This is a genomic window from Pseudoduganella sp., assembly GCF_041914865.1.
Taxonomy (GTDB): Bacteria; Pseudomonadota; Gammaproteobacteria; order Burkholderiales; family Burkholderiaceae_D; genus Rugamonas.
Map to the genome: position 1 here is coordinate 1 of NZ_JAYSCO010000043.1, position 43955 is coordinate 43955.

Annotated in this window: 38 protein-coding genes and 2 tRNA genes; 28 read left to right on the top strand and 12 right to left on the bottom strand. The window is 65.7% G+C overall.

Annotated elements, in window-relative coordinates:
* Positions 1-141: 141 nt before the first annotated feature.
* The 6 genes from ACE3TQ_RS18535 (at position 142) to ACE3TQ_RS18560 (ending at position 3556) form a co-directional block, all read left to right on the top strand.
* Positions 142-218: transfer RNA gene (locus ACE3TQ_RS18535), tRNA-Arg, on the top strand.
* A gap of 49 nt (positions 219-267) precedes the next feature.
* Positions 268-344, top strand: a tRNA-Arg gene (locus tag ACE3TQ_RS18540).
* An 80-nt stretch (positions 345-424) separates the two neighbouring features.
* A complete protein-coding gene (locus tag ACE3TQ_RS18545; RefSeq protein WP_374583769.1) occupies positions 425-859 on the top strand; it encodes a DUF3016 domain-containing protein in 435 nt (144 codons plus the stop codon).
* Between the two features lie 70 nt (positions 860-929).
* A complete protein-coding gene (locus ACE3TQ_RS18550) occupies positions 930-1358 on the top strand; it encodes a hypothetical protein (RefSeq protein ID WP_374583770.1) in 429 nt (142 codons plus the stop codon).
* A 9-nt stretch (positions 1359-1367) separates the two neighbouring features.
* A complete protein-coding gene (locus ACE3TQ_RS18555) occupies positions 1368-2504 on the top strand; it encodes an L-lactate dehydrogenase (RefSeq protein WP_374583771.1) in 1137 nt (378 codons plus the stop codon).
* A 155-nt stretch (positions 2505-2659) separates the two neighbouring features.
* The gene (locus ACE3TQ_RS18560; protein WP_374583772.1) at positions 2660-3556 is read left to right on the top strand and encodes a LysR family transcriptional regulator; all 897 of its coding nucleotides are present in this window, start codon (positions 2660-2662) and stop codon (positions 3554-3556) included.
* A 5-nt stretch (positions 3557-3561) separates the two neighbouring features.
* On the opposite strand, the gene ACE3TQ_RS18565 is transcribed toward ACE3TQ_RS18560, so the two are convergent.
* On the bottom strand, positions 3562-3771 hold the full coding sequence (locus tag ACE3TQ_RS18565; RefSeq protein ID WP_374583773.1) for a hypothetical protein: 210 nt from the start codon (positions 3769-3771) through the stop codon (positions 3562-3564).
* 71 nt (positions 3772-3842) lie between these two features.
* Between ACE3TQ_RS18565 and ACE3TQ_RS18570 the strand changes: the two genes are divergently transcribed.
* The 5 genes from ACE3TQ_RS18570 to ACE3TQ_RS18590 are packed head-to-tail and all read left to right on the top strand — an operon-like array spanning position 3843 to position 7658.
* Positions 3843-4073, top strand: a complete 231-nt coding sequence (locus ACE3TQ_RS18570) for a hypothetical protein (RefSeq protein WP_374583774.1) — start codon at positions 3843-3845, stop codon at positions 4071-4073.
* Between the two features lie 13 nt (positions 4074-4086).
* Positions 4087-4470, top strand: a complete 384-nt coding sequence (locus tag ACE3TQ_RS18575; protein ID WP_374583775.1) for a response regulator transcription factor — start codon at positions 4087-4089, stop codon at positions 4468-4470.
* On the top strand, positions 4467-5228 hold the full coding sequence (locus tag ACE3TQ_RS18580; RefSeq protein ID WP_374583776.1) for a YaiO family outer membrane beta-barrel protein: 762 nt from the start codon (positions 4467-4469) through the stop codon (positions 5226-5228). The genes ACE3TQ_RS18575 and ACE3TQ_RS18580 overlap by 4 nt, the downstream gene beginning before the upstream one ends.
* Positions 5206-6249 carry a HEAT repeat domain-containing protein gene (locus tag ACE3TQ_RS18585; RefSeq protein ID WP_374583777.1) on the top strand — a complete coding sequence of 348 codons (1044 nt, stop codon included), beginning with the start codon at positions 5206-5208 and terminating at the stop codon, positions 6247-6249. The genes ACE3TQ_RS18580 and ACE3TQ_RS18585 overlap by 23 nt, the downstream gene beginning before the upstream one ends.
* Positions 6246-7658: a glycosyltransferase family 2 protein gene (locus ACE3TQ_RS18590; protein ID WP_374583778.1), complete on the top strand. Its 1413-nt coding sequence runs from the start codon at positions 6246-6248 to the stop codon at positions 7656-7658. The genes ACE3TQ_RS18585 and ACE3TQ_RS18590 overlap by 4 nt, the downstream gene beginning before the upstream one ends.
* A 1412-nt stretch (positions 7659-9070) precedes the next feature.
* On the opposite strand, the gene ACE3TQ_RS18595 is transcribed toward ACE3TQ_RS18590, so the two are convergent.
* The 7 genes from ACE3TQ_RS18595 to ACE3TQ_RS18625 form a co-directional block, all read right to left on the bottom strand.
* Positions 9071-9307 (bottom strand): hypothetical protein, encoded by a 237-nt coding sequence (locus ACE3TQ_RS18595; RefSeq protein ID WP_374583779.1) that lies wholly within the window; start codon positions 9305-9307, stop codon positions 9071-9073.
* A gap of 460 nt (positions 9308-9767) precedes the next feature.
* The gene (locus ACE3TQ_RS18600; protein WP_374583780.1) at positions 9768-10370 is read right to left on the bottom strand and encodes a hypothetical protein; all 603 of its coding nucleotides are present in this window, start codon (positions 10368-10370) and stop codon (positions 9768-9770) included.
* Between the two features lie 203 nt (positions 10371-10573).
* Positions 10574-10891 (bottom strand): SMI1/KNR4 family protein, encoded by a 318-nt coding sequence (locus ACE3TQ_RS18605; protein WP_374583781.1) that lies wholly within the window; start codon positions 10889-10891, stop codon positions 10574-10576.
* A gap of 65 nt (positions 10892-10956) precedes the next feature.
* Positions 10957-11784, bottom strand: a complete 828-nt coding sequence (locus ACE3TQ_RS18610) for a hypothetical protein (RefSeq protein ID WP_374583782.1) — start codon at positions 11782-11784, stop codon at positions 10957-10959.
* 202 nt (positions 11785-11986) lie between these two features.
* Positions 11987-14260, bottom strand: coding sequence for an ATP-binding protein (locus ACE3TQ_RS18615; RefSeq protein WP_374583783.1), 2274 nt, complete (start codon positions 14258-14260; stop codon positions 11987-11989).
* Complete coding sequence (locus tag ACE3TQ_RS18620; RefSeq protein WP_374583784.1) at positions 14257-15207, bottom strand: D-2-hydroxyacid dehydrogenase; 951 nt, start codon at positions 15205-15207, stop codon at positions 14257-14259. The genes ACE3TQ_RS18615 and ACE3TQ_RS18620 overlap by 4 nt, the downstream gene beginning before the upstream one ends.
* Entirely contained in the window at positions 15204-16151 is a 948-nt protein-coding gene (locus tag ACE3TQ_RS18625; RefSeq protein WP_374583785.1) for a LysR substrate-binding domain-containing protein, read from the bottom strand. Before ACE3TQ_RS18625 ends, ACE3TQ_RS18620 begins: the two co-directional genes overlap by 4 nt.
* 167 nt (positions 16152-16318) lie before the next feature.
* Here ACE3TQ_RS18625 and ACE3TQ_RS18630 point away from each other — a divergent pair, with 167 nt between their 5' ends.
* From ACE3TQ_RS18630 to blaSMB, 7 genes are all read left to right on the top strand, one after another.
* Positions 16319-16492 carry a hypothetical protein gene (locus ACE3TQ_RS18630; RefSeq protein ID WP_374583786.1) on the top strand — a complete coding sequence of 58 codons (174 nt, stop codon included), beginning with the start codon at positions 16319-16321 and terminating at the stop codon, positions 16490-16492.
* The gene (locus ACE3TQ_RS18635) at positions 16489-17334 is read left to right on the top strand and encodes an alpha/beta hydrolase (protein WP_374583787.1); all 846 of its coding nucleotides are present in this window, start codon (positions 16489-16491) and stop codon (positions 17332-17334) included. Before ACE3TQ_RS18630 ends, ACE3TQ_RS18635 begins: the two co-directional genes overlap by 4 nt.
* Positions 17335-17459: 125 nt before the next feature.
* Positions 17460-18653 (top strand): efflux RND transporter periplasmic adaptor subunit, encoded by a 1194-nt coding sequence (locus tag ACE3TQ_RS18640; RefSeq protein WP_374583788.1) that lies wholly within the window; start codon positions 17460-17462, stop codon positions 18651-18653.
* A 3-nt stretch (positions 18654-18656) separates the two neighbouring features.
* Positions 18657-21836, top strand: a complete 3180-nt coding sequence (locus ACE3TQ_RS18645; protein WP_374583789.1) for an efflux RND transporter permease subunit — start codon at positions 18657-18659, stop codon at positions 21834-21836.
* Complete coding sequence (locus tag ACE3TQ_RS18650; protein WP_374583790.1) at positions 21836-23275, top strand: efflux transporter outer membrane subunit; 1440 nt, start codon at positions 21836-21838, stop codon at positions 23273-23275. Before ACE3TQ_RS18645 ends, ACE3TQ_RS18650 begins: the two co-directional genes overlap by 1 nt.
* A 90-nt stretch (positions 23276-23365) precedes the next feature.
* Positions 23366-24025, top strand: a complete 660-nt coding sequence (locus tag ACE3TQ_RS18655; protein WP_374583791.1) for a polyphenol oxidase family protein — start codon at positions 23366-23368, stop codon at positions 24023-24025.
* A complete protein-coding gene (gene blaSMB / locus ACE3TQ_RS18660) occupies positions 24022-24864 on the top strand; it encodes an SMB-1 family subclass B3 metallo-beta-lactamase (RefSeq protein ID WP_374583792.1) in 843 nt (280 codons plus the stop codon). Before ACE3TQ_RS18655 ends, blaSMB begins: the two co-directional genes overlap by 4 nt.
* 93 nt (positions 24865-24957) lie before the next feature.
* Here the strand turns inward: blaSMB and ACE3TQ_RS18665 are convergent, their stop codons facing one another.
* A complete protein-coding gene (locus ACE3TQ_RS18665) occupies positions 24958-25284 on the bottom strand; it encodes a hypothetical protein (protein WP_374583793.1) in 327 nt (108 codons plus the stop codon).
* 189 nt (positions 25285-25473) lie between these two features.
* On the opposite strand from ACE3TQ_RS18665, the gene ligD reads away from it, so the two are divergent.
* Entirely contained in the window at positions 25474-27933 is a 2460-nt protein-coding gene (ligD, locus tag ACE3TQ_RS18670; protein WP_374583794.1) for a DNA ligase D, read from the top strand.
* Positions 27934-27941: 8 nt separating this feature from the next.
* On the opposite strand, the gene ACE3TQ_RS18675 is transcribed toward ligD, so the two are convergent.
* Together ACE3TQ_RS18675 and ACE3TQ_RS18680 are read right to left on the bottom strand one after the other, a co-directional pair.
* Positions 27942-28955 carry a Ku protein gene (locus ACE3TQ_RS18675; RefSeq protein ID WP_374583795.1) on the bottom strand — a complete coding sequence of 338 codons (1014 nt, stop codon included), beginning with the start codon at positions 28953-28955 and terminating at the stop codon, positions 27942-27944.
* Between the two features lies 1 nt (position 28956).
* Positions 28957-29958, bottom strand: a complete 1002-nt coding sequence (locus ACE3TQ_RS18680) for an SDR family oxidoreductase (RefSeq protein WP_374583797.1) — start codon at positions 29956-29958, stop codon at positions 28957-28959.
* A gap of 113 nt (positions 29959-30071) precedes the next feature.
* Here ACE3TQ_RS18680 and ACE3TQ_RS18685 point away from each other — a divergent pair, with 113 nt between their 5' ends.
* From ACE3TQ_RS18685 to ureB, 7 genes are all read left to right on the top strand, one after another.
* Positions 30072-31520: a diguanylate cyclase gene (locus ACE3TQ_RS18685; protein WP_374583798.1), complete on the top strand. Its 1449-nt coding sequence runs from the start codon at positions 30072-30074 to the stop codon at positions 31518-31520.
* Between the two features lie 112 nt (positions 31521-31632).
* Positions 31633-32202 carry a TetR/AcrR family transcriptional regulator gene (locus ACE3TQ_RS18690; protein WP_374583799.1) on the top strand — a complete coding sequence of 190 codons (570 nt, stop codon included), beginning with the start codon at positions 31633-31635 and terminating at the stop codon, positions 32200-32202.
* Positions 32202-33833 carry a SulP family inorganic anion transporter gene (locus tag ACE3TQ_RS18695; RefSeq protein ID WP_374583800.1) on the top strand — a complete coding sequence of 544 codons (1632 nt, stop codon included), beginning with the start codon at positions 32202-32204 and terminating at the stop codon, positions 33831-33833. Before ACE3TQ_RS18690 ends, ACE3TQ_RS18695 begins: the two co-directional genes overlap by 1 nt.
* Before the next feature lie 61 nt (positions 33834-33894).
* On the top strand, positions 33895-36918 hold the full coding sequence (locus tag ACE3TQ_RS18700) for an ATP-binding protein (RefSeq protein ID WP_374583801.1): 3024 nt from the start codon (positions 33895-33897) through the stop codon (positions 36916-36918).
* Complete coding sequence (locus ACE3TQ_RS18705; RefSeq protein WP_374583802.1) at positions 36915-38108, top strand: sensor histidine kinase; 1194 nt, start codon at positions 36915-36917, stop codon at positions 38106-38108. The genes ACE3TQ_RS18700 and ACE3TQ_RS18705 overlap by 4 nt, the downstream gene beginning before the upstream one ends.
* A gap of 44 nt (positions 38109-38152) precedes the next feature.
* Positions 38153-39901: a DUF885 family protein gene (locus ACE3TQ_RS18710; protein ID WP_374583803.1), complete on the top strand. Its 1749-nt coding sequence runs from the start codon at positions 38153-38155 to the stop codon at positions 39899-39901.
* A 93-nt stretch (positions 39902-39994) separates the two neighbouring features.
* Complete coding sequence (gene ureB, locus ACE3TQ_RS18715; RefSeq protein WP_374583804.1) at positions 39995-40243, top strand: urease subunit beta; 249 nt, start codon at positions 39995-39997, stop codon at positions 40241-40243.
* Here the strand turns inward: ureB and ACE3TQ_RS18720 are convergent.
* Complete coding sequence (locus tag ACE3TQ_RS18720) at positions 40221-40823, bottom strand: 1-acyl-sn-glycerol-3-phosphate acyltransferase (RefSeq protein WP_374583805.1); 603 nt, start codon at positions 40821-40823, stop codon at positions 40221-40223. The two genes, ureB and ACE3TQ_RS18720, sit on opposite strands and share 23 nt — an antisense overlap.
* Positions 40824-40945: 122 nt before the next feature.
* On the opposite strand from ACE3TQ_RS18720, the gene ACE3TQ_RS18725 reads away from it, so the two are divergent.
* Together ACE3TQ_RS18725 and ACE3TQ_RS18730 are read left to right on the top strand one after the other, a co-directional pair.
* Positions 40946-42292, top strand: coding sequence for a sigma 54-interacting transcriptional regulator (locus ACE3TQ_RS18725; protein ID WP_374583806.1), 1347 nt, complete (start codon positions 40946-40948; stop codon positions 42290-42292).
* A gap of 267 nt (positions 42293-42559) precedes the next feature.
* Positions 42560-43955: hypothetical protein (locus ACE3TQ_RS18730; RefSeq protein ID WP_374583807.1), on the top strand; the 1396-nt coding region annotated here is incomplete at its 3' end.

Below are 43955 nucleotides of genomic sequence, written 5' to 3' on the forward strand. Positions count from 1 at the left end.
TTGGCTACGAACCAAGGGGTCGTGGGTTCGATTCCTGCCAGCCGCGCCAGAATTTAGTAAGTGTTGTGCCCCGCACTGTCGAGTGAGGGGATAAGCAGGAAGTTGTGGGTTTTCATAACTGACTGTTATAATGAAGTTTTTGCGGCTGTAGCTCAGCTGGATAGAGTACTTGGCTACGAACCAAGGGGTCGTGGGTTCGATTCCTGCCAGCCGCGCCAGAATTTCAGTAGTACCCATCGCCGTCGGGCGGTGGTTGATGTAAGTTTTGCGGCTGTAGCTCAGCTGGATAGAGTACTTGGCTACGAACCAAGGGGTCGTGGGTTCGATTCCTGCCAGCCGCGCCAAACAAAAAGGGTCCATACCGGAAGGTCTGGACCCTTTTTCCTTTTCTGCAGCGGGCGCCGGGGAGGGCTATACTTTAGCCATGATTACCCTGATCCTCGCCACCGCCGCCACCGTGACCTTTGCCGATCCCGGCAAGATGACCGACGTCCCGCATAATTTTCGCGACCGCGAGAATATGGAATACCATTTCCGCGATCACCTGGCCCAACTGGCCGCCAAGCTGCCGGCCGGACAGGACTTGAAAGTCGATTTCATCGACATCGACCTGGCTGGCGAAGAATTCCCGCGCGTCGCGGTGCAAAATATCCGCGTGCTGAAAGGCCAGGCCGACTGGCCGCGCCTGCATTTCCGCTACAGCATCGAACAGGACGGCCGCGTGATCGGCAGCGGCGAGCGCCAGCTCTCCAATCCCAGCTACATGATGACCGTCAACCGCTACGGCAGCGATATGTACAGCCACGAAAAGCAGATGCTGGACGACTGGTTCTACAAGGACATCCAGCCGCGCCGCTGACCTGCCTCAACACCGCACCCCCGTCGCCAGCGCAGAATCGTACCTGTGCTTGCTTGACGGAGAATTGGCCATGTCCAAAGATGACAGCATGGAAGTGCGGATCGCAATGCTCGAGACCAAAGTCGACGATTTGTTCGTCAAGATCGCCGAGGTTCGTCACGACATGCGGGAGCACCTGGCGAGCAAGGCCGATATCGCCAATGTGCAGCTGCAAATAGACGCACTGAAGGCTGAATTCGTGCGGCTTGAGGCGCGCATCGACACGCTGACGGAGCGCATCGCCCACCTGGAAGAGCGCATCGGCCGCCTCGAGGAGCGCATGAGCCGTATGGAGCAGCTCCTGGTGTCGGAGTTCAAGCAGGTCGCAAGCAAGTCCGATTTACTGGTGCTGAAGGCCGAATTGCGGAAAGAGTTGCTTGCGCTTGCCCTTGGCATCATCACCGTGCAATCCGTGATCAGCGCGGCCATGATCGCTGCCGTGGCGCAATTCCTGCGTTAATATGCAGGAATGACACTCATCACCTGCATCGAAGACCTGCGCCGCCTGGCCCAGCGCCGCGTGCCGCGCATGTTCTATGACTATGCCGACTCCGGCTCCTGGACCGAGTCCACCTACCGCGCCAACGAAGAGGACTTCGGCAAGCTGAAGTTCCGCCAGCGCGTGGCGGTCGACATGAACAACCGCACGCTGCGCAGCACCATGGCCGGGCAGGAAGTAGCGATGCCGGTGGCGATCGCCCCCACCGGGCTGACCGGCATGCAGCATGCCGACGGCGAAATCCTGGCCGCGCGCGCGGCGGAAAAGTTCGGCATCCCGTTCACGCTGTCGACCATGAGCATCTGCTCGATCGAAGACGTGGCGGCGCACACGAGCAAGCCGTTCTGGTTCCAGCTGTATGTGATGAAGGACCGCGATTTCATCGAGCGCCTGATCGAACGCGCCAAGGCCGCGCGCTGCTCGGCGCTGGTGCTGACGCTGGACCTGCAGGTGCTGGGCCAGCGCCACAAGGATCTGCGCAACGGCCTGTCGGCGCCGCCGCGCCTGACCCTGGCCAACATCCTGAACATGGCCACCAAGCCGCGCTGGTGCCTGGGCATGCTGGGCACGCCGCGCCGCAGTTTCGGCAACATCGTCGGGCATGCGAAATCGGTGTCCGACATGTCTTCGCTGTCGTCCTGGACCAGCCAGCAGTTCGACCCCGGCCTGTCCTGGCGCGACGTGGAATGGATCAAGCAGCGCTGGGGCGGCAAGCTGATTATCAAGGGCATCATGGATGCCGAGGATGCGCGCCTGGCCGCCAGTTCCGGCGCCGATGCACTGATCGTTTCCAACCACGGTGGCCGCCAGCTGGATGGCGCACCGTCTTCCATCGCCGCCTTGCCCGCCATCGTGGATGCGGTCGGCAAGCAGATCGAAATCCATATGGACGGCGGCGTGCGCTCGGGCCAGGATGTGCTGCGCGCGGTGGCCCTGGGGGCGCGCGGCGTCTACATCGGGCGCCCCTTCCTGTACGGGCTGGGGGCGCTGGGCGAGGCAGGCGTGACGCGCTGCCTCGAGATCATCCGCAACGAACTCGATATCACGATGGCCTTCTGCGGCAAGCGCGACATCCAGCAGGTCAGCCGGGAGATCCTCCTGCCCTGAACACCAGGCCGGCCAGCAGCTTGCACAGTTCATCGTAGAAGTTATCCATTTGCGTATCCTTTCTGCTAAAGGTCGAGGTAGACGCATTGTGTACTGATTCATTAATGGGATAAATGCTTATAATTGAATTGAGTATCCCAAAAATGGAGCAATGAATGGATGTGCTGCACCATATGCGCCTGTTCGTCGAAGTGGCCAAGCGCAAGAGCTTCCGCGCCGCCGCCGAGGCGCTGGACATGTCGAATTCCACGCTGTCGCGCAATATCGCCGAACTGGAAAAGACCATCGGCCTGCGCCTGCTGCACCGCTCCACCCGCAAGGTCGAACTGACCGAAGCCGGCGAAGCCTACTTCAAGCGCTGCCAGGGCATTGTCGAGGAAGCGCTGAGCGCCCACGAAGCGCTGCTGGACTGGTCGGAAAAGCCGGCCGGCATCCTGCGCGTGACCATGACGGCCAGCTTCGGCGTCGGCTACCTGACGCCGGTGCTGCAGGAGTTCGCCGACATGTACCCGGACATCAAGTTCGATTTCGATATCTCGACGCGCGCGGTCGACCTGCAATCCGAACCGTTCGATGTGGCCATCCGCATGGGGCCGGCGCCCACCGCGCCCTCGACCCTGGTGGTGCGCCGCATCGCCATGATGCCGCGCTACCTGTACGCATCGCCGACTTACCTGGCACGCATGCCGCCGCTGGAACATGCCTGCGACCTGGTGCGGCATGCCCTGTGCGGGCGTTCGTTCTCCGCCCGCCTGCCCGATATCTGGCACAAGATGTACCGCGGCGAAGAGACGGTGGAAGTGCTGGCGCAGGCGCGCTACGCCACCAACAGCGCCTCGCTCAGCATGTCGCTGGCGGCTAATGGCCTGTGCATTTCCGCCCTCGACCCGCTGATGGTCAAGCAGGAAGTGCAGGCCGGCCGCCTGCGTCGCGTGCTGTGCGACTGGCATATGGAGCCGGTGCTGGTGCACGCGCTGACCGAAACGCGGCACCTGCCGGCGCGCACGCGCCTATTCATCGACTTCCTGCGCCAGCGCCTGGCTGACGGTTAGCCGGACTAGCCGCCGCCGATGCCTTCCACAATGCGGCCGCTGCCGCCGCAGTTGGGGCAGGATTTGCCGTCCGGCGTCTTGCCGCAGCCGCTGCAGACGGGGCAGATGCCTTCGCCGCTGCCGGGCGTGCCGGGCGCCGCTTCATCGCCTGGATTGAGGGGTGGTGGAGTGTTGATCGGGTCCATGATGGTGTCCTCCATGCTGCAGGCTGACATGGCAACGGCATGGTGTCCGTTGCCTGCCTAACGGATTACAATGGCTGCATCACCCAACAGGAGAATGCGCCATGGCCACCCTGATCCGGCACCGCAAGACCCGCATCATCACCCTGGAGGCAGGGGACGACCTTCATGAGCACTGCAAGCCGCGCGACATCGCCCTGGTCCCCGATCCGGCCGGCTGGTGGACCTGCTTCATCGGCGAGGACGGTTCGGTTGAGCGCTACGATATCCCGTTTGCGACCTATAATGAGGCGCTGTGGTCGGCCAAGGCCGCCGCGGAATTCGATGCGCAATAGAACCTGAGACTTTATGAGCGACACCTCGATCCTGATCATAGAAGACGACGAACATATCGGCCAAATCCTTACTTTTATCCTGCAACGGCAAGGCTACCAGACCACCCTTGCCGCCGACGGGCTGGCCGCGCGCCAGGCTGTCGAGGGCAGCAGCACCCCGCCGTCGCTGGTGCTGCTGGATGTGATGCTTCCTTATCTCGACGGCTTCGAGCTGGTACGCATCATCCGCGCCCGCGCCGGGTGGCAGGAGGTGCCGATCGTCATGCTGACCGCCAAGCATACCGAAAAAGACATCGTGCGCGCCCTCGATGCGGGCGCCAACGACTATGTGGTCAAGCCATTCCAGCCCAATGAACTGTTGGCGCGCGTGCGCCGCCACCTGAAGGAGCAAGCATGAAGGCCGCCACACCGCGCGCCGTGGCGGGACTCGCCGCGCTCGCACTGCTGGCCGGCACCGCGCCGGCGCGCGCCGCCGAGACCACCGTCGGCATCAGCCACGGCATCGACAATCTGAGCGGCCCGCGCGCCGACTGGCATGAAAGCACGCTATTCCTGCGCCACCAGCTGGCGCCGCGCTCCGGCTTCGGCCTGGGCGCCACGCGCATCGAGCGCTTCGGCCTCCACGAAACCCAGTTCAGCGCCAACGCCGACCTGCCGCTGTCGGAGCGCCTGACCGCCTCCATCGACGGCACGGCCAGCGGCGACCACCAGATCCTGGCGCGCCACGCGCTGGGCGCCACCTTGCAATACGAGTTCGCCAAAGGCTGGCTGGTGCACGGCGGTGGCCGCAGCAGCAGCTACAACGACGCCCACGTCAACCAAAGCCTGCTGATGCTGGAGCGCTACGTCGGCAATTACAGCGTCGCCGGCGCCTGGCGCGCCGCGCGCGCCCTCGGCGCCACCGCGCACAGCGGCGAACTGCGCGCCAGCTATTACTACGGAGAGCGCAATGCTGTGGGCCTGTCGCTGGCGGCCGGTAAGGAAGCGGCCAATATCGGCGGCATCACGCGCCTCACCAGCGTGCGCTCGGCGGCCCTGACCGGGCGCCACTGGCTGGACCAGCGCTGGGCCGTCACGGTTGCATTGGGCCACACCCGCCAGGGTGACTTCTACACGCGCAACGGGATCAACCTTGGACTACAGGCTTCCTACTGATATCTACCTGCTGGTGGCCTTCTGGACCGGCGTCGGCGCCCTGGCGCTGACGGCCCTGGTCGGCCTGCAGATTATCTGGCTGCGCGCGTCCATGCGCCGCCTGCAGCGCCGCGAACAGCAGCTGACGCTGAAATGGCGCCCGCTGCTGAATGCATCGATTGCCGGCGAGCCGGTCGGCAACCTGCCCGAGCTGGCGCCAGGCGACAGCCTGCTGTTCATCAAATTATGGTTGCACTTGCAGCAGGCCGTGCGCGGCGAGGCCAGCGAAGGCCTGAACGCCATTGCGCGCCGCCTGGGCTGCGACGAGAAGGTGAGGGCGCTGCTGGCGCGCGGCAACCGCGCCGAGCGCCTGCTGGCCGTGCTGGCCCTGGGCCATATGCGCGACAAGGCGTCGTGGTCCGCGCTGGCGCGCGCCGCCCATGCCGAAGACAGCGCGTCTTCGGTGCACGCGCTGTGGGCGCTGGTGCAGACCGATGCCGCACGCGCGGCGCAGGAAATGGCGCCCTTGCTGCTGCGGCGCGACGACTGGCCGCTGTCGCAGCTGGCGAATATCCTGCAGAACGCGCGCGCCGAATGGCAGCCGGTGCTGGCCGACGCGCTGGTGCGCCTGGCGCCGCAAGACCTGCCGCAGGCCCTGCGCCTGATGGCGGCGCTGCGCATGGAGCTGCCGCTGCTGCAGCTGCGCGGCTACCTGGGCAGCAGTGATCCGGAAGTGGTGCTGGCCGCGCTGCGCCTGGCGCGCCTGCCCGGCGTACTGGAAGATGTACGCGGCCACCTGGCCAGCGAGGACTGGCGCATCCGCGTGCAGGCTGTGCGCGCACTGGGCGAGCTGGGCGACCGTGAGGACGTGGCGCGCCTGCGCGCCATGCTGTCCGACCCGCAGTGGTGGGTGCGCTACCGCGCCGCCCAGGCCCTGCTGGCGCTGCCTTTCTTGTCGGAGGATGAATTGAATGAATTACGCAATGCCGGCGACCGCTATGCCGCCGACATGATCGCCCAGGCCGAAGCGGAGGTTGCATGACGCCCGATCCACAGGTGGTCCAAGTCGTCACGATCTGCGTGCTGGTGTATTTCGTGCTGCTGAACGGCGGCTACCTGATGCTGAACTTCCTCGCCATGTTCGCGCTGCGCCGCCGTTCGCAAGAGGCGGTATTGGACGACCTGCCGCAGGTGTACTCGGCGCTGGAACCGCCGATCAGCATACTGGTGCCAGCCTTCAACGAAGAGGCGACTATCGCCACCTCGGTACGCTCCATGCTGCAGCTCTCGTACTCCGAGATGGAAGTGATTGTGGTGAACGACGGCTCCAGCGACCGCACGCTGCAAGTGCTGATCGATGAATTCGCGCTGGTGCCGTTCCCCGAGGCCTACCGCATCCAGCTCGAGACCAAGCCGGTGCGCGCCATTTACCGCTCGACGCGCTTCCCCAATCTGCGCGTGATCGACAAGGTCAACGGCGGGAAAGCCGACTCCACCAACGCCGGCGTCAACGCCGCCCGCTATCCGCTGTTCTGCTGCGTCGACGCCGACTCTATCCTTCAGCGCGACAGCCTGCAGCGCCTGGTGCGCCCCTTCCTGCGCGACCCATTGATGGTAGCCAGCGGCGGCACGGTACGCATTGCCAACGGCTGCGAGGTGCGCGGCGGTTTCCTCACCCGCGTCGGCATGCCGCGCAACCCCTGGGCCCTGTTCCAGGTGGTCGAGTACCTGCGCGCCTTCATGTTCGGACGCCTGGGCTGGTCGGTCATCAACGGCATGCTGATCATCTCCGGCGCCTTTGGCCTGTTCCGCAAGGACATCGTGGTCGCGGTGGGCGGCTACAACCCGAAAGCGATTGGCGAGGATATGGAGCTGGTGGTGCGCATGCACCGCAAGCTGCGCGTGCGCGGCATCCCCTACAAGATCGAGTTCGTGCCCGACCCGGTGTGCTGGACCGAAGCACCGGAAGACCGCAAGGTGCTGCGCAACCAGCGCATCCGCTGGCAGCGCGGCCTGTCGGAATCCATCGCCGCCAACTGGGGCCTGGTATTCAGCCGCCATGGCGGCGTGGTGGGCTGGGTGGCTTTGCCATTCTTCATCCTGTTCGAATGGCTGGGGCCCGTGGTGGAGCTGTTCGGCTACGCCTTCATGGCCGTGGCCTGGTGGCAGGGCTGGGTGTCGTGGGAATCGTTCGCCATCTTCCTGTTCGTGGCGATCGGGCTGGGCATCCTGCTGTCGGCCTTCGGCCTGCTGCTGGAGGAAATTTCCTTCCACCTCTACCCACGCGCCAGCCAGATCCTGACGTTAGCGGCGGTAGTGGTGGTCGAGAATTTCGGCTATCGCCAATTGAACAGCTGGTGGCGCCTGGTCGGACTGTACAAATGGGCACGCGGCGGCGAAGCCAAATGGGGCGTGATGACGCGCAAGGCGACCTGGCAGCGCGATCTTTAGGCCAGCGCACTTCGTCCGCATGCCAGCCCGGGAGGCGGCTTTGTCCCCGGCGTAGTACGTGCGCAGTTCAATCCAGGCATACTTAACTTTTATGAGACAAACATTATTCATGAGTATCGGCGCGATAGCGGGCGTAATCGCCTTGTTGGCGATACCGTCCTCGTCGCCTGTGCCGCAGCTTGGCCGCGTGTTTACGGGTGCATTTATTGGTGTCGGCTTGCATGGCCTGGTCTTCGCGCAGCTATCTTGGGTTGCTCGCGGCGGTACTCCAGCCGGAGTCCAGGGCACGCTAGCCCGAATCATGGGCGCTTCGATTATCGTCGCATCCGCAGTTTTTGCTGCATTAGCGTAGCTAACCTTTGAAGGAAAACTTGACGCCATTTAGCCGTTTGCCACCGGCGCTTGTCAAAAGAATGAGTGGGAATTCCAGCAGGTGCGCGAGAGGATCGGAGGAAAGGTCGAAGTCAAGGCGACGACGCTGGTGGCGGTGAAGCCGCGCGGGGCGGCCGCTTCCACTCCGTTGCGGATGGTGGCTCTTGTTTAGAGAACTAATCGCTGCCTAATCCCGTATCCCATTCCGTCTTGCAATGAGTGCATATGGCGGTTTGATTTCCGTTGGGTAGATAAGACGATTGACATTTGCGTTTGCACTTAGGGCAGAGAATGTTCGTTGCGCAGACATACGCAGCAATCATAGCGGCTGGGACTGCGACAAACACTGCGAAGACTGCCAAGGCAAAAACCTTGGGGTAATCTGAACGATCAATGCACAAACAAGCCCCAACGGCTATAGCGCCGATGACGAACAATGGCGTAGCTGGCCTGAAAATCTCGAACAAGGGCGGAGGATAGTGTTTGATCTCATACCCAGTGGCAGCGCCGACTTCCTCATGAGATTCCGGGATACTGACGTTATCCTTTTCCATCTTTCAAATGCTTTCCCAGAGGTGACATTGAGTATGGTAGCACTTGGTCGCGCGTGCTCGCGAGTCCAGCGCTGATAGCCGCGCATCGCATGACTCACGATACTTCTTGAAGGACCAACGCTGCATTTCAATTCTGCTTCGGATCAGGCAACAGGTCACATGCTCAGTAAATCGTAATTGCTTCTCGATGCCTTCCAGCCTTTGCGAGTTGGTTTCCTCGGGTGGACAGCGTTGTCAACTCTGCATGTGCCTTCGTTGCTGTTGGCCGAAGCTTGCCGGCTGGATGATTTGCTGGAGTGTGCTGCAGTTTGTAGCCGGCTTCATATCTCTTTGAAAAGCCATGTTCAACTGCTGCCTCAGCCGTTCCCCTAATTCGTTCGCTGTATCCGGACTCATCTAATTCACTGTCAGCTTTTGGTCGCATGTCGTCTAACCTGACACGAGAACCGGGCACAAACTTGATAAGGTTTTTACGGGTAGAGCGTTTTACTTCGAAACTCGTAAACTGACGAACGTCATACCGAAAGCGATAACAAGAGCAACTGAAATAGCCCCTTTCAAAGCACGCAGGATCTCGCCGCTGGAAGGAAACACGATTGCTCCAAATTGAATCAACGCTATAAATGGTCCAATAACGAGGTTCACCAAGAGTGCCAGTCCACAAAAAATTCCAATATATGCCGCAGCATGTCGCAAGTAGGTTTTTAAAAACGCACCGAGCATAAATATCTAATCCTTTATCATACGAGCAGAACTGTAAATGATGGTGTGCACATCGCCAAGTGACGACGCCCACGAATAGCCGATTCTTAAATGTACTCAAGGTTTTACACTCATCGAGTGGCCACTCTCCCTTAAGTACGGCATCGTATAACCACATCGTTAGCTGGTACGGTATTTCCATACGACGCGTTAAAGATGACGTAGCCAAGCACATCCTAGAAGAATGCCTCAGCCATTACGTCTCTCACCCATCGGTGAGTTCTGATAGTTCGAGAAACGCTCCGTCACGTATTTCGTCCCCCCAAAGCACGCGCTCGCCTAAGGCTGGGAACGGCCGAACCCGGCCGTCTAGCTCGGCATAGCAGGGGGCAAGGGCCTGAATCGCGGACTGTCAGCTCGATCATACCAAGCCGATGCTTATCCAGAACTCAGCGCAAGGGAGCACGCCCCATGAAGGCGATTAAGTAGCGGGATCCCACAACAACGCGAGCGCAAGCGCGGCCAAGGTGACCGGTTCGCGCAATGCATTGCCGGACGCTGGACGCCACAGGCGCGGCGTTAGGCCATTGAGTTCGATGGCGCCCACCGCTTTCCCGTCATGTTTGAATACGTACCCGATTGGTGCCTCGAGCGGCAGCGACGAGCCTCGCACCTCATGGACCGATTGCACTTCGAGCGTGGTCCCCGCCATCGAGAATTGACCGCTACGCTCAGCTTTCATCGTCAGGCTGGCAACGGGAGCGTTCATCTTCAGCTGCGCGCTTCGCGACCCACGCCATTCGCAGTCGAACGAGAACGGTTTTGCGTTGGCTGCTATGGCCTTCCATGTCGCCTCGACCGCCTTGCCGCTGCAGGCCGCTTCGGTGCGACTGCCATCCGCGAGCACGAGCGAATAGCGCGTCGAGGCGCTGCTCCAGTTCACCACAGAGAACAGGTCGACGCGATCGCGTCCGCGGCTGAAGGTGCCGGTCTCCGGAGGCAACGAGAAACTGCCGCTCCGTCCCCCTCCAAGGCCCTGCAGGGTTTCTGCGCTTTCTGCGGCAATAGATGCGGGGAGACTCATTTCTGCGGCGGGCAGGCTGGCGCAACCAGACAATACGACTGCAGGAGCGGCAAGTAAGGCGAGGAATAAGATGCGCGGCATGAGGATCGGTCGGCAGGAGTCCATGTAGCGAAAAATTATAGCGACGCTTGTCGGCCCAATTGTCGTCTTTTTGTCATGATGGTTGCGCAACCCGCCTCGCTACAAAGGTCCGCTTGTGGCCGTTACCGAACAAATCGCTTTGCTAACGATTGAAAATCATTTGCGACAAATATCGCACAGTCAACGTCCACTCCGATTAGCGCCAACATGCAAACCGCACCTGTGAAGTCAAATGCCAAGACCTCGCCTCCACCGTTGGCCGCAAACGCAATGAAGCCAGCAGCGTATTTCGAAATATCAATGTCGTGGTTATTCTCTGGGATCGCCTCTAACTCCCAGAGTTCAACGTAGCCTGGCTCTGCGTCATCCGTGGTGAATCCCCCAAAGCAGCCATTTTCGCGCACGTACTGCACGTATTCACTCGGGATAGTTACTTCCATTAGCGGTCTCGCAATTGTTGAGTGGCTGCTTCTGGCCGTAAGCCGTAGCGAACTGTATGTTGATATCAGGTCTTGGCTAATTTCAACGCTTCAAAATCCGCATTCGGCGAAAAGAAATACTCTTCAATCTTACGAAGGAGCTCCACCTCATTTGTGGTGCTTCTTTGAAAGTCGCCAGGCCCGGGACCCGGTACGTAATTTAAGACTGAATATCGCCAAGCGGCGTCCTTGTACCAGACATAGACACCTGGAGCATCTGTAACAGTCTCGACGCCTCGATGGTCCTTGAACCACCCCTCCCAGCCGGGAACATGATTGCCAGGCGTGCTGGTGGGCTTGATGACTACGTATCCGTTGGGGAACGATGAATGATTCGGGCCAAATTGAGGTTCAGAACTAACGTCAAGGCCAAGCGCGCGAATTTTGTCGATTGACTCGGGAGAAAGATGCATAGGGCCCCGGAAGTTCTGTGACGCCACCGCTTGTACTAGGTTTCGGCCTCCGTTGGCTAACAATGCCTTCTTGTACTCCATTGAATTCATCGCCGGACAATTCATCACCGCTCTTATAAATATGTCCGGCGGTTTGTACCAATGCGCAGCAATATAGTGAAGAATCCCTTCTGGGGCGACAAAAATGCGGCCGTCGTACGGAATGAAGACGTTGGAATGAAATCGAGGAGAATTGAATTGGCATAAGCCGCAAGTGTGCCAACCGGCTGAGGCCACTGGTTGCCATGGCTCCTTGAACAAAGACGTAAGTTTTTCAAAAAAAGCCCAATCCACGCTTTGAAGCTCGAAATCGGACTCTTTGGAAAGCCATCCCACGGCGACCAAATTCTCGCTTGGTACTGGGAAGTATTCGCATGGTGAGAGGTCAATTATTGCTGTCATCGGAAAATCTAAAGAAATTTGGAACTAACTGGTATGACTTATTGGTCCTGCGGCAGTCCACTTTTGGCCGAGTGCGGCAGCCGCCCATAGATGGCGAGCTGTATGCCAAGGCGCTTGAAGTCGCCGACCCGGAACCTTCGTACGCTGCGTGTCGCACAGCACTTTTGGAACCTGAGTCCCTTGGTAGCATGCACGCGAGCCCTTACCCATTAGCCAGCGCCGGCAGCGTGACGTGGAAGGTGGTGCCTGCGCCTTCCTCTGTCTCGAAGCCGATCTTGCCGCCGTGCTGTTCGACGATGGCGCGGCAGATCGCCAGGCCCAGGCCGGTGCCGCCTTTCAGGCGCGTGTCGGAGCTGTCGGCCTGGGCGAATTTTTCGAATACGCGGGGGCGGAACGCTTCCGGGATGCCGCTGCCGTTGTCGCTGACCGACAGGCGTACGCCGTCCGGTGTGGCGGCGCAGGCGAGGGTGACGCAGTTGTATTGCGGTGAGTACTTGATGGCGTTCGACAGCAGGTTGACCAGCACCTGCACCAGGCGGTCATGGTCGCCGCGCACGCGCAGTCCGGCGGCATCGCCTTCGCGTGCCAGCTCCACCGGGCGCTGCGAGGCGCTGCCGCGTACGGCGTCCAGCGCGTCGTCCAGCAGCGGGCCTACGTCCAGTTCGTTGTGGCGGAAGTCCATGCGGCCCGCCTCGATCTTCTCAATATCGAGCACGTCGTTCACCAGGCGCACCAGCCGTTCGCTGCTCTGGTAGGCGATGTTCACCAGCAGCTGCACGTCCTGCGGCAGTTCGCCAGCGCCGCCGTCGGCCAGCATGGAGAGCGAGGCGCGGATGGAGGTCATCGGCGTGCGCAGCTCGTGCGAGACGGTGGCGATGAACTCGTTCTTCATTTCCTCCACCTGGCGGCGCTCGGAGATATCGTGCAGGAAGGCGCTGAACATGGCGTTGGCGGGGCGGCTGATGGTGGCTTCTACCACCAGTTCTTCGCCGTCGCGCCGGATCAGGGTGCGCTGCAGACGGTGGCCGAAGGCGGCGGCGTCGCTGCCGCGCGCGGCGGCCAGTGCGTCCAGTTGCTGCGCCTGGAAGCGCTGCGGTACCAGCAGTTCGATATAGCTTTGGCCCAGCGCTTCTTCGCGGCTCCAGCCGAACATGCGTTCGGCGGCCGGGTTCCAGTCGGTAATGTGGCCGTCCGGGTCGATGGCGATGAAGGCGTCCTGCGCGCTGTCGATGATGGCGGCGATGCGCTGCATGGCGTCGCGCAGCTGGGTGGTGCGGGCGGCGACGCGGCCTTCCAGGTTGGCTACCAGCGCGTTCAGCGTGCGGCTCAGGGCCTGGATCTCGCCGTAGGGCGCCAGCTGGGGCAGGGTGGCTGCTTCGCCGTGGCGGATGCGGTCGGCGGCGTCGGCCAGCTCGCGCAGCGGACGCGCGATGCGGCGCGCGAGCGGATAGGCGCACAGCGAGAACAGCACGGCCATCAGCACGCCCAGGCCCCAGGCGCGGTGCTGCATGGCGCGTACCGGCGCCCAGGCCGTGTCCACGCTCTGGCGTACCAGCACGGTCCAGCCCAGGCCGGGGTAGGGGCCGTGGCCGCGTGTGCGGGCGTAGCCGGTCAGGTAGTCGCTGCCGTCCGGCCAGCGCTCGACCAGATATCCCGCCTGTGCCGGGCCGCTCGCGGCAGGATTGCCGCCGCTGCCTGGTGACGCGGCCTTGCGCACGGGCGAAGCCGCGCCGCTTCCTGCGCCTGCCGGGTCAAGGGCGGTGGAGCCGGGGGCGCGGCCAGTGGGGGGAAGGGTCTTTCCGAGCAGGCCGGGTGGGCCGAGCAGGACCTTGCCTTGTTTGTCGATGATGATGGCTTCCACCTGCCGGCGCGCGCTGGCGGGGGCCAGGACCGAACGTTCAAGTTCGCGCGCCCATTGCCAGGATAGGTGCGCGCCGAGCACGCCGCTGCCGTCGGCCAGGGGGAAGGCCAGGTCGACGAAGCGCAGCGGCTCGGGGCCGGGCGCGGGCAGCAGCTTGGCCAGCAGCACCGCTTCGTGCACGTCGCCGACGTGCACGCCGGCGAGTGCGTTGCGGTGCCACGGCCGTTCGCCAACGTTGGCGCCTTCCAGCATGCCTTGGGTGGCGGCGACGACCTTGCCATCGCGCTCGGTCAGGCCGATCCAGGCGTAGTGCGGGTAGCTGCGCTGGTGTTGTTCCAGCGTGTTGCGGCGCGCGGCGGTGCTGGCGGCGGCGCCCATGTCCGGCCGCTGCGCCAGTAGCTGCACTTCGCGGTAGCGTTCGAACATATCGCGGTCCAGCTTATCGGACGTCTGCTGCGCCAGGTCGGCCAATGCGCTGCCGATATCCTCTTTGACCTGGCTGCTGGCGGTGCGCGCAATCACCTCCGCCAGTACGGCGGCCATGATGATCGCCAGAGCGCAGAAGGCGATGGCGAGGTAGGCTCCCAGCCCGGCCTTGTAGCGCAGGCGCTTCATGCGACCCGGTTGGCCGGGCGGCCGGCGACGAAGGCTTCGATATTGTCGATCAGCTGGTCGGCGAGGCCCTGCATGGCCTGCCCGCTGGCCCAGGCCGAGTGCGGCGTCAGCAGGAAATTCGGCAGGCGCAGGCGCAGCAGCGGATTGTCCGGCAGCGGCGGTTCCTTCGACAGCACATCGAAGCCCGCGCCGGCAATCACGCCGCGCTGCAGGGCATCGGCCAGCGCCGCTTCGTCCACCAGGCCGCCGCGCGCCGTGTTGACCAGGATGCTGCTTGGCTTCATACGCGCCAGTTCGGCCGCGCCGATGATATTGCGGGTGGCGTCCGTCAGCGGCGCGTGCAGGCTAAGTACGTCCGACGTCGCCAGCAGCTCGTCCCAGCCGACGTTGCGCACGCCTGGATCGTCGGTTGGCGTGCGCGTGTGCACCACCACCTCCATGCCGAAGGCGCGCCCCAGGTGGGCCACCTGCTGCCCCAGCGCGCCGTAGCCCAGCAGGCCAAGCGTGCTGCCGTGCAGGTCGCGGATCGGGTGGTGGAACAGGCAGAAGCGCGGCGACTGTTCCCACAGCCCGGCCTCGATATCGGCGCGGTAGGCCAGCAACTGGCGGCGCAGCGCCAGGATCAGGGCAAAGGTATGCTCCGGCACGGCGGCATGCGCATAGCCGCGGATATTGGAGACCACGATGCCGCGCTCGCGCGCCGCCGCCAGGTCCACATTGTCGGTGCCGGTGGCGGCCACCGCGATCAGCTTCAGCGCCGGCAGCGCCGCCAGCGTATCGGCGCGCAACGGCACCTTGTTGCTGATGGCGATGGTAGCCCCTTGCAGGCGCTCGACCGCTTCGGCCGCCGTGGAAGCCGGATACTCGGCCCATTCATGCGCAAAGGCGGGGCGCCGGATGTCGGCGATGATGCTGTCGCGGTCCAGGAAGACGATACGTTCGCTCATGCTGTCAGCTCCAGGGGGACGGGCGCGGCCAGTGGCCGCAGCCGCATTTGCGGCTGGCCGGCCATCAGGTCCGCCACCCATTCGACGAATACGCGCACCTTGGCCGACAGGTGGCGGTTCTGCGGGTAGACCACGTGGATCGGCAGCGGGTCGGTGACCCAGTCCTCCAGCACGCGCACCAGGCGGCCCTCGCTGCCATGGCTGGCCAGCTGCACGTCCGTCATCATGATGATGCCCAGCCCCGCCAGCCCGGCCTGGAGGTAGGCGTTGGAATCGTTCAGTGCAATGCGGCCGGGCAGGGTCATTTCGATGCGTTCACCGTTGCGCGTGTAATCCCAGGGATAGACGCGGCCGGACTTGGACGAGAAGTAATTGATGCAGCGGTGCCGCTCCAGGTCGCGCGGGTGGGTCGGCGTGCCGTAGCGTTCCAGGTAGGAGGGCGCCGCGCAGGTGACGAAATTGAGCATGCCGACGCGGCGCGCGATCAGGCTGGAATCGCCCAATTGGCCGCCCCGCACTGCACAATCGACGCCTTCCTCGATCAAATCGATGATGCGGTCGCTGCAACCGAGTTCCAGCTGGATATCCGGGTACTGCTCGAAGAAGGAGGGCAGGGCCGGCACCAGCAGTTCGGCCGACAGTCCGGTCGGCGCATCGACCCGCAGCCGGCCGCTCGGGCTCAGGCGGCTGCGCGACAGCGATTCCTCGGCATCCTTCACGTCGGCCAGGATGCGCAGGCACCTTTCATAGTAGGCCGCGCCGTCCGCCGTGACGGATACCTGGCGCGTGGTCCGGTGCAGCAGCTTGACCGACAGCGCCGTTTCCAGGCTGGCCACCAGGGTGGAGACAGTGGCCTTGGGCAGCTGCAGGTTTTCGGACGCGCGCGTGAAGCCGCCGGCGTCGACCACCTGGACAAAGACTTCCATTGCTTGGAGCTTATTCATCAGTTCCACCTCATTGTTCGGGATTCTGAACAATCAATTCAACATTAGTGTATTTTTCTTATTCTAGTGGAAGTTTATTATTACCGTATTGCAGCATAAAAAAGCGCTTGACCCTCCCGCGATGGGAATGTTTACAGTGGCTTTAGTTTCACAGGAAAGGAGCAATCATGAGTAACCGAGATGGATTCTTTGCAATGGTTTCGCTGGCGCTGGGCGCCATCGCCCTGGCAGGCGTCCTGCATACCGACGAATTCGCGCTGGGCGCGCAGGTTGGCTTTGGCGCTGCGACGGCACCGGCCAGCGCCATGCTGGCTTCGGCCGGGGCGGAGGCGGGTAAATGACCGCACAGGCGCCGGCGGAGCTGAAAATCCGCGAACTGGAAGTGCAAGGGGCGCAAGGCCCGCTGGCTGCACGCCTCTACCTGGCCGGGAATTCGTCCGCTAAGCGCGACGCCCTGATCGTTTTCTTCCACGGTGGCGGCTTCGTGGCCGGCGACCTGGAGGAGGCGGACGAATTCCTGCGCCACCTGGTAACGTGCAACCCGGGCCACGTGATCCTGGCCACCAATTACACCCTGGCCCCGGTCAGCCCGTTCCCGGCGGCCGTGGAGGATGCGCACGCGGTGCTGGCCTGGACCAAGAAGAACAAGGCCAAGCTGGCCTGGAGCGGCAAGCAGCTGCTGACCGCCGGCATCGAGGCCGGCGCCAACCTGGCCGCCGTTTCCGCGCTGATGGCGCGCGACCGTGGCGGTCCGGCGCTCGCGGGCCAGATCCTGATCATGCCGATGCTCGATCCGGGCCTGTCCACCTGTTCCATGCGCGATTTGCCCAACTGTCCGGACCAGATGAAGCTGGCCGATACCTGCGCCCAGGCTTACCGTGGCTACCTGCCGAATGCGGCCGACCGCGCCCACCCGTACGCCTCGCCGCTGCAATCGAGCCGTTTGAAGAATTTGCCGCCGGCCCTGATCCTGTCGGCCGAGGACGACCCGCTACGGGATGAAGCAGAACAATACGGGGCGAAACTGATCGCCTGCGGAGTCAAAACTACAGTCAGACGCATGCCACCGGCCCCACTGCAGGAGCCGGGAGCCAGGAATGAATGCGCGTGCAGGGGCTTTGCGCTAAAAGAGATGGCCAGCTTTATCAGCGCTATCGACGGGTCGGAAACCCCCGCAGCGTAACGCCGTTTCCATACAACAGAAGTATCAGAAAAAAAGTGCCTGCGAGGCACAGGGGCTCCTTTTTGCCAAAATTTTCCAACGAATTTTCACCCCCAAGAGGTTAAGAAATGAAAAAGACGAATCGAATGACCACTCTTGTGCGACCGCTGGTTGCCGCTTTGGCCATGGGCGGGCTGGCGGCTGCCATCCTGTCTGGCTGCAACGCCAACAGCAAGCCGGCCGAAAGCCAGGCGCCCGCCGCCGGCGGCCCGCCGGTTTCGGCAGCGGTCGTGGTGCAGAAATCCGTGGCGGAAACCCAGGAGTTCTCCGGCCGCATCGAAGCCATCGACCGCGTGGAAATCCGTCCGCGCGTGAGCGGCTTCATCACGGCGGTGAACTTCAAGCCCGGCAGCGAAGTGAAAAAGGGCGACGTGCTGTTCGTGATCGATCCGCGTCCGTTCCAGGCCGAAGCCAGCCGCGCCGATGCCGCCGCCAACTCGGCGCGCGCCAAAGCCGACCTGGCCAAGCTGGAACTGGCCCGCGCTGAAAAGCTGCTGGCCGATAAAGCCATCGCCCAGCGCGAGTTCGACGAACGCGCCTCGGCACTGAAAGAGCTGGACGCCAGCGCCCGCGCCGCCGCTGCCGCTGCGGAAGCGGCGCGCCTGAACCTGTCCTACACCCAGGTGACCTCGCCGATCAACGGCCGCGTGTCGAAGGCCGAGATCACCCTGGGCAACCTGGTCGACCCGAACGCGGTGCTGACCAGCGTGGTCTCGATCGACAAGATCTACGCCAGCTTCGACGGCGACGAAAGCACCTTCCTGCGCGTCGGCGGCCAGGCCCACAAAGGCCAGCCGGTCACCGTGAAGGTCGGCCTGGCCAACGAGAGCGGCTTCCCGCACGAGGGCAAGCTGGAGTTCGTCGACAACCAGCTCGACACCCGCACCGGCTCCGTACGCATGCGCGCCACCTTCGACAACAAGGACCGCGCCCTGGTGCCCGGCCTGTTCGCCCGCGTGCAGCTGGACGGCGGCACCGCCACCCAGCAAACCCTGTTGATCAACGACCGCGCCGTGGGCACCGACCAGGACCGCAAGTTCGTGTTCGTGGTCGGCGCCGGCAACAAGGCCGAATACCGCCCTGTGGTGCTGGGCCCGAATGTGGACGGCCTGCGCGTGGTGCGCAGCGGCCTGAAACCAGGCGAGAAGATCGTCGTCAACGGCCTGCAGCGCGTGCGCCCCGGCGCGCCGATCACGCCGGAAATGGTCGACATGACGTTTGACCCGATGGCAGCCGCGCAGAAAGTCGCCGCCACCGAAGCCAAAACTTCCAAGGAATAATCCATGAATTTCTCTCGCTTCTTTGTCGATAAACCGATCTTCGCGGCGGTTCTATCGATCATCGTCTTCGTAGCGGGCTTGATCTCGATCTTCAAGCTGCCCGTCTCCGAATACCCGGAAGTGGTGCCGCCATCCGTCGTGGTGCGTGCCGTCTACCCGGGCGCGAACCCGAAAGTGATTGCGGAAACCGTCGCCGCGCCGCTCGAAGAGCAGATCAACGGTGTCGAGGGCATGCTGTACATGTCCTCGCAGAACACCTCCGATGGCGCGCTGATGCTGACCGTGACCTTCAAGATCGGCACCGACGTCGACAAGGCTGAAACCGCAGTGCAGAACCGCGTGCAGCGCGCCTTGCCACGCCTGCCGGAAGAAGTGCGCCAGATCGGCGTGACCACGGTGAAGTCTTCGCCCAACCTGACCATGGTGGTGCACCTGCTGTCGCCGAACGGCCGCTACGACGACCTGTACCTGCGCAACTACGGCGTTCTGAACGTGAAAGACCAGCTGGCCCGTATTCCAGGCATGGGCGACGTGCAGATCTTCGGCGCCGGCGACTACGCCATGCGTATCTGGCTCGACCCGCAAAAGGTCGCCGGCCGCAACATGACCGCGTCCGACGTGGTCGATGCGATCCGCGAACAGAACGTGCAGGTGGCAGCGGGCGTGATCGGCGCGGCGCCGTCCAAGGCGGCTGACTTCCAGCTGACCGTGAACACCCAGGGCCGCCTCAGCACCGTCGAGGAATTCGGCGACATCATCATCAAGACCAATGAAGATGGCGCGCTGACCCGCCTGAAAGACGTGGCCCGTATTGAAATGGGCTCCAACAGCTACTCGCTGCGCTCCCTGCTGAACAACAAGTCAGCGGTCGGTATCGGTATTTTCGAAGCGCCGAACAGCAATGCGCTGGAACTGTCGGCCAACGTGCGCGCCAAGATGGAAGAGCTGAAGAAGGACTTCCCGGAAGGCGTGGCCTACGACATCGTGTATGACCCGACCCAGTTCGTGCGCGAATCGATCAAGTCCGTGATCCACACCCTGCTGGAAGCGGTGGCCCTGGTGGTGCTGGTGGTGATCATCTTCCTGCAGACCTGGCGCGCCTCGATCATCCCGCTGCTGGCGGTGCCGGTGTCGATCGTCGGTACCTTTGCGGTGATGATCGGCTTCGGCTTCTCGATCAACACGCTGTCGCTGTTCGGCCTCGTGCTGGCTATCGGTATCGTGGTGGACGATGCGATCGTGGTGGTGGAAAACGTCGAGCGTAATATCGCCAACGGCCTGTCGGCGCGCGACGCGACCATCCAGGCCATGAAGGAAGTGTCCGGCCCGATCATCGCGATTGCCCTGGTGCTGTGCGCCGTGTTCGTGCCGATCGCCTTCGTGTCCGGCCTGACCGGCCAGTTCTACCGCCAGTTTGCGCTGACCATCGCCATTTCGACCGTCATCTCGGCCTTCTGCTCGCTGACCCTGGCCCCGGCCCTGTCGGCAACGCTGCTGCGCCCGCATGACGCACCGAAGGACGCGCTGACCCGCGTGATGGACAAGCTGTTCGGCCGCTTCTTCGCCTGGTTCAACCGCTTCTTCAACCGCGCATCGCACAGCTACGAAAGCGGCGTGCAAGGCGTGCTGAAGCGCAAATCCGCCTCCATCGTGGTGTACCTGGTGCTGGCCGCCGCAGCCGGCGTGATGTTCAAAGTGGTGCCGAACGGCTTCGTTCCGGCCCAGGACAAGCAATACCTGGTGGGCTTCGCCCAGCTGCCTGATGCCGCATCGCTGGAACGCACCGACCAGGTGATCCGCAAGATGTCCGACATCGCCAAGGAAATCCCTGGCGTGGACGCCTCGGTTGCCTTCCCGGGCCTGTCGATCAACGGCTTCACCAATGCGCCGAACGCCGGTATCGTGTTCACCACGCTGAAGCCGTTCCACGAGCGAACCGACCCGTCCCAATCGGGCGAGGCGATTGCCGCGGAAATCAACAAGCGCATGGGCGCCGTGCAGGACGCGTTCGTGATGGTGTTCCCGCCGCCGCCAGTCAACGGCCTGGGCACCACCGGCGGCTTCAAGATGATGATCGAAGACCGCAACAACGCCGGCTACGACGAGCTGTATAAAACCATCCAGGCGATCCAGATGAAGGCCTGGCAGGACAAGCGCCTGGCCGGTGTGTTCTCCAGCTTCCAGATCAACGTGCCGCAGCTGTTCGCGGATGTCGACCGCGCCAAGGCCAAGCAACTGGGCGTGCCGCTGCAGACCATCTACCAGACCTTGCAGATCAACCTTGGTTCGCTGTACGTGAACGACTTCAACCAGTTCGGCCGCACCTACCAGGTGCGTGTGCAGGCTGACGCCCCGTTCCGTTCGCAGGCCGAGCAGATCGCCCAGCTGAAAGTACGCAACAGCAAAGGCGAGATGATCCCGCTGTCGTCCCTGATGCGCGTCAAGGACAGCTATGGCCCGGACCGCGTGGAGCGCTACAACGCCTACGTCTCGGCCGAGATCAACGGCGCCCCGGCGCCAGGCTTCTCCTCCGGCCAGGCCCAGGCCGCGCTGGAAGAAATCGTCAAGGCCAACCTGCCGAAGGGCATGGGCTACGAATGGACCGAGCTGACCTACCAGGAAATCCTGGCCGGTAACACCATGATCTACGTGTTCCCGCTGTGCGTGCTGCTGGTGTTCCTGGTGCTGGCTGCCCAGTACGAAAGCTGGACCCTGCCGCTGGCCGTGATCCTGATCGTGCCGATGTCCATCCTGTGCGCACTGGTGGGCGTGAAGCTGACCGGCGGCGACAACAATGTGTTCACGCAGATCGCGCTCTTTGTGCTGGTCGGGCTGGCGTCCAAGAACGCGATCCTGATCGTGGAGTTTGCGCGCGAGCTGGAAGACCATGGCCGCACCATCCTGGAAGCCGCGCTGGAAGCTTGCCGCCTGCGTCTGCGCCCGATCCTGATGACGTCCATCGCCTTCATCATGGGTGTGGTGCCGCTGGTGTTCTCGGTCGGCGCGGGTTCCGAAATGCGTCATGCAATGGGTGTGGCGGTGTTCGCCGGCATGCTGGGCGTGACCTTCTTCGGCCTGTTCCTGACGCCAGTGTTCTACGTCCTGCTGCGCACCCTGGCCAAGCGTCTTGAGAAGAAATCCCCGGTGGCCGACAACGCCCCGCAACTGGAAGGGACCCACTAATGAAAAACATGATTGCACGCGGCGTGGCGCCGCTGCTGGCGGCACTGCTGCTGAGCGCCTGCGCCGCCCCTGAATTCAAGCAGCCGCAGCTCGACACCCCGGTCGCCTTCAAGGAAGGCCAGGTGGTGACGGCCGCCGATGGCACGCGCTGGAAGCAAGCCCAGAACGCCGAGCGCCAGCCGCGCGGCGAATGGTGGCTGGCCTTCAACGACCCGGCCCTGAATGAGCTGGTCAACGAAGCTACCCGCAACAACGCCAACCTGGCCGTGGCGGCCGCCCGCGTCAAGCAGGCACGCGCCATCGCCGGCATCGCCGAAGCGGACCGCATCCCGCAGGTCGGCGTCGGCGTGGGCGCCCAGCGCGCGCGCGCCTCGGCACTGTCGATGGGCGTGCCGGCCGGCACCGATATCGCGCCGCAGACCACTTACAACGCGAACCTGACGGCGAGCTACGAGGTGGACCTGTTCGGCCGCGTATCGAGCAATGTGGCGGCAGCGCGCGGCGACGCCGCGCAGGTGGAAGCGAACTACCGCTCCGTCCTGCTGTCGCTGCAAGCCGACGTCGCCCAGACCTATTTCCGCCTGCGCGCCACGGACGCCGAACTGGCGACTGTGGAGCAGACGGTCCGTTTGCGCGAAGAGAGCGTCAAGGTCAACCAGCGTCGCTTCGACCTGGGCGACATTGGCGAGTTCGATCTCTCGCGCGCCAGGACCGAGCTGGCCACCACCCGCGCCGAGGCGATCGGCCTGCAGCGCCGCCGCGCCACCACCGAGCACGCGCTGGCCGTTTTGCTGGGCAAGCCGGCCGCCGCCTACACGGCCGGCAACAGCCCGCTGCTCGATTCGGCCCTGCTGCCGGCGATCCCTAGCGGCCTGCCGTCGGCACTGCTGGAGCGCCGCCCCGACATCGCCGCCGCACAGAAAGCGATGGAAGCGTCGAATGCCCGCATCGGCGTGGCCCGCTCCGCCATGTTCCCGGCGCTGAACATCACCGCCAACGGCGGCGGCGCCTCCGGCCACTTCAGCGACGTGTTCAAGTGGAGCAGCCGCTCCTGGGTACTGGGCGCCTTGCTGTCGATGCCGCTGATCGACGGCGGCCGCAATAGCGCCAACATCAGCCGCAGCGAAGCCGCGCTGGAAGAATCGGTGGCCGGCTACCGCCAGACGGTGCTGAGCGCCTTCGCCGAAGTGGAAGACAACCTGGCCGGCCTGCGCATCCTGGGCGGCCAGACCGCCCAGATCGACGACGCGCTGGTTTCGGCGCGCCGCTCGGCCGACCTGGCGCAGAAGCTGTACGACGCCGGCCGCTCCAGCTACCTGGACCTGCTGGACGCCCAGCGCAACCTGGCCGCGGTCGAACGCAGCGCCGTGCAGCTGCGCGGCGACCGCGCCGTGACCACGGTGGCGCTGATCCGCTCCCTGGGCGGCGACTGGAACTAACCGGCATTGGTTAGCCCTTAACGGCGTGCTGCGCTTGCAGCCGCCGTTTTTTTTCGCTATGCTTGCGACAAATGTCACATAAAGGCTAACATGGTCACATCGCAGTTATTGAGCAGCATCCCCGGCATCCGCCACGCCTTCGGCAGCGCCGCCGAACTGGTGCCGGCGGCACTGGCGCCGGTCTGGCCCCGCCGCCCGGCCAAGCGCCAGGTGCATGGCACCCGCGTTGCCGCCATCACCGACGCGCAGCAGGAGGTCGGCGATGCCGACGGCTTCCACACCCGGGCAGCCGGCATCCCGGTCAGCATCATCACCGCCGACTGCGTGCCGCTGCTGCTGGCGCGGCGCGACGGCAGCCAGGTGGGCGCGGTCCACGCCGGCTGGCGCGGCCTGCAGGACCGCATCATCCCGGCCGCCATCGCTGCCATGGGCCCAGCGGCATCCACCCTGGTGGCGGCGGTGGGGCCGACGATCTGCGTCGATTGCTATGAAGTGAGCGAAGAGTTGGCGGATGCATTTGCCGCCAGTTTCGGGCCGGCGGCGGTGCCGCGCTTCCGCCACCTGGACCTGCGCGCCATCGCCGGGCAGCAGCTGCGCGCGGCTGGCGTGCAGGAGATTGAACATGTCGGCGGCTGCACCTGCTGCAGGCGCGATGCGGCCGGCGAACCCTTTTACCGCAGCTACCGGCGTGGCGACCGTGGGTCGCAAATGCACTCCGGCCTGTATATCACCCCTGAAGGAGAAAAATGAAGGTTATCGCATCCCTTATCCTGGCCGCTTTCGCGACCGTCGCCAGCGCGCAGGAGCGCGACTGGAGCTCGCCGCAGCAGCCGTTCACCATCTACGGCAACACGCACTACGTCGGCACCGGCGGCATCAGCGCGGTGCTGGTCACCTCGCCCAAGGGCCATATCCTGGTCGATGGCACTACGGCCAAGGGCGCGGACGTGGTGGCGGCGAATATCCGCACGCTGGGCTTCAAGCTGAAAGATGTGAAATACATCCTCAGCACCCATTCGCATGAGGACCACGCAGGCGGCATTTCGGCCTTGCAGAAACTGACCGGCGCTACCGTGCTGGCCGGCGCAGCGAATGTGGAGACGCTGCGCACCGGCGTGTCGCCCAGGAGCGACCCGCAGTTCGGTTCCCTGTCCAACTTCGCCGGTTCGGCCAAGGTGCGCGCGGTGGCCGACGGTGAAGTGGTCAAGCTTGGCCCGCTGGCCGTGACGGCGCACAGCACGCCGGGCCATACCGAGGGCGGCACCACATGGACCTGGCAGTCGTGCGAGGCGGGCAAGTGCAGGAACGTGGTGTTTGCGGACAGCCTGACCGCTGTATCGGCCGACAGCTACCGCTTCACCGACCATCCGGAAGTGGTGGCGGCCCTGCGCGGCAGCTTCGAGGTGGTCGAGAAGCTGTCGTGCGACATCGCCATCGCGGCGCACCCCGAAGTGAACGATATGTGGGGCCGCCAGCAGCGTGCGGCGCAAGAGGGCAATGCGGCCTATGTCGATAACGGCGCCTGCCGCGCCATCGCCGCGGCAGGCCGTAAACGCCTGGAGACCCGCCTGGCCAGCGAACAACGCTGATCCAGTACGGGTGGAGGAGGGCGCCGGCAGCGCCCGCACTGCTTGCCGTTTTGGAGGCGGCACGGCGGCGGTGCGTTGCCGGCTGGGGAAACCTTACTTGGTGGCCTTCTTCAAGTCGTAGCCGGCGTGCTTGGCCGACGCTGCCGGCGCGGCGGCTGGCGTGGCGGGAGTCGCCGGGGTGGCAGGGCTAGCCTTGCCAGCCTTATCCGCCGGAGTCGCCGGGGTCGCCGGAGTCGCCGGGGCCGCAGGCGTGGCAGCCGATGCAGCGGAGGCGGCTGCGGAAGAAGCAGCGCTGGAGGCGCTGGAAGCTGCCGCTGCGGCAGCGGGTTTGGCGGCTGGCTTGGCGGCCGGCGCCGGGCTTTGTGCGAAGGCAGCGGTTGCGAGCAGGCCGGCGATCAGGGTGGCGATGGTCTTCTTCATGGTCAGGCTCCTTGGCGAAAATGGTATAAATCGTTTCGTGTGTCGTGCACTATTGCCGTGTCACTGAGCAAAAAACGGCGCCACGGCCGCGCTAGTTGACGGGTATTACAACTCCTTACATCTGCACAAACTGCTTACAAAGTGCGGCGTTTAACCGTCGGCACGCCGTGCGCCCCGTACAGTGGGGCCATGAAGGATGCACTCAAGACCTACAAGGCGAAACGGAATTTCAGCGTGACGCCGGAACCCGAGGAGGGCGGCCAGCCGGGCCAGGACCGGCTGGCCTTCGTCATCCAGAAGCACTGGGCGACGCGGCTGCACTACGACTTCCGCCTGGAGCTCGACGGCACCATGAAAAGCTGGGCCGTGCCCAAGGGACCGAGCTACGACACGCGCGACAAGCGCATGGCGGTGCACGTCGAAGACCATCCCATTTCGTACAACGAGTTCGAAGGCACGATCCCGGAAAAGCAGTACGGCGCCGGCAAGGTGATCATCTGGGACCGCGGCACCTGGGAGCCGCTGGAAGACCCGCACAAGGGCTACCGCGCGGGCAAACTGGTATTCCTGCTGCACGGCCACAAGATGCACGGCCGCTGGGCCCTGGTGCGCATGCGCGGCAAGGGGGAGGAGAAGGAACCCTGGCTGCTGATCAAGGAGAAGGACCAGTACGTGCGCCCATCGGACGAATTCAGCGTGGTCGATGAAATGCCCGACAGCGTGAAGCATCTTGGTCCCGCTGCCGCCACGCCAGGCGCCGCGGCGCGCGCCAGCGCGCAGCCCGTGCCCCTTCCCGCAGCGCTGGAGCCGGAACTGGCCACGCTGGTCGACGCTCCGCCGTCCTCGCCCGAGGACTGGCTGTTCGAAGTGAAATACGACGGCTACCGCCTGCTGGCCCGCATAGAGGGCGACAGCATCCGCCTGCAGACCCGCAACGGCAACGACTGGACCCACAAGCTCGAACCGCTGCGGAAAGCGCTGGCGCAAGCCGGCTTGCCCGACGGCTGGTACGACGGCGAGATCGTCGTCCACAACGCGCATGGCCGCCCGGACTTCGGCCTGCTGCAGCAGGCTTTCGATGGCCAGCGCACCAGGGATATTGTCTACTTCGTGTTCGACGCGCCTTATCTTGGCGGCGAAGACTTGCGCGCATTGCCGCTGGAGCAGCGCCGCGCGCGGCTGGAGGCCGCGCTGGCCGGCGTGGACGGCGAAACGATACGCCTGAGTTCCGTGCTGGCGGCGCCGCCCGAACATGTGCTGGCGGCGGCCTGCGAAATGGGACTGGAAGGCGTGATCGGCAAACGGCGCGACTCCACGTACACTGAACGCCGATCGCGCGACTGGATCAAGCTGAAATGCGCCCAGCGCCAGGAATTCGTGATCGGCGGCTATACTGACCCGCAAGGCAGCCGCACCGGCATCGGTTCGCTGCTGCTGGGCGTGTACGACCAGGACGGCGCCCTGCATTACGCCGGCAATGTCGGCACCGGCTTTAACGACAAGACCCTGCGCGAGCTGGCGGCCAAGTTGAAGCGGCTGGCCTCCGACAAGAACCCGTTCGCGCCCAGCAAAGCCATTGCCCGCAAGGCGCACTGGGTTAAGCCGCAGCTGGTGGCCGAAGTCAGTTTCGGCGAGTGGACGCACGGCGGCTCGGTAAGGCACGCCGTGTTCCAGGGCCTGCGCAAGGATAAGCAGGCAGGTGAAATCCGCCGTGAGGAACCGGCGCCAATGGAGGAAAGCGCCGTGCAAAGCAAATTGCCCGCCTCACTGAAGGTGACCAATCCGGACCGGCTGGTGGACCAGGCCAGCGGCCTGAAAAAGATCGACCTGGTGCGCTATTACGCGCTGGTGGCGGACCTGATGCTGGAGCACACGCGCGGCCGCCCGATTGCCCTGTTGCGCGCGCCGGATGGCGTGGCTGCGGAGCTGTTCTTCCAGAAGCATGCCGACACCAGCAAGCTGAAAGGACTAAAGGAGTTCCCGCGCGAACTCGATCCAGACCATCCACCGATGCTGGAAGTCGGGACGGCGGAGGCCCTGCTGTCGGCCGCGCAGTTCAATGTGATCGAATTCCATACGCAAAACGCCTTCGGCCGCACGTATGAAAAGCCGAACCGCATCCTGTTCGACCTGGACCCCGGCAGCGGGGTCGAATGGGCGCAGGTGCAGGAAGCGGCGCAGCTGGTGCATGGCTTCCTGGATGAACTGGGACTGCCCAGTTTCCTCAAGACCAGCGGCGGCAAGGGTCTGCACATAGTGGTGCCGATCAAGCCATACTACGACTGGGATACGGTGAAGGCCTTCAGCAAGCAAGTGGTGGAGCATATGGCCGCCACGCTGCCGGAGCGCTTCGCCTTCAAGAGCGGGCCGCGCAACCGCGTCGGCAAGATCTTCATCGACTACCTGCGCAACGGACGCGGGGCCACCACGGTCTCGGCCTGGTCGGCGCGCGCGCGGCCCGGGCTGGGGATCTCGGTGCCGGTCGGCTGGGACGAGCTGGCGGGCCTGCGCGGCGGCGACCACTGGACCGTGGCGACGGCGCATACGCGGCTGGACGTGGGCAACACACCGTGGGACGGCTACGCCAAAGCGGCGGTGGGCCTGGCGCCGGCAATGAAAGCCATCGGCCTTAGCCCGGCAACGGCTTGAGGGCCGCCTCAAGCGGCTTTGCGGCGCACCGTGCCGCTTTTCGCGCTTTTGCTGGCGGGCTTCTCGGCCTTTGCCGTGCTGGCGCGCTTGGCCGGTGCGGCTGCTTTGGACGTGGCACGCGGGGCTGCGCTACGCGCTTTGCTGGCGCCGCCGGTGCTGCGGCGGGCGCGTGGTGCGGGCGGCGAAACCTCCTCTTCGTCCTCCTCCGGCTCCTCCCTGGCGTCCGACGCGTTGCGGCCGCGCGAACCGAGGCTTTGCTTGAGCAGCGCCACCAGGTCGACCACATTGCTGGCCTTGGGTACCGGCGACTCGTCGCTCGGGGCGGTGATGGTGTGCGTCTGGCCGGCTTTCACCTTTTTCTCCACCAGCTTGAGCACATCCTCGCGGTAGGTGTCGTGGTACGCGGTGGGATTCCAATCCTCGCTCATATCCTCCACCAGCGACAGCGCCATCTTCAGCTCCTTGTCGCTGATGCCCGCATCGCCCGGCAGCTTCAGGTCTTCCGGGTTGCGGATCTCGCTGGCGTAGCGCAGCGTGTTCATGATGATGCCGTCGCCCACCGCGACCAGCGCGCACAGGTGCTGGCGCGTGCGGATCACCACCGTGGCGACGGCGATGCGCCCGGCCTTGAGCAGGGTCTGGCGCAGCAGGGCATACACCTTGTCGCCGCCGCGCCCGGGCGCCAGGTAGTAGGGCGTTTCATAAAACGTCAGCGGCACCGAATCGGCGTCGACAAAGGCCAGGATATCGATGGTTTGCGTCGCCTTGGGGTTGGCCAGGCGCAGGTCCTCGTCGCTCAGCACCACGTACTCGCCGTCCGAGTACTCATAGCCCTTGACGATGTTGTCCCAGCTGACTTCCTTGCCGGTGCCCTTGTTGTAGCGCTTGAAACCGATCGGCGAGAAGTCGCGCTTGTCCAGCATGGTCAAGTCCAGGTCATGCGATTCGACGGCCTTGTGCAGCTCCACCGGGATGTACACCAGGCCGAAGCTGATAGCCCCTTTCCATAACGCGCGCGCCATCTCAATCCCCGATACTGCCGGTTACCGGCAAAACGATACCGCTGATATAGCTTGAGCAGCAGGGCGCCGCCAGGAACACGAAGGCGGGCGAAATCTCTTCCGGCTGCGCGGGCCTATGCATATCGGCCTGCTTGCCGAACTCCTTGATCTTGTCCGGCACCTGGTCGGACGGGTTGAGCGGGGTCCACACCGGGCCCGGCGCCACCGCGTTGACGCGGATGCCGCGCTCCAGCAGGTTGGAGGCGAGCGACATGGTGAATGCATGGATCGCGCCCTTGGTGGTGGAATAGTCGAGCAGCTGCTTCGAGCCGCGCAGGCCGACCACCGAGCCGGTATTGATGATGGCGTTGCCACGCTTCAGGTGCGGCAGCACGGCCTTGGCCATATGGAAGTAGCCATAGATATTGGTCTTCATGGTCAGGTCGAAGCGCTCCTCCGACAGCTCCTCCAGCGCCCCGGCATGCTCCTGGAAGGCGGCATTGTTGACCAGGATATCGACGCGCCCGAACTCGCGCAGCACCTGCTCCACGGCCTGGCGGCAGAAGGCCGGGTCGCGCACATCGCCTGGCAGCAGCAGGCAGCGCTGGCCTTCGGCCTCCACGAACTTCCTGGTCTCGTCGGCGTCCTGCTGCTCCTCGGCCAGGTAGACCAGCGCCACGTCGGCCCCCTCGCGCGCGTACAGCACCGCCACGGCGCGCCCGATGCCGGAATCGCCGCCGGTAATGATCGCTGCCATGCCGGCAAGCTTGCCGCTTCCGCAATAGTCGGGCGCCAGGAACTGCGGTTTCATCTCCATCTCATGTTCGAGGCCCGGCTTGTCCAGGTGCTGCGCCGGCAGCGGCGGCGCCGGATAGTCATGATGGCCGGCCTGCACCGGCTGTTTCTCTTTGCCGCCGGCCGGCTGCTGCGCATCGCGCTGGTCCTGCTCCTGCTGGATCTCGCGCTGCGCGTTGCCGGCGCTGCTTTGCTGCTGCGAATCGAACGTGTTGGACGTGTTGGCCATGGCTGCCTCCTGTGCTCGGATGCCCAGTATTTGCCGCGCCACCGTTGCTAACCGTGCGCTCCCTCACATAAAAGGGATGTTGTCTGGATTGAACTTGTGGCACACTAGGCCGCATGGCTAATGCTGCTGGCCGCCGTCACCGTACCGGCCTATTCCTCCACCCCGATGCCGCCCGGCGCCAGGAGTTTGTGGCTGCCTGCGCCGAGTCATTCGACCGCCTGCTGACTGCGGACAGCATCGCCAGCGCGCGCCATGCACTGGCGCAGAACAAGATATCGCTGCTGGTGATTGACCTGAACGGCGCCGCCATGGCGTCCGGCACCGAGCTGGCGGCGCTGGTGCGCAGCCGCGCGGGGGCGCCGGTCCTGGTGCTGTGCCCTTACACGCGCTCGGCCACCATGGCCGAACTGATGGCGCAAGGCCCGCTGTCCTACCGCATTACCCCGCTCGCCATGCCGCAGCTGCGCGACGCCGTGGCCGGCCTGATGGCGCCCACGGCCGACACCCTCGCTTCGGCCCAGCAGCACCTGCTCGACCGCGAGGCCGAGTTGAACGACCTGCTGGCGATCCAGCGCAGCCTGCAGCGCGCCTTGTACGGTTCGGAGGAACTGGAACGCATGGGCGCGCGCGTCTGCAATGCGCTGTGCGGCTATCCCGGCATTTGCCATGCGGCGCTGTTGCGCGCTGGCGGCGACGGCACGCTGCAGCTGGTGGCGCAGGATGCGCGCATCGACCTCGATATGCACGATGTGCTGGCCGGGCGCCATGACTTGCTGGATGCGCCGGCCCTGCGCGGGGAGCTGGTGCTGATCGACGCGCCCGACAAGGCCGGCGATGCGGAACTGACCGCCATGCTGGAAGAGCAGGGCGTGCATATGCTGCTGGCCTTGCCCTTGCGCGGCGAGCCGGGCGGCCCCTTGCTGGGCGCCGTCAGCATGCTGTTCGACCGACCGCTGGTGCTGAGCCGCGAGCATTTCGCCTGTTTCGGCTCGGCCGCACAATTGATCAGCTTTGGCATGGTGATGAGCGAACTGCGCCAGCAGAACGACGCGCTCGGCCTGCAGCTGACCCAGGTCACGCCGTTTGATGGCCTGACCGGCGTCGCCAACCGGCGCCAGGGCGAGCAGGTGCTGGATGGCGAAATCCGCCGCGCGCGCCGCTACGGCCTGCCGCTGGCGGTGATGGCCTTCGATATCGACAGTTTCCGCACCATCAATGAGCTGTACGGCTACACCACCGGCGACCGCGCGCTGGCGCAGATCGCCAGCATGGTCCAGGCGCGCCTGCGCAATTCCGATACGCTGGCGCGCATGCGCGGCGAACAGTTCATGGTGGTGGCCACGCATACCGTGGCGATCGACGCCTTCAAGCTGGCGGAGGAATTGCGCCAGACTATTGCCGCCACCGAACTGGCGGGCGGCGACACGGTGACGGCCAGCTTCAGCGTGGCCCAGCTGGCGCCGGACGAGGGCGCGACCGAACTGGTGGCGCGGCTGGAGGCCGCGCTGCATCGCGCCAAACGGGCCGGGCGCAATTGCGTGGAACTGGCCATGGCGCGCTAAAAAGGATGGCGGCCATGCGCATGGTCCGCCATCAAAGCACGATCTATAGATGACGGTCGTCATCCACGTGTGATATATTACATCCATAATAAAAATAATCAAGGAGGAGATCATGCGTGTAAGCAGGGAGCAAGCGGCGCAGAACCGCGAACGCATTGTTGAAACAGCATCCCGCCTGTTCCGGGAGAAGGGCTACGACGGCATCGGCGTGGCCGACCTGATGAAAAGCGCCGGCCTGACGCACGGCGGCTTTTACGGCCACTTCGCCTCCAAGGAAGACTTGCTGGCCGAGGCCTTTGGTAAGGCCATGGAAGGCTCGGCCGAAACGTGGCGCAAGCTGCTGGCCAATGCTCCGGCCAATCCGCGCGCCGTGCTGGGGCAGATGTACCTGACCGCCAAACACCGCGACAATCCCGGCAAGGGCTGCGCCCTGGCGGCGCTTGGCCCCGACGTGGCGCGCGTCGGCCCCGAAGTGCGGCAAGCGATGAACGACAGCCTCCAGGCCCAGCTTGCGGCGCTGGCGCAGGCGCTGCCCGGCACGCCGGAGCAGCAGCGGCGCGACGCCATCGCCACCTATGCCACCCTGATCGGCGGCCTGGTGCTGGCGCGCTCGGTGGCCGACCGCAAACAGTCCGACGAGATCCTGGCGGCGGTGCTGGCCAGCCTGGAGCAGGGCAGCTGATGCTGGACTGGTTGCGACACTACCGGCGCGGCCTGCTGCCGGGCGATATCAGCGCGGGCGTCGTGGTGGCGATGATGATGATCCCGCAAGGCATGGCGTACGCGCTGGTGGCCGGCCTGCCGCCGGTGACCGGCATTTATGCCAGCATCCTGCCGCCCATGGTCTATGCGCTGTTCGGCACCAGCATGACGCAGTCGGTGGGGCCGATGGCCATCGTGTCGCTGATGACGGCGGCCATCGTGGGCCAGATGGCGCCGGCCGGTTCGGCGCTGTATGCGGTGCTGGCGGCGCAACTGGCGCTGGTGGCGGGCGCCATGCTTCTGCTGTGCGGCGTGCTGCGCCTGGGCTTCCTGGCCAACTTCTTTTCGCGTCCGGTAATGAGCGGCTTCACGGTCGGCTCGGCGCTGGTGATTGCCCACGGCCAGCTCAAGCCGCTGCTGGGCGCCGACCTGCCGCACTGGCATGGGCCGAGCGCCGCGCTGGGCCTGGGCGCCTTGCTGTTGCTGGTGCTTTCGCGCAGCCACCTGGCGCCGCTGCTGCGCGCCTGCGGCATGCGCCAGGGCGCGGCCGAGATGGCGCCGCGCCTGGCGCCGATGCTGGTGGTGCTGCTTGGCCTGCTGCTGGTGCAGGTGCTCGGCCTGGAGGCGCTCGGCGTGAAGACCACCGGCCAGGTGCCGAGCGGGCTGCCGCAACTGAACCTGGCCACCTCGCCGGGCCACTGGCAGCAGCTGCTGCAGCCGGGCATGCTGGTGGGCTTCGTGGTCTTCCTGATCAGCATGTCGGCGGCGCAGTCGCTGGCCCTCAAGCGCAATGAGAAGCTGGCCAGCAACCGTGAGCTGGTCGGCCTGGGCGCGGCCAATGTGGCCAGCATGCTGTCGGGCGCCTTCCCGGTGACGGGCAGCATGTCGCGTTCCGCCGTCAACTTCGCGGCCGGCGCGCAGACGCCGCTGGCCAGCATCCTGACCGCGGCCCTGCTGGCCCTGGCGCTGGTGGCGCCGACCGGCTGGCTGGCCCTGTTGCCGATGCCGGTGCTGGCCGCCACCATCATCGTCGCCGTGCTGGGCATGCTGGAACTGGACACCCTGCGCACCGCCTGGCGCTACGACCGCGGCGATGCGCTGGCCTGGTTCGTCACCGGCGCCGGCGTGGTGCTGCTGGGCGTGGAGGCCGGCGTGCTGGTGGGCGTGGCGCTGTCGATGGGGACCCTGATCTGGCGCGCCAGCCGGCCGCATATCGCGGTGCTGGGCCGCATCGCCGGCAGCGAGCATTTCCGCAATATCGAACGCTACCCGGCCGAGACCCGGCCCGAGCTGCTGGTGCTGCGCATCGACGCCAACCTGTTCTTCGGCAATGTGGAGGCGGTGCAGCAGCGCATCGAGGATGAATTGCGCACGCACCCGACGGCGCGCAACCTGGTGCTGGCCATGTCCTCGGTCAGCTCGATCGACACCACCGCGCTGTTTGCGCTGGGCGAGCTGAATGCCAGCCTGGCGCGGCGCAACATCGGCCTGCACCTGGCCGAGGTCAAGGGCCCGGTCATGGACCGCCTGCGCGATTCGGACCTGCCGCAACGCCTGAACGGCCAGATCTTCCTCAGCACCGCGATTGCCTGCGACACGCTGGCCAGCTGACAAAAAGTTGCAGGGAGCCACGTTTTGGGTATGATCATTCCAGGCACACTACGCGTGGAACATGGTCGGCACACTTTTCAGGCAGCTCTGGGCAAGCTTGCTACTGGCGGCATGGGCGGCGTCGGCGCTGGCGGCTGCGCCTGCGCCGGCGGCCGGCAAAGCGGGCCTGGGCCAGGCGCACGTCCTGTTGCTCAATTCATACGGGCCGGGGCGGCCCGGTTTTGACAGCATCACCGACGCCTTCATCCGCCGCCTGCGCGCCGGCGGCCTGCCGCTGGACCATATCCATGTCGAATACCTGCACCTGAACCAGCCCAACGCCGAGCGCGTGGCGGCGGCGCGGCGCGACCTGCTGCTGGCCCAGTATGGCAGCCAGCGCATCGACCTGCTGGTGGCCCTGCAGCAGCCGGCCCTCAACTTCACGCTGCGCGAGCTGGCGGCGCTGGCGCCGCAGGCGCCGCTGCTGGCCGACTCGGCCCCCTCCACCGTGCAGCTGGCGGGCAGCCCGCGCCCGATGTTCCAGTACGCGATCGTGCCCGACGTCGGCGCCACCATGCGCGAAGCGCTGCAGCTGCTGCCGCGCACGCGACGCGTGGTGCTGCCGGGTGGCGTGTCGGAAGCCGACCGCGCCTTCCAGCGCCAGGCCGAGGTGGAACTGGCGCCCTGGCTGCGCAAGGTGCAGGTCGAGTTCCTGCAGAATATGAGCTGGCCTGAGCAGTTGCGCTATGTCAATAACCTGACGCCGGACACCATCGTGCTGGTCGGCCTGTTCAACCGCGACCGCGATGGCTTCACCCTGCCCACCATCGACGCCCACCGCGACGTGATGCGCGAGGCGAACGTGCCGGTCTTCGTCCTGTTCGACCAGGCGGTGGGCGAGGGCGCGGTGGGCGGCGCCGTGCGCAACCTGCCGCAATCGGGCGATGAACTGGGCCGGCACGCGCTGGAGATCCTGCAGGGCCGGCCCGGCACGGCCGGCGCGCTGACGCGCATCGCGGCCGGGCCGGTGCAGTCGCTGTACGACTGGCGTGCGCTGGAGCGCTGGCGTATCGATCCGGCGCCGCTGCCCGGCGCCACCATCCTGCACCAGCCGCCCACCCTGTGGCAGGCTTACCGCACGCCGGTGCTGGCGGCCGGCGCCACCATCGTGCTGCTGGCGGCGGTGCTGGGCGTGATGCTGGTGCAGCGCCGCCGCCTGGCGCAGGCGGCATTGGCCAGCCGCGAAAGCAAGGAGCGTTTCCGCGCCCTGGTCGAATACGCGCCGGAGGCGATCCTGGTGCTGGACGTGGACAGCGGCTGTTTTGTCGATGCCAACGGCGAGGCGGAAACGCTGTTCGGCTTCCCGCGCGCGCAGCTGCTGGGCATGCACCCGAGCGCGCTGTACGCGCCCGGCCAGTTCGGCGACGCCGACCCGGCGCAGGTGGTGCGCGCCAGTTCCGAGCGGGCCTGGGCGGGCGAGGCGCTGTGCTTCGAGCGTACCGTGCGGCGCCCGGACGGCAGCACCTTCCCGGCCGAAGTCAAGCTGCGCCGCCTGCCGGCCAGCGGCAAGCGCTGGCTGCGCTGCAGCTACGAAGATATCAGCGGTCGCAAACAGGCCGAGGCCGAACTGCTGGCGCACCGCAACCGGCTGGAGGACCTGGTGCAGCAGCGCACCGCCGCGCTGTCGGAGGCGGTGGCGGAAGCGAAGGCGGCCAACCAGGCCAAGAGCGTGTTCCTGGCCAATATGAGCCATGAGCTGCGCACGCCGCTGAATGCGGTGATCGGCTTTGCCGGCATGCTGGCCGAATCGGCCAGCATGTTCGAGGGCGAGCGGCGCCACCTGGCCATCATCAAGCGCTCCGGCCAGCACCTGCTGGGCCTGATCAACGATATCCTCGAACTGTCGCGCATCGAAACCGGGCGCGCCCAGCTTGCCCTGGAGCCGCTGGCGCTGGAGCCGCTGCTGCAGGAAGTGGTGGAGATGGTGCGCCTGCGCGTTGAGCGCAAGGGCGTGACGCTGGCCCTGGCCTGCAGCCGCCTGCCGCCGCAAGTGCTGGCCGATGGCGCGCGCCTGCGCCAGGTGCTGCTCAACCTGTTGTCGAATGCCGCCAAGTTCGTGCAGCAGGGCGGCATTACCCTGCAGGTCGACGCGCAGCCGCTTGGCGCCCGCCGCTGGCGCCTGGCGGTTGCCGTGCGCGACACCGGCATCGGCATCGCGCCGGCCGACCAGGCCCGCATTTTCGAGCCGTTCGAGCAGACCGCGCACGGCAGCGCGCGCGGCGGCACCGGCCTGGGGCTGGGCATCAGCCGCGAGTTCGTGCGCCTGATGGGCGGCGAGCTGCGCCTGCGCTCGGCGCCCGGCGCGGGCGCCGAATTCAGTTTCGCCATCGAAGTGGACGAATGCGAAGCGGCCGCGCCGGCGCCGGCCATGGCCAGCGTGGCCGGCCTGCCGCCCGAGGAGCAGGGGCGGCGCATCCTGGTGGTGGACGACGATGGCGACAGCCGCGAACTGCTGCGCAGCATGCTGGCGCCGCTCGGCTTCCACCTCTTGGAGGCGGCCGACGGCCGTGCCGCCATGGCGCTGCTGGCCAGCGGCGCGGCGGAACTGGTGCTCATGGACTGGCATATGCCGGGCCAGGACGGGCTGGCCGTGACGCGCTGGCTGCGCGGCCAGCCGGCGCTGGCGCAGCCGCGCGTGCTGGTGCTGACCGCCTCCGCGTTTGAGGAGGAGAAGCAGGAGGCGCTGATGGCCGGCGCCGACGCTTTCCTGCGCAAGCCGGTGCAGGCCGAGCAGCTGTACGCCGCGCTGGCGCAGCTGATGAACCTGCACTTCCTGATGCGCAGCGAGGCGCCGCCGGCCGCAGCCGGCGCGCCAGCGGCGCCCGACGCGGCGGCGCTGGCCGGCCTGCCGGCCGCCTTGCTGCAGGAGCTGGCGGGCGCGGTGCGCGGCCTTGATATGCAGCAGGTGGCGCGCCTGCTGGACCAGGTTGACGCGCTCGATGCCGGCGTGGCGCGCAGCGTGCGCGCCATGCTCGAGCGCCAGCAATACCAGCCGCTGTGGCAGCTGCTGCACGCCGCGGCCAGCCGCAAAGGCGCCACGGCATGAGCGGCCTGGGCGAAATCCTGGTGGTGGAAGACACGCCGGCCTCGCTCAAGCTGCTGAGCGACCTGCTGGGCAACGCCGGCTACCTGGTGCGCCAGGCGCCGGACGGCGAGCTGGCCCTGTGGAGCGCCAGCGCGCGCCCGCCCGAGCTGGTGCTGCTCGATGTGAACATGCCCGGCATCGACGGCTTTGAGGTGTGCCGCCGCCTGAAGGCCGACCCGGCGCTGTGCGACATCCCCGTCATCTTCCTTTCGGCCCAGTACGAAATGGACGACAAGGTGCGCGGCTTCCAGAGCGGCGCGGTGGACTTCATCGCCAAGCCTTACCAGGCGGAGGAAGTGCTGGCGCGCGCCCAGGCCCATATCCGCCTGGCGCGCACGCAGAAAGCCTTGAAGGAGGCGCTGGAGCAGCTGCGCAGCGCGCGCGCCGAGGTGGCGCGCAATGAACGCATGGCCGCGCTGGGCGCACTGGTGGCCGGGGTGGCGCATGAACTGAATACGCCGATCGGCAACAGCGTGCTGATCGCCAGTACGCTGGAAGACCGGGCGCGCGCCTTCGGCGCCCAGATCGGCGCGGGCGTGCGGCGTTCGGACCTGGAGCACTTTGCGGCCGATACCGCCAAGGCGGCCGGGCTGCTGCTGCGCAGCCTGCACAAGTCGTCCAGCCTGGTGGAGAGCTTCAAGCAGGTGGCGGTGGACCAGTCCAGCGAACAGCGCACGCGCTTCCAGCTGGCCGACCTGGTGGCGCAGGCGCTGCAGCCGCTCAAGGCCGGCCTGGCCGCCGACGGCATCGCGCTGGAGACCGGAGTCCCGCCCGGCCTGGAAATGGACAGCTACCCGCGCCCGGTGGCGCACATCCTGCAGCAGCTGGTGCGCAATGCGCAGCTGCACGCCTTCGGCGCCATGGGCAGCGCGGGCGGCACCATCCGGGTGCAGGCATCTGCCATCGACGGCGGCCAGCTGCTGCTGGCGGTGCAGGACAACGGCTGCGGCATCGCGCCCGGCACGCTGGAACGCATCTTCGATCCCTTCTTCACCACGCGCATGGGCACCGGCACCGGCGGCCTGGGCCTGCATGTGGTGCACAACCTGCTGTGCCACGTGCTGGGCGGCCAGGTTTCGGTCGATTCCACGCCTGGCGCTACGAGTTTCCGCATAACGCTGCCATTGACTGCGCCGGCGCTTTGCCCTTAAGGTACACTCCCGGAACCGTTACCAACCTGAGCACCGGGAGCACCATGAAACAGTTAGTCGCAGCACTCGCCATCGCAGCAGCCTTCAGTTCTCCATCCTTTGCAGCAGCTAAACCCGGTAGCGCAGATGCCCGCTTTGCCGCCATCCACCAGGCTGAATGGAAATGGCGCCTGCAACAGCGGCTGGAGGATGACGAAGACGATGTGCGCGGCGTGGAGCACCAGCTGCCGCGCGTCGATGCGGCGACCCAGATGGAGCGCCAGCGGCGCTGGGAGCAGACGCTGCGCCAACTCGAAAGCATTAAGCCGGCCCAGCTTTCGCCGAAAGAACGCATCAACTACCAGGTGTACCGCGCGCAGATCGTATCGCTGCTGGACAACCAGCGCTTCCGCGAATACGAAAAGCCGCTCAACGCCGACTCGTCGTTCTGGTCCAACCTGGCCGGCGAGGCGCGCAAGTCGTTCCGCACGGCCGATGACTACCGCAACTACGTGGCGCAGCTGAACGATGTGCCGCGCTACTTCAATGAGGAAATCGCCAATATGCGCGCCGGCCTGGCGCGCGGCTTCACCCCGCCCAAGGTGACGCTGGAAGGACGCGACCAGTCGATCACCGCAGTGAGCGAGGCCAAGCCGGAAGACGTGGCGTTCTTCAAGCCCTTCAAGCAGATGCCGGCCACCATCCCGGCGGCGGAGCAGGACGCGCTGCGCGCGGCGGCGCTGGCGGCGATCCGCGACAAGGTGATCCCGGCCCACGCCGCGCTGCTCAAGTTCATGCGCGAGGAATACGTGCCGAAGGCGAAGGTGGAGCTGGCGGCGGAGAGCTACCCGGACGGCAAGGCCTATTACCAGTCCAAGATCCTGGAGTTCACCACCACCAGCCTGAGCGCCGAGCAGATCCACCAGATCGGCCTGCAGGAGATGGCCAAGATCCGCGCCGAGATGCACGAGGTGATGAAGCAGGTGAAGTTCCAGGGCGACCTGCCGGCCTTCCTGCAGTTCCTGCGTACTGACCCGCAGTTCTACGCCAAGACGCCGGAAGAACTGCTGATGCGCGCAGCCTGGATCTCCAAGAAATTCGACGGCAAGGTGGCCGACTACTTCGGCCGCCTGCCGCGCAGCCGCTTCGCCATCATCCCGGTGGCGCCGGAAATCGCGCCGTACTACACCTCCGGGCGCGGCGGCCCGGGCGGCTACTGGGTCAACACCTACAACCTGCCGGCGCGCCCGCTGTACTCGCTGCCGGCGCTGACCTTGCATGAATCGGCGCCGGGCCACGCCTTCCAGATGCCGATCGCGCTCGAACAGAAAGGCCGTCCGCCGTTCCGCAACGCGTATATCTCGGCCTATGGCGAAGGCTGGGCCCTGTATGCGGAACGCCTTGGCAGCGAGATGGGCATCTACGAGACGCCGTACGAAGTCTTCGGCATGCTGAGCTACCAGGCCTGGCGCGCCTCGCGCCTGGTGGTCGACACCGGCATCCACGCCAAGGGCTGGACGCGCGAACAGGCGCAGCGCTACCTGATGGACAACACCGCGCTCTCGTCGCACGAGGTGATGACGGAGGTGGACCGCTATATCTCCTGGCCGGGCCAGGCGCTGTCCTACTACCTGGGCGAGATGGCGATTTTCGAAGCGCGCGGCAAGGCCGAGAAGGCGCTGGGCAGCAAGTTCGACATCCGCGCCTTCCATGACACGGTGCTGGAACTGGGCTCGGTGCCGCTGCCGGTGCTGCACGCGCGCATCGATGAATTCATCGCCAGCGGCGGCAAAGGGCCCTATCCGAAAGAGTAAGCTGCACTGCGCTGGTGCAATGCCTTATGCTGGTGCAGAAAAAGTGAGAGAATCACTTGAAAACACTGGCATGAGTCTTGCAGATAGAGTCATATGACTGATCGCACCACGCTTACCGTAACCAACCAGGGGAACCGGCCTATCCAGGTCGGCTCCCATTTCCATTTCTTTGAAGTCGATTCGGCGCTGCAGTTCGAGCGCTGGAAGGCGTATGGCATGCGGCTCGATATCGCGCCGGGGACGGCGCTGCGCTTCGAGCCGGGCAAGGCGCACACCATCACCCTGGTGCGCCTGGAGGGCGATGCCGAAGTGGCCGGCTTCAGCGCTGGCGCAAGACGATAGGCGCCATCAACTCCGGATGCTTGCCGAGGTGGCCGGCGAAACCGGCACGGATGGCGGCCATGTCCTGCTCCTCATCGCCGGTCAGCCAGATGTGCTCGGTCAGTCCCAGGGTCTTGTTCGGGTAGTCGATGTACACCAGCACCAGCGGCACCTTGGCCGCCAGGGCCAACTGGTAGAAGCCGCTCTTCCAACAGGGCTTGTAGCCGCGCGTGCCTTCCGGCGTGATGCCGACCCAGTACCAGTCTTCCTTCAGCATGGCGTCGGCCTGGGCCTGGATCAGGCCCTGCGGCGCGCTGCGGTCGACCGGCGAGCCGCCCAGGTAATAGAACCAGCGTCCCAGCAGCGGGATCTTGAACAGGGTGTGCTTGGCCAGCCAGCGGAACGGCAGGTCGAGCGCCCATTTGCCGAACACGCCGATCAGGAAATCCCAGTTCGAGGTATGCGGATAGACCACGGCAATGCCGCGCGGGCCCGGCAGCGGCCGGAACTTCATTTGCCAGCCGAAGGCGTGCAGGACGCGCAAAGCGAGGCGCTGCTTGAGTGTTGGCAGTTTGTTCGCCTCTAGCCTATATTGATCCATGCTTTCCCCGTTGTTTTATATGCACCTTTAATACTTAGTTATTTCCGGTAACTGAAGTTGGTGCTGAAAAATTGTGCGGCAGTATTCTATCCCGCCCGTCCACACGGTCGCAAGGTGAAATTATGTCAAGAGAGGTCTTGTGCATCACGGGCCCGCCCCAGGTGCTGGAGGGCGCTTTGCAGGCTGCGCTGGGCGGTTTTGACGTGTGCCAGGCGGCCGGCCTGGACGCCGCCGCCGGCGCGCTGGAGGGCCAGCACTTCCCGGTCGGGGTGCTGGTGCTGGACGATTGGGACGGCCCCCTGGGCGCGCTCGACCACTTTCTGCGGCGCCACAGCCGCCCGCGCTGGATCGCGCTGTTCCGCCCGCAAGCCCTGCAGGACGCGCCGTTGCGCCAGCTGGTGCACGACCACTGCGTCGACTTCCACACCTGGCCGCTGGACCCGGCGCGCCTTAGCCATACCATCGGCCACGCGCTCGGCCTGGCCGCCCTGGGCCCGCATGCGCAGGACGCCGAAGCCTGCGCCATGCGCCTGACCGGCAGCAGCCCGGCCATTACCTTGCTGCGCCAGCAGATCCTGAAAGTGGCGGGGGCCGACGCGCCGGTGCTGATCTGGGGCGAGAGCGGTACCGGCAAGGAACTTGTGGCGCGTGCGATACATGAACACTCGGGGCGGGCCGACGGCCCCTTCGTGCCGATCAACTGCGGCGCCATCCCGGCCTCGCTGGTGCAGTCGGAACTGTTCGGCTACGAGAAGGGCGCCTTCACCGGCGCCGGCTCCGGCAAGACCGGGCTGGTGGAATCGGCCAGCGGCGGTTCGATCTTCCTCGACGAGATCGGCGACCTGCCGCTGGAACTGCAGGCCAACCTGCTGCGCTTCCTGCAGGAGAGAACGATCTACCGCGTGGGCGGCACGCGCAGCGTGCCGGTCGATGCGCGCGTGATTGCCGCCTCGCACGTCAAGCTGGCCGAAGCGGTGGAGCGCGGCCATTTCCGCGAAGACCTGTTTTACCGCCTGAATGTGCTGACCCTGCAGGTGCCGGCCTTGCGCGAACGGCGCGAAGACGTGGTGGCGCTGGCCGAGGAAGTGTTCCACAGCTACGCCACCGAGCGCGCGCGCGGCCTGCGCGGCTTCAGCAGCAGCGCCCTGTGCGCCTTGCGCAGCCACGACTGGCCGGGCAATGTGCGCGAACTGCTGAACCGTGTACGGCGCGCGGCCGTCATGGCCGACGGTGCTCTGATCCAGCCGCATGACCTGGAACTGGAGGCGCCGGGGCGCGCCAGCCCGGCCCCCAGCGAGGCGCTGGAGAGCGCACGCGAGCGTGCCGAGCGGCTGGCCTTGCAAAGCCAGCTTGACGCTGGACACAGCATTACGGCAGTCGCGCGCGGGCTTGGCATTTCGCGCATGACGCTGTACCGCCTGATGGCGAAGCACGGCATCTCGCGGCCGGCGCGGCGCCAGGAAGACTGAGCCGGCATTACGGTCGTGTCACACGCGTGTGACACTGGCCCATCCCCCCGTTTCCCTCTCGCGCCAGGCCGCCGGCAGCGCCGGCGCGCCGTTGCTGTGTCACAGCGGCGTGACACTTTGCCGGCCCGGGCCCGCGATTCCTGCTGCAGCGCCGCATGAAAGTCGAATGATATCAAGAGCTTAGCTGAGGTGGCATCAAGCTTGCGATATGGGTTCAAGCCCCAGCCATGCGGGCAACCGAGGAACACCACAAACAGTGAGGATGAGATGAAGAAAACTTTGCTTGCAACAGCCATTGCGCTGGCAATGGGATCGGCCTTTGCGCAGGAGACACCGCTGCCCACCACCGCCACCACCCAGACCGGGCCGGGGGCGCAGGCCAGCGACAATTCGAACGCGAACCAGGAAAGCAATGCCAACCGCAACAACGACAATAGCCAGGCCAATGCCAACAACAACAGCACCGGCGCGGCCAGTGCCGCCGCCGTCGGCGCGGCGGCCGCCAACAATGGCGCCACGGCTTCCTCCTCCATGACCAATGCCTTCAACACGTCGACCGCCACGGCCACCAGCGCCCTGACCGGTACCGTGACCAACAACGTCATCAACAATATCGGCAATGTGGCCAGCAACGGCGGCAATGCCAACGGCGGCGCCGGGGCAGCCGGCACGGCCGGCAGTGCCACCGGCGGCAATGCCGGCGGCAGCGGCGGGGCGGGCGGTGCGGCGAACGGCGGCACCGGCGCCGGCGGCGGCGCGGGCGGCATTGCCAACAATGGCAGCGCCACCGGTGGCGCCGGCAGCGGCGGCGCCGGCACGGGCGGCATGGCAACGGCTGGCGCCGGCAGCGGTGGCGCCAGCGGGGCCGGCGGGCTGGCGTCGGGCGCGACCTCGGGCCGCGGCGGCGATGGCGCGCGCGGCGGTGAAGGCGGCGCGGGCGGCGCCGGCGGCGCCGTGACGGCAGGGGCAGGTGGAGGCGGCGGGGCAGGTGGAGCTGCTGCGGGCGGTGCCGGCGGCCTGGTCGGCACCGCAGGTAGCGGCGCCGGCGGCGCCAGCGGCAATGCCAATGGCGCCAATGGCGGCGCGGGCGGTGCGACCGGCAATGCCGGCGGCGGCACCGGTGGCGCCGGCGGGGCGGGTGCAGCCGGCGGCAATGGCGCGGCCGGCGGCGCGGGCGGCCTGGGCGGGGCATCGGGCAATGTCGCCTCCGGCGCCTCGAGCGCGACCCAGAGCGCGGCGGGCGGCAGTTCGTCCAGCGGCGCGGCCAGCTCCAGCAATGTCGCCAGCAACGGCATGCCACCGCCGGATACCACCAGCACGGCCGGCATGGGTGACCAGAACAGCAGCGCCGGCAGCGGCGCCGCGACGGCGGGCACCGCCGACAATAGCGGCAATGGCTCCGGTTCCGGCGCCGCCACCGGCGGTACCGGTGGCGCGGGCGGCGCCGGTGCGGCCGGCGGCGCGGGCGCGGCGGGCGGGTCCGGCGCTGCGGGCGGGGCTGGCACGGCTGGCAGCAATACCGCCGGTAACGGCGCGGCAGGCGGCGCCAATACGTCGGGCGCGGGCGGTGGCAGTGGCGCGGTGGCAGCCAACGGTGGCGCCGGCGCGGCCGGCACCGGCGGTGCGGGCGGCGCTGGGGCGGCGGGCGGTAGCGGCAGCAGCG

Bases quoted from the DNA above. Each gene is read 5' to 3' on its own strand.
- ACE3TQ_RS18545 (WP_374583769.1), top strand. From the start codon at position 425: ATGATTACCCTGATCCTCGCCACCGCCGCCACCGTGACCTTTGCCGAT.
- ACE3TQ_RS18550 (WP_374583770.1), top strand. From the start codon at position 930: ATGTCCAAAGATGACAGCATGGAAGTGCGGATCGCAATGCTCGAGACC.
- ACE3TQ_RS18555 (WP_374583771.1), top strand. From the start codon at position 1,368: ATGACACTCATCACCTGCATCGAAGACCTGCGCCGCCTGGCCCAGCGC.
- ACE3TQ_RS18560 (WP_374583772.1), top strand. From the start codon at position 2,660: ATGGATGTGCTGCACCATATGCGCCTGTTCGTCGAAGTGGCCAAGCGC.
- ACE3TQ_RS18565 (WP_374583773.1), bottom strand. From the start codon at position 3,771: ATGTCAGCCTGCAGCATGGAGGACACCATCATGGACCCGATCAACACT.
- ACE3TQ_RS18570 (WP_374583774.1), top strand. From the start codon at position 3,843: ATGGCCACCCTGATCCGGCACCGCAAGACCCGCATCATCACCCTGGAG.
- ACE3TQ_RS18575 (WP_374583775.1), top strand. From the start codon at position 4,087: ATGAGCGACACCTCGATCCTGATCATAGAAGACGACGAACATATCGGC.
- ACE3TQ_RS18580 (WP_374583776.1), top strand. From the start codon at position 4,467: ATGAAGGCCGCCACACCGCGCGCCGTGGCGGGACTCGCCGCGCTCGCA.
- ACE3TQ_RS18590 (WP_374583778.1), top strand. From the start codon at position 6,246: ATGACGCCCGATCCACAGGTGGTCCAAGTCGTCACGATCTGCGTGCTG.
- ACE3TQ_RS18595 (WP_374583779.1), bottom strand. From the start codon at position 9,307: ATGCTCGGTGCGTTTTTAAAAACCTACTTGCGACATGCTGCGGCATAT.
- ACE3TQ_RS18600 (WP_374583780.1), bottom strand. From the start codon at position 10,370: ATGAGTCTCCCCGCATCTATTGCCGCAGAAAGCGCAGAAACCCTGCAG.
- ACE3TQ_RS18605 (WP_374583781.1), bottom strand. From the start codon at position 10,891: ATGGAAGTAACTATCCCGAGTGAATACGTGCAGTACGTGCGCGAAAAT.
- ACE3TQ_RS18610 (WP_374583782.1), bottom strand. From the start codon at position 11,784: ATGACAGCAATAATTGACCTCTCACCATGCGAATACTTCCCAGTACCA.
- ACE3TQ_RS18615 (WP_374583783.1), bottom strand. From the start codon at position 14,260: ATGAAGCGCCTGCGCTACAAGGCCGGGCTGGGAGCCTACCTCGCCATC.
- ACE3TQ_RS18620 (WP_374583784.1), bottom strand. From the start codon at position 15,207: ATGAGCGAACGTATCGTCTTCCTGGACCGCGACAGCATCATCGCCGAC.
- ACE3TQ_RS18625 (WP_374583785.1), bottom strand. From the start codon at position 16,151: ATGAATAAGCTCCAAGCAATGGAAGTCTTTGTCCAGGTGGTCGACGCC.
- ACE3TQ_RS18630 (WP_374583786.1), top strand. From the start codon at position 16,319: ATGAGTAACCGAGATGGATTCTTTGCAATGGTTTCGCTGGCGCTGGGC.
- ACE3TQ_RS18635 (WP_374583787.1), top strand. From the start codon at position 16,489: ATGACCGCACAGGCGCCGGCGGAGCTGAAAATCCGCGAACTGGAAGTG.
- ACE3TQ_RS18640 (WP_374583788.1), top strand. From the start codon at position 17,460: ATGACCACTCTTGTGCGACCGCTGGTTGCCGCTTTGGCCATGGGCGGG.
- ACE3TQ_RS18645 (WP_374583789.1), top strand. From the start codon at position 18,657: ATGAATTTCTCTCGCTTCTTTGTCGATAAACCGATCTTCGCGGCGGTT.
- ACE3TQ_RS18650 (WP_374583790.1), top strand. From the start codon at position 21,836: ATGAAAAACATGATTGCACGCGGCGTGGCGCCGCTGCTGGCGGCACTG.
- ACE3TQ_RS18655 (WP_374583791.1), top strand. From the start codon at position 23,366: ATGGTCACATCGCAGTTATTGAGCAGCATCCCCGGCATCCGCCACGCC.
- blaSMB (WP_374583792.1), top strand. From the start codon at position 24,022: ATGAAGGTTATCGCATCCCTTATCCTGGCCGCTTTCGCGACCGTCGCC.
- ACE3TQ_RS18665 (WP_374583793.1), bottom strand. From the start codon at position 25,284: ATGAAGAAGACCATCGCCACCCTGATCGCCGGCCTGCTCGCAACCGCT.
- ligD (WP_374583794.1), top strand. From the start codon at position 25,474: ATGAAGGATGCACTCAAGACCTACAAGGCGAAACGGAATTTCAGCGTG.
- ACE3TQ_RS18675 (WP_374583795.1), bottom strand. From the start codon at position 28,955: ATGGCGCGCGCGTTATGGAAAGGGGCTATCAGCTTCGGCCTGGTGTAC.
- ACE3TQ_RS18680 (WP_374583797.1), bottom strand. From the start codon at position 29,958: ATGGCCAACACGTCCAACACGTTCGATTCGCAGCAGCAAAGCAGCGCC.
- ACE3TQ_RS18685 (WP_374583798.1), top strand. From the start codon at position 30,072: ATGGCTAATGCTGCTGGCCGCCGTCACCGTACCGGCCTATTCCTCCAC.
- ACE3TQ_RS18690 (WP_374583799.1), top strand. From the start codon at position 31,633: ATGCGTGTAAGCAGGGAGCAAGCGGCGCAGAACCGCGAACGCATTGTT.
- ACE3TQ_RS18695 (WP_374583800.1), top strand. From the start codon at position 32,202: ATGCTGGACTGGTTGCGACACTACCGGCGCGGCCTGCTGCCGGGCGAT.
- ACE3TQ_RS18700 (WP_374583801.1), top strand. From the start codon at position 33,895: ATGGTCGGCACACTTTTCAGGCAGCTCTGGGCAAGCTTGCTACTGGCG.
- ACE3TQ_RS18705 (WP_374583802.1), top strand. From the start codon at position 36,915: ATGAGCGGCCTGGGCGAAATCCTGGTGGTGGAAGACACGCCGGCCTCG.
- ACE3TQ_RS18710 (WP_374583803.1), top strand. From the start codon at position 38,153: ATGAAACAGTTAGTCGCAGCACTCGCCATCGCAGCAGCCTTCAGTTCT.
- ureB (WP_374583804.1), top strand. From the start codon at position 39,995: ATGACTGATCGCACCACGCTTACCGTAACCAACCAGGGGAACCGGCCT.
- ACE3TQ_RS18720 (WP_374583805.1), bottom strand. From the start codon at position 40,823: ATGGATCAATATAGGCTAGAGGCGAACAAACTGCCAACACTCAAGCAG.
- ACE3TQ_RS18725 (WP_374583806.1), top strand. From the start codon at position 40,946: ATGTCAAGAGAGGTCTTGTGCATCACGGGCCCGCCCCAGGTGCTGGAG.